The sequence below is a fragment of the Sharpea azabuensis DSM 18934 genome (genome assembly GCF_000702165.1).
GTDB classification, from domain to species: Bacteria; Bacillota_I; Bacilli_A; order Erysipelotrichales; family Coprobacillaceae; genus Sharpea; species Sharpea azabuensis.
This window is the reverse complement of the sequence record NZ_JNKU01000016.1, coordinates 1-48,561: the sequence shown is the minus strand read 5'-3', so window position 1 is coordinate 48,561 and position 48,561 is coordinate 1. Positions and strand designations below refer to the sequence as shown.

Genomic DNA, 48,561 nt, shown 5'->3' with positions numbered 1-48,561 from the left:
AGGCTGCTGATACTAGACGAGCTTGGCTACGAGAAGATGGATGTGGATACAGCCAATCTCTTCTTCAATCTCATTGCGAAGAGATATGAGAAGTCCAGCACTCTCATCACGACTAACCTGACATTCTCCAAATGGCCAGAGGTTTTTGGAGATCCTGTTCTTACGAATGCACTCCTTGACAGACTGTTACACCACAGTCAGGTATTGAACATTAATGGTCCTTCCTACAGATTAAAAGATCAGCTTCAGCTAATGACTGATGATGATTAAAAAGACAAAATAAAAATGTAGGAAAACCTACATTCTTATTTTGTCCAAAACCTGCATTATTATATTGACTTTTGCATTTTCCTTAATACTTTTTCATCAGCTTATTAAAAATGACAATTCCTGCGATAACTTGAAACAGTAAATATCCGCTGAGATAGAGTACAATCATGCGAGTATTATCAATGACTTCCAATGCTCCGAGAATACCGAAAACCAAAATAGAGAAACAAATAACCAGCAGTCCTAAGCTGTAAGTATATCTTCCGGCTCTATCTCTGATTTTTGTTTTTAACTCGTCATGCTGTTCAATTCGTTCGTTTTCCAAACGCTCTTCGTATCGCTCTTTATTTTTTGGGGAACTCCAATAAAAATATTTGCATATCATCATAATTCCTGGGAAGATACCTGCGCCAGCAAAGCCCCATAAAATGCCCTCTAACTTTGTTTCAATCAACAGCGCAACAATCAAACAAGCCACACCGAAAAGCACATATAGTATCCCGGTTATCAAATTACTTTTTTTCATTTTCTGCACCTCTTTCATAGATAAAGATTTCTTCAATCCGCTTGCCAAAAAAGTCTGAAATTGCAAAAGCTAATTCCAATGATGGATTATACTTTCCGGTTTCGATTGAACTAATGGTTTGTCTTGAAACACGAAGCATTTTTGCAAAATCATCTTGATTTAATCCTCGCTCCTTTCGTAACTGCTCAACTTTATTCTTCAAAAAAACGCCTCCTTGCATGACAAGTTTCCTTTACAAACTTACTATAGTATGACATATTTATCTTGTCAAGTTTCCTTTACAACATTTGCTTCTTTATCATGGGAAAATTACAATTTATTCATACAGTAAGAGCGCCCAAACATTTTTCGTCCGGACGCTCTCAGTATCAGTCATAAATCAGCTCAAACTACACAACTTCCTCTGCCTGTGCCTTGTAAGCGTTCATCTGCCGCACCCATTCTATTTGGTTTTCGGCTTTCAGCTGTTCGGTCACACCGTTTTGCTCTGCCAGTGACCGCACGATCAGCTCCATGCGGTTTCGTGCCGCTTCGTCAATCTCGGCGCAATACTGTCTTACGTACACCCAGCTATAGGTGGTGGGATGAATTGCGATAAACACGGCGTTTTATTGATTTTTGTATCCTTTAATTTTATAATCTAAATATAATCAGTCGTAATAATTAGAAAGGTCATGAACACCATGCAATTAGACACAAATAATCATTCGGTATTTATATTACGTTATCACCTTGTCATGTGTGTAAAATATCGTAATAAGGTAATAGATGATACTATCTCTAACCGTCTGAAAGAGATGTTTGTAAAAATTGCCCCTGCGTATAACATTACGCTGGAGGAATGGAATCACGATATGGACCATGTTCACATTTTGTTTAGGGGGCAACCTAATACCGAAATCAGCAAGTTCATCAATGCTTACAAATCAGCGAGCAGCCGCATCATAAAGAAAGAATTTCCTGAGATTCGTAAATCCTTGTGGAAAGAGATGTTCTGGTCACAGAGCTTTTGTCTGCTGACCACTGGAGGTGTCACAGCAGATATTATTAAGCAGTATATACAGTCACAGGGAGAGAAGGATGGCAAACAAAGCAATCAAGTACAGGGTGTATCCTACAACTGAACAAAGCACCATGTTCTCTAAGACCTTTGGCTGCTGCCGTAAGATCTATAATCTTATGCTTTCCGATAAGATTGAAGGCTACAGGACCACAGGTAAGTTTCCTGCTGTTACGCCTGTCCAGTATAAGGATGAATATCCATATTTTAGGGAGGTAGATAGTCTTGCCCTTGAAAACGTGCAGATGAATCTGCAGGCTGCTTTCCGTCATGCTTTTCGCAAATCTCACAAAAAGAATAACGGATTTCCTAAGTTCAAGTTTGCAAAGCACTTTCGCAGGTCTTATACGACAAACAATCAGAAAGGCACAGTTGCTATCATAGACAATAAGTACATCAGACTTCCTAAGATTGGTAAAGTAAAAGCTGTCATCCATCGCGTTCCTGAAAGTGGTTGGCTTATCAAATCTGCTACTGTATCTCAGGAATCTGATGGCAGGTATTATATTTCTGTGCTTTTTGAATTTGATAAAGGGAAAATGCTTACATAGTGGATAAAACTAACGCCATTAGATTAGATTATGCTTCTGATGGTCTATATGTTGACAGTAATGGCAATGCGGGTACTAATCACAAATATTATCGTGAAAGCCATGACAAGCTTGCCAGGGCACAGTGTAGATTGTCCCGTATGCAAGGCTCTAAGAAGCATGAAGATAAATCCAATAACTATATTAAGCAGCTCCGTAAAGTAAACAGAATTCATAGATATATCGCTAATCAGCGTCTGGATAACCTGCATAAAATATCTGCTGAGATAGCCAATCAGTATGATGTTGTATGTGTGGAATCTCTAAATATGCGTTCTATGGCAAATCGCGGCTTCGGAAACGGCAAGGCTACACTTGATAATGGATACGGCATGTTTCTTAACATGCTCGAATACAAGCTGTCTGACAGAAATAAGTATCTTGTCAAAGTGGATAAGTGGTTTCCGTCATCACAAATCTGCAGTTGCTGCGGTACATTGCATCCCGAGATGAAGGATTTATCTAAGCGCAAAATGATATGTGATTGCGGACTCACGATAAGCCGTGACCAGAACGCTGCTATCAATATACTAAACGAAGGATTACGTCTGCTTAGTTAAGTAGCATAAACAAAATATATAGAGTAGGGATGGAATAGCCCGAACTCATACGCCTGTGGACATTGTGTAAGACGTTGAGCTGCGTAACAATGCAGCCAATGCAGTAGTGGTTGAAGCAGGAAGTTTCGACTTCTATGAGTCGGAGCAGTTCACTTGTGTTAAGATAAATAGGAAATGGAGTGAAGTGTATGAAGGTATTGGCTTGTTTTGATTCATTTAAAGAATCAATGAGTGCGAAAAGTGCTGGTGAAGCAGTTCAAAGAGCCTTAGATGATGATGTGGAGATTATACCATTGGCAGATGGGGGCGAAGGGACGCTTGAGGCATTAAGTGATGGGCTTAAGGGGACGTATTATCAAGTTGAAGTGACTTCGCCTAACTTTAAGCATGTTATGGCGAGATATATGGTGGCTGGTGAGTTTGCTGTTATTGAATGCGCCCAGGCATGTGGGTTAGATCTTCTTGAAGAAGAGGAAAAGAATGCGTTGCATACAACAAGTCTAGGTGTTGGTGAGATGATTGTTGATGCTTTTCATCATGGTGCACGACGCTTTATGATTACTCTTGGCGGGTCAGCAACAAATGATGGCGGAATTGGCATGCTTACTGCCTTAGGCATACGCTTTCTTGATGCCCATCATCAGCCTGTATCACCAAGTGCACAAGGCCTTGGCAAGATTACAGCGATTGATAGAAGCCATTATCTTTTTCGAAATGAAGATGTGAGCTTTATCGCTGCCTGTGATGTCGAAAATCCATTATTAGGTCCTCATGGCGCAACCTATGTCTTTGGTCCACAAAAAGGCTTACAAGAAGAAAGGTTAGAATGTGTTGATCAAGCCATGGCGCATTATGCTTTATTAAGTGAAGAAGCGCTTGGGAAGTGTTATCGTGAGATACCTGGAACAGGGGCAGCAGGCGGTTTAGGCTATGCGATTGTTAGTTATCTAGGTGGACGTTTAGAAAAGGGCTTTGAGATTGTCAGTCAGATGGTTCATCTTGATGAGGCGATTAAGAAGGCGGATGTTGTTGTGACAGGCGAGGGCAGCATAGATCAACAGACACTCTCGGGAAAAACACCTTATGGTGTTTTGATGCATGCAAAAAGATATCACAAACCGGTTGTGGTCTTTGCCGGTAAGGTGAAAGATGTTGCCTTGCTTAAGGAGGCAGGTTTTATGGATGTTATTTGTATTAATGAGGAAATAAAGGATCTTGCCACAATGCTGAAAGAAGGTCCAATGCATCTAGAAAGGGCTGTAAGAAGGTATTTTGATGAAAATTGTTAAAGAAATGATATTGATGGATTATTTATTACAGAACTATAATCGTACGAAAGCTAAGAATCTGCTTAAATATAAGGAAGTTCAAGTTAATGGCAAAATTATTACGCAATATGACTATGTTCTTAAGATAGGTGATGATGTTTCCATCAGCAAGATAGCACCTTCTTTACTGCCTTTTGATATCATCTATGAAGATGATGAAATCATCGCCATTAATAAACCAAGTGGATTATTATCAGAACGTACAGCTAAAGAATCCAAGCGTACAGCCTATATGATGGTCAAGAACTATGTTGGCAAGAAGCATGAACAGCTCTATCTTGTTCACCGTTTAGATCAGGATACTTCTGGTGTCCTGATGTTTGTGAAGAACAAGAAGCTCTATGAATATCTTACTCATCATTGGAATGATTGTGTGACAATGCGCAGTTATTATGCTGTTGTTGAAGGAAAGATGATTGGGCGAGGCACAATTGATAATTATTTAGCAGAAAGCAGAGGGCAGGAAGTCTATATAACGAAAAAGGGTGGCCAGCGTGCGATTACCCATTATGAAGCAATAGCTTCTAACAAGCATTGTTCTCTCGTCCATGTTCTTCTTGATACAGGGCGCAAGAATCAGATTCGTGTGCATATGGCTTCATTGCATCATCCTATTATGGGGGATAAGAAATATGGGGCAAGAAGCAATGAACTCAAAAGACTAGCCTTGCATGCAGATACATTTAGCTTTATTCATCCCTTTACTCATCAGAAAATGACATTTACGACTGCTATTCCTGATTCGTTCGAGAAAGTTGTAAAAAAGCATTGACATAGATTAAGAAATTTTATAGAATGAGCAAGTAAATAAAGTAGTGGAAAGAAGAAGTGCTCGCTTCTCGCCTGACTGATGGATGTTGGTAGGCAAATGTCACTGAAGATATTAATGTATTAATTCTTTGGGATGTTTATGCGGGTGCTTATGCACCTGCTTTTTTATTGTTAAGCAATGGAGGTGGCTTTTATTAGAAAATACGATAGAACTAAACCAAAACCAAATGATGATTTAGTTAATGGAAAAATTCGCTTTAGAGAAGTTCTTGTGATTGACCAGAACGGAGATCAGCTTGGAACTATGAGTAGCAGAGATGCCCAGAACAAGGCAAATGATGCAAATTTAGACTTAGTGTGCGTTGCGCCAAAAGCAAAACCACCTGTATGTCGAATCATGGACTATGGTAAATATCGTTTTGAGAAACAGAAGAAAGAAAGAGAACAGAGAAGAAATTCTAAGGTTGTCTCTCTAAAGGAAACTCAGCTTTCTCCAACTATTGATGTCCATGACAAAAATGTAAAACTGAAGAGAACTCTCAAATGGCTGCAAGATGGCGATAAAGTCAAGGTTGCAGTAAGATTTAGAGGAAGACAGATGGCACATATTGAAATTGGACAGAAGATTCTTGATGATTTCGTTGAAGAATGTAGTGAATATTGTGTTATCGAAAAGCCAGCTAAAATGGAAGGCAGAACGCTTATTGCGATTCTAGCCCCTAAGAAGAATAAATAGGAGGAATTTAGTTATGCCAAAAATGAAAACACACAGTGGCCTAAAGAAACGTTTAAAGAAAACAGGTTCAGGTAAATTCAAAAGATCTCATGCTTATGTTTCACACTTATCACACAACAAAACTCACAAGCAGAAGAAGCATTTAGCAAAAGCAACTTTAGTGCATCCATCAGATATGAAGAGAATTAAATCTAGATTAGGTAAGTAAGGAGGACATGTAAATGGCAAGAGTAAAAGGCGGTTACACAACTAGACGTAGAAGAAAGAAAACATTAAAGCTTGCTAAGGGTTATTTTGGAAGTAAGCATGCTTTATATAAAACTGCTCATGAGCAGGTAATGCATTCATTAAAATATGCATATAGAGATAGAAGAAACTTAAAGAGAGAAATGAGAAAGTTATGGATTGCTCGTATTAACGCTGCAGCAAGAATGAATGACTTATCATACTCTGTATTAATGCATGGTTTAAAATTAGCTAACGTTGACATCAATAGAAAGATGTTATCTGAAATCGCAATTGCTGATCCAGAAGGATTCACTGCAATCTGCAATACTGCTAAAGAAGCATTAAATAAGTAATTCAAGATCCAGTTTCCTAGGAAGCTGGATTTTTTTATTAGTAAGTTTTGATGAGTATTTAGTGAGGGAAAGAAGGTAAGAAGGCTTTCTTTTGGCAAACTATATCAAGTGTGATAAAATGGATGCATAGAGGTGGAATGTTATGCGTAAAAATCTCATGAAAATAGTTAATAATATGAAATATTTGTTGCTCATATTTTCAATATTTGGATTGATTTATGTTTTCAAAACAGTCTATAGTGGTCTTCTTGTTCAGAAATATATGACAACTGAACTTATTGCCATTACGTCTCTATTAGAAATCATGTCATTTATCATTCTCTTTTTTGGTTTAAGTGATTACTTAAAAGAAAATAAGAATGCAAAATTTCGTACAGCTATCTTAGCTAGTGGAACTGCTAGCTTGCTTGAGCTACTCTATGCCATTATTAATGCAATTTATCATATTCAGACATCAACATTCATGAGTCATGGTATGATGATTACATTGACATTATTGAGATTAGTTTTGTATATTGTTATTTTTTATGGCTATCATAATCATAAATATGAACAGTATTATTTCATCATGTTCTTAATACAGGCAGCTCTCACCCTTCTTTCTCTTACAAATGCAATTAATAGTTATGATGTCCTTACCGCATTTAATTACTTCTTAGCTCTTTCAATTCCATTAGGAAGTTTCATTTTTTCACTTCTAACCTGTCTGACAAGCTATATCATGCAACCCCAAGATGCCTAGCGCATCTTTTTCTTTCATATAATCATATCTTAGTAGTATAATGTAAGAGCTTACGGAGGTTTGTTATGGGGCTGGTACGATTTGCTTACAAAATGCTTTTAAGAAAACGGAAAGAGTCATTGGCATATGGCTTAATGCTATTTTTTCTCGTTATTACAACTGTTATCTTAAGCGATGTTGTCAATAATCCCTCTATCAGACACGGGGAAGCTTATATGGGTGATTTTCTCATAACCTTTATTATTTTTATTGTTATTTGCTTTTCATCAGTCATGCTCTACTTTGCGAATGATGCTTTTCTTCAACTAAAATCAGAAGAGTTACTCATTATGGGGATGAGTGGGCAAAGCTTTCTAGCCATTACATCTTATCTCTGGTTACAAATCATGATGTTGTTGATAGCCTTTTTACCCTTGGGATTATGCACTGGCTATTTTATGGCAGTAGGTATCAATAAAGTGATGTTTATCTTGATGCATATTCATGCTTCGCCTTTCTTTCAACCTTTGCATTGCTTTCTTTATACTGGCTTGTTCTTTCTTGTTCTTATTCCGGTTATTCTTTTGATAGATGCTGGTTTTGTTTATCGTCATAATATTGCAGATCTATTGCATGAAGATCATATAAGGAATGATTCCAATGTTGTGATGCTCCATTTACCTAGTTCTGCCTATATTATTATTGCCTTGCTTGCCATCGTCATGTTTTTGACAGTGCCTGTAGACATAGATCGCTACGCAATGCCGTGCATGGTTGGGGCAATTGGCAGTGCTGGGATGCTTGTTAAAACAATCCCCCATTTCCTAAAGAAACAGACGTCTTTGCGTTTGATCGATGATAAGATTGCTCTTATAAGTATGAGCTTTCTTAGTGAAGTATTAAAGAAGGCAAAACATATTATCACTATTTATTGCATTGCCACAATCATGATGATTCATATGATTATGACATTGAAGGATGACCCTGTGGAAAGTCTTGTTGCAGCTCATGCTTATATTATCACTTCTTTACTGCTATCTGTTTCTATGATGTATCTCTATCGCAGTATGATTTTAAAGAGAAAGATGGCTATTATCAATTTATATAAGGTTGGCTATATGCTTGATCAGTTCAAGAAAATCATTAAGCAGGAAGTTATGAGCTTTTTTGGGCTGCTGATTGCTTTGCCTGGTCTTTATATCATTATTATGCTGTTACTGCTGTTAATGAATCATACTATTTCTTTGTCATTTGTAATGATTGTGATGGTTATAAATATCCTGCCTCCTGTTATTATGGCGTTGATGACATGGAGATATTATCGTCAGTCTATTATTGTTGAACTTGAAGAAGGTGTCAAAGATGAGTAAGGAAATAATTAAAGCAGAACATGTTTCAAAAATCTACGGGCTTGGTTCAAAGCATCCCTATCAGGCTTTAAATGATATCACATTGACAATAAATGAGGGAGAGTTTGTTTGTATTATGGGGCCAAGTGGGGCAGGCAAGAGCACGTTGCTGAATGTGTTGACGACCATTGACTTCCCCACAAAGGGTAAGGTCTTTATTGATGGAGAAGAAGTCAGAACGCTCTCTAGTCATCAAGTTGGCTTATTACGCTATGAACGATTAGGCTTTATCTTTCAGAATTTCAACTTGCTTGATGCTTTGACGGTAAAAGAAAATATTGCTGTACCATTATCACTAGCTTCAGTTAATAGGCAAGAGATTGATGAGCGTATTATCAGTATTGCAAGCAAGCTTAATATTGAAAAACTTTTAGAGAAATATCCCTATGAGTGTAGCGGGGGACAAAGACAACGTATTGCGATAGCACGAGCTCTTATCAATCATCCGAAGATTATTGTTGCTGATGAACCAACCGGTAATCTTGATAGTGCCAATAGTCATGAAGTATTAGACTTCTTTAGTAAACTGAATATAGAGGAAGGTGTCACAGTCTTAATGGTGACCCATGATCCTCTTATTGCATCTTATTCAAGTAAGCTGCTTTATATCAAGGATGGGATGATTGAACATACAATTCATAAAGAAGCGCTTGAACAGAAAGATTATTTCAATCGGATTGTTGATATCAATTCTAATGAAGCACAAAGCTATTTCATGAAAGAGGCACAATGAGGTGTGTCTCTTTCTTTTTGTCTTATTTTTCTTTATAATGGAGGTATGAGTTATATAGAATTAAAAGGGAAACAATATCCATATTATTTAAGCAGGCGTAAAATGCGTTCCATGAGTGCCACGGTGCGTGGTGGCGTCATAGAAGTTCATGCGCCTTACCATGTTGAGACTTCCGTGGTAGAAGCGTTTTTGAAGAAACATGAGGAGAAGTTTGTAAAAGCAATTGAAGCATTCAAGCCACTCTATGATTTCCAAGATGGGGGCTTTGTCTATGTATTTGGGAAACGCTATGCGTTAAAACATGTTGTTGATCAGCGTGCTATTGTTGAAGAACATGGCAATTGTCTTGATATTCATTCTTATGATTTTGAAAAGACCTTAAGTCAGTATTTAGCTAGGAAGCTTTATGGCTATCTTCAAACACGCATCAGCTATTATCTTCAACATGACTTTGCTTTGAGTATGCCCCGTATTATCGTTAAGCCTTATCGCTCACGATGGGGGAGCTGCTATTATGAACGTCAGGAAGTGGCCTTTAACTGCATGCTGGTGCACTTTGATACAAGAGTGATTGATAGTGTTATTATTCATGAATTGTGCCATTTCCTTGTTTCTAATCATTCCAAAACTTTCTATCAAGAAGTCTATAAACGGATGCCTGATTATGACTACTGGCATGAACAATTAAGGGGAGCTTTATAAATATGATTACTTCAGTTAATAATCCACGCATTAAGGAAATTAATGCCTTGCATAAGAAAAAACAACGTGATGAAAAAGGCCTTTTTCTTGTGGAAGGCAAACATATGGTTGAAGAAGCTATTAAACATAACCTAGCCATAACAATCATTACAACTGATCAAAACTATCAGGCTGATTGTGAACTGCTTTATGTGAGTGATGCAGTCATGCATAAACTCGCTACGACGAAGACACCGCAGCCTTATATGGCTGTCTGCAAGAAACTGGCTTACACTTATCAAAAACAACAGCGTTCACTTCTTTTAGACTGTATTCAAGATCCAGGCAATCTTGGCACCATCCTAAGAACAGCCCTTGCCTTAGGCTATGATCAGGTAATTCTTTCACCTGATACAGTGGATCTTTATAACGAAAAGGTCTTAAGAGCGACCCAGGGAGCCATCTTCCGTCTTCCTATTATTGTCGAAGACTTGAAGACAATCATCCCTCAACTCAAGCAGGATGGTGTTGAAGTCGTTGGTACAGCACTCAGAAATGTGAAAGATATTCATGATATCAAGAAGAAAGATTATATGGCTTTTGTGATGGGAAATGAAGGTAATGGCATGCATGATGAGATTGCAGATCTCTGTGATGAACGACTTTATATTCCTATCAACAATATGGAATCACTCAATGTTGGCATTGCCGCAGCAATTGTCATGTATACATATCGGGAGGAATAATGATGGTAAGAGAACATATTTATTTTAGTGGCGAAGTACAGGGTGTTGGCTTTCGTTTTCGTGCCAGCATGATTGCCAATGAACTAGGACTAACTGGCTGGTGTCGTAATCTCTATGATGGGCGTGTTGAATGTGAACTCCAGGGTGAACAGTCCGTCATCAACCGTTTTATTGTCCGTATGCGTAATGAACGCTGGATTGATATCACAAATGTTGAAATGCACGAAATGCCAGTAGATTCAAGAGAAAAGGGCTTTAATATCACTTATTAGAGCGTGAAAGGTTATTGTATGAAAGAAGTTATCAGAAAAATCTTGCTGGTCATCTTTTTAGGAATTTTTCTCTATGCCGCCTATAATCTCGTAACGATTGGCTTTAAATATTATAAGGTGGACAAAGATACAAAAGCTGTTAAAGAGACTTATGTCAAACAAATTGACGATTCCAATGACCCTTTAAAGCGTAAAATAGACTTTACAGCCTTAAAACAAAAGAATGCGGATGTCGTAGGCTGGCTTTATATCCCAGGGACAAAGATTGATGAAGTTGTTCTTAAGGGTGCCAACAATGATACCTATTTACATCACAATATTGATAAACAGTATTCCTTTGCCGGAGAACTGTTTGTGGAAAATGTCAATAATGCCAATTTCAAAGATGTCCAGACAGTCATCTATGGGCATAATATGAAAAATGGCTCACGTTTTCATGACTTAAGATATTTTGTCGAAAGTGATACGTTTAAGAAATATAATAAAGTCTATTTGTATTTACCAGATGGTAGTGTCAATGTCTATACAACTTATGTTGGACGTGTCCTCAATGCCAATAGTCCACTTTATTACAACAATGCAAGTTATCAGGAAGTTATTTCGGCAATGCAGAACAAAGCAGCGCAGGTTAGCGAAGTCAGTAAAGAAGAAGCACCACTACTCATGCTTTCAACATGCTTAACCCATGATGATCCAAGACGTTATGTACTAGGTGCGAGATTGGATAGAAATGTGGTGATTTCATGAGACAGCCATTAAGCAAGAGTTTCTATCATGCCTTTATGGGCATTGTAGCGACAATCAAGAAGGAGCGTAATATCAAGATACATTTAGGATTTATGATTGCGGTTATTCTATGTGGTATTTATTTTCAGCTGACAAAGACAGAATGGCTGATCTGTATGGTCTTGTTTGGCTTAGTGATCTCACTTGAGCTTGTCAATACAGCTATAGAAGCCGTTGTTGACTTAGCTTCACCTGACTATCATGAACTTGCGAAACTGGCTAAAGACGGAGCGGCAGGAGCAGTCTTAGTGAGTGCTATTGCTTCAGCAATCATTGGCCTAGCCATATTCATACCACATTTACTTTCAAAACTATAAGGGAGGCAAAACAATGCAGACAATTAGAAAGAAGATTCATTATCAATTACCCTATACATTAGAAAAGGCCCATATGGAACATATGGATCTTGTGGGTAATCGTTTAAGAATCTTATTTGAAGATGGATATTATAAAGGAGAAGAAAAGCTTGAAGGCAAAGTCTTCTTTGAAGATGTTGATTTAGAAGCTAGTGAACTTACAATCTATAAGATTGATGGGGACAAGATTAAAGGTAAACGTCATGACTTAGTGAAGTTTATCAATAAACATGAATCATTTGATTTAGAGATTATTGAAGAAACATATAATGATTATCTCTCTCTTTATAAAGGTATCTATCATAAAGGTGAGAAAGAAAGAGAATTTGTGCTCTCCATTGTTCATACAGGTCATATGATTTATGATACAGAAGGGGAGAGTGTAGCTGTTAATCAGCCTGTTGCACCAAGAGAAGAACCACATGTTGAAGAAGTCGCTATTCAAGAAGAGACAACCTTCGTCACACCAACAAGTGCTGATCGCTATCTTATCAAGAATACTACTCGCGAAGAACGTCTTAGAATTGTCAGAGAATCACTAGGTGTTGATGTTGACTGTGAAGGCTTTGATGGTGGTTTGGCAGATATGTATGATGATTATGTTGAAGGGCTGAAAGAACTCTCTCAGATCAATGCGGAGTTTAGAGGACACTATTTTAAGAAGGATGAAGCTATCAAGCGTTAAATAATGGCTTGATAAAGCCTAAACTTTTGATTATAATAGTCACATAAATCGATGAAGAGAAGTAGTAAGTAATTAAAGGCGTACAGAGAGGAAGAGGCTGGTGGAAATCTTCTATGAGATAGATTACTGAATTCATCTTGGAGAGCGACCAATCCTCGCCGTGAAACTGCGTTAAAGTCAATCAAGAGCATGTCTATTGACATGAATTAGGATGGTACCGCGATATCAGTCGTTCCTAGCTGGAGCGACTTTTTTATTTTGTCTAGGAGGAAGAATATGGACGAGTTGAAACGTATCGGTGAAGAAGCCCTGAAAAAGATTCAGGAAGCTGCTGATCTGAAAGAACTGAATGATGCACGTGTTGCTTATCTTGGTAAGAAATCACCAATTCAGGCAGCAATGAAACAAATGCGTGACATGAGCAAGGAAGAAAGAGCTAACTTTGGTAAGATTTCAAATGAAGTTAAGCAATCCATTGCGAAGAAGGTTGAAGCTAAGAAAGCTGAACTTGAAGCTTTAGCTCTTGAAGCAAAGATTGAAAGTGAAGATATTGATATTTCCTTACCTTCAAGAAGATTACCTGCTGGCTCATTGCATCCTATCACCATTGTCAAGAATGACTTGGAGAACTTATTCTTAGGAATGGGTTATGAAGTAGCTGAAGGACCTGAAGTAGAAACTGATCATTATAACTTCGAGTTAATGAATCTCCCTAAGGGTCATCCTGCTAGAGATATGCAGGATACATTCTATATTGATGAAAATACACTTATGCGTACTCATACATCACCAGTACAGGCCCATGTTATGTTGGATAAGATTGCTAATGGTGGAGCACAGCCAATTAAAGTCATCTGTCCTGGTAAGACTTATCGTCGTGATGATGATGATGCAACACATTCTCATCAGTTTGCCCAGTGTGAAGGATTGGTTGTTGATAAGAATATTACAATGGCTGACTTAAAAGGAACATTGGAATTATTTGTAAAAAAGATGTTTGGGGAAAAGCGTGAAATTCGTTTAAGACCTTCTTATTTCCCATTTACTGAACCATCAGTTGAAGTTGATATTAGCTGTGGTAACTGTGGCGGCAAGGGCTGTTCGATGTGTAAGGGTACCGGCTGGATTGAAATCCTAGGTGCTGGTATGGTCAACCCACATGTTCTTGAAATGTGTGGCTATGATCCTAAAGAGTGGCAGGGCTTTGCCTTTGGTATTGGTCTTGAAAGAGTAGCAATGCTGAAATATGACATTGATAATATTAGAGATTTCTATAATGATGATTTGAGATTCTTAAATCAGTTTAGTGGGGAGGAATAACATGTTAGCAAGTTATAAATTATTGAATCAATATGTTAAGGTTGATGATCAGAATCCTGAAGAATTAGCTGAAAAGATTACTCGAATTGGTCATGAAGTAGAAGGACATTATCCATTAGCGCTTGGTACGAAGTTAGTTGTTGGTTATGTCAAGGAATGTATTGATCATCCTGATAGTGATCATTTACATATTTGTCAGGTGGAAGTGGCACCTGGTGAAGTGACACAGATTGTCTGTGGTGCACCTAATGTTGCTGCTGGTGAAAAGGTTATTGTGGCATTACCTGGCTGTGAACTTCATGCCGGTAAGATTTCTGCAGGCAAGATCCGTGGTGCTGAATCGAATGGAATGATTTGTTCGATTGCAGAATTAATTGAAGACCAGAGACTCTTAAGAGAAGAAGATAAGGCTGGTATTCATGTATTAGACCAGGATGCACCAGTAGGTGTTGAAGCATTAAGCTATTTAGGTCTTGATGACTTTATTATGGATATTGGCTTAACACCTAACCGTAGTGATTGTATGGCAATGACAAGCCTAGCTCATGAAGTAGCTGCATTATTAAATAGAGAAGTGACTTATCCAGAAGTCAAGAAGTATGATGAAAAAGAAAGTGAAATTGAGGTTCATGTTGAAACAAATTTATGTCCTTTCTTTGGTGCAAAGCTTGTTAAGGGCGTAAGCACACATGAATCACCTGCTTGGCTTAGAAACTACCTGCTTGCTTCAGGTATTAAACCAATCAACAACATCGTTGATATTTCTAACTTTGTCATGGTAGAAACAGGTCAGCCTATTCATATGTATGATTATGACAAGCTTACTAAGAAAGCTTTCACAATTAAAACTGGCTTTGACACAGAAGAAACAATGCTTGATGGCGAATCTTACAAGATTGAACCAAGTGATATCATTGTTTCTACTGATGATGGTATTGGCTGTATTGCTGGTGTGATGGGTGCAGAAAGTACCAAGATTGATGATACAACAACAAATATCGTCATTGAAGCCGCAACATTCGATGGAGCAACCCTACGTGCCACAGCAAGACGTCTTAATCTTTTAACCGATGCCTCTCAGCATTATATCAAGGGTGCTATTGATACAGCCAACAGTCTTCATGTACTCGATCGTTGTGCTGACTTGCTTGTTCAGCTTGCTGATGCAAAAGAAGTCTATAAGAGCGTTCATACTCCACTTTCTATTGAACCAAAGGTTGTTGAAACTTCAGTTGCCCGTACAAATGGTCTTCTGGGTACATCATTTACTGCTCAGGAGATTGCTGATGTCTTTGATCGCCTACATTTCTCATATGAAAGTGATGGAGAAAACTTCAAAGTCACAATTCCTACATATCGTAATGATATTTCCATGGATGCTGATTTAACAGAAGAAGTTGCGAGACTTTATGGCTATGACAACCTTCCTAACACATTACCATTCATGAGTATGACCGAAGGTATCTTGTCAGATAAGCAGGCCAAGGAAAAGATGATCAGAAAGACATTGGCTGATCTAGGCTTACATGAAGTTTTGACATATACACTTACAAGTACAGAAACAGTCAACGACTTCAATCTCTTCCATGACAATGAAGAAACAGTTGCCCTCATGTCACCGCTCAATGAAGAACGTGCTGTAGTCAGAAAGTCATTATTGCCTGCTTTATTATCAACAATTAAATATAACCTTGATCATTCTAATAAGGATGTCAATATCTTTGAATTAGCCAATACATATTCACGTCAGGATAAAGAAATCTCTAACTTAGCGATTGCTTGCACAGGACATTATGTCGATATTCCTTGGTTGAATGAAAGCAAGCCAGTTGATTTCTATCTTGTCAAAGGCTTTGTGGAAACGTTATTTGATAAGCTTGGTATTTCAAATAAGCGTTATACATTCACAAAGGTTGAAAGAGAAAACAAAGACTTCCATCCAGGAAGAAGTGGCTATATTCGCTTTGGTAAGAAAATCGTTGGTGTGATTGGTGAAGTACATCCAGCTAAGGCCAAAGCTTATGGCGTTGGTGAAGTCTATGTAGCAGAATTGAACTTAACAGAAATCTTGAACTTACGTACAAGTGCGCTTAAGTTTACAGCTATTCCTACATATCCTGAAGTAAGCCGTGACTTGGCGCTTGTTGTCGATGCTACAACACCTGCTCAGGACATCTTAACGACGATTCTCAAGTCAGCGAAAATTCTTGTTGATGCAAAGATCTTCGATGTCTATGAAGGGGAACATGTAGAAGAAGGCAAGAAATCTATTGCCATTTCATTACGCTTCCAGGATCCTGCAAAGACACTTGATGAAGAATCCATTACAAAAGCTATGCATGCGATTCTTGAAAGAGTCAAGAAAGAATTCAATGCGGTGATCAGACAATAACATAACAAAGGACTAGCGCATCTCAGCTAGTCCTTTTTTCATGACTTCTCATAATATATCTAGTAATTTGAGAAAGCTTATGTATAATTTAAAGGCAATGGGGGACATATCAATGAAAAAGGGATTTCTTTATACAATTATTGGTGCAGTAAGCTGGGGGTTTTCTGGCTCGATGGGACAGCATCTCTTTGAAACCTATCATGTCAATGCGCCTTGGCTAGTGAGTGTGCGTATGATATTTGCCGGGATTATCTTATGTATAGTTTCAATGATGACCATGCCTCATGCTACAAGAAACTTACTTAAAAGTAAGAAGGATATGGCTGTTGAGATCGTCTTTGCCTTAGCAGGTCTTGCCTTTGTACAACTAGCCTATTTGACAACTATTCGTCTATCCAATGCTGCTACAGCGACCGTTCTTCAAAATCTCAATCCGGTAATGATCATGATCTTTGTATGTCTTACCCATCGTAAGCTTCCAACACTTGTCGAATTCATCTGTATCATTCTTGCCATTGCAGGCACCTTTATTGTGGCTACACATGGTTCATTGACTTCACTCTCCATTTCACCAAAAGCGCTCTTCTTTGGTTTGTTGACGGCTTTTGCTTGTTGTGTCTATACGATTTTACCAGTTCAGCTTATGAAGAAGTTTGGCTCAATGCCTGTTATTGGCATAGGCATGCTTGTGGGCGGCATCATCATGACGCTCTTTGTCCAGTCATGGAAGCTCTATGTGCCTCTTGATTTTGCTGGCTGGCTAGGTGTCATCTTGATGGTCGTTGTGGGAACAGCCTTTGCCTTTACATTCTTCTTAACTGGCGTAAAGGAAATTGGTCCTGTCTATGGCAGCATCATTGGCTCGCTTGAACCTTTAACAGCAGCAATTCTTGGCCTGGTCTGGCTGCATACACCATTAAGCTGGATTGATGGTGTAGGCTTTATGATGATTATGATTACTGTATTTCTCTTATCAGCACCAAAAAGGACTCACTCATGAGTCCTTTTTATATAGGGAATGCTTTTCTTTTCTTTTGCAATCAATTCAGGATCAACAAGACCAATCAGACTGGTTGCTTTAGCTTCGATATGATACATCGGGTCTTTTTTATTAAGAATCTTTGTCGTAATAGGAAGCGGGCAGCTTTTCTTGATTTGTCTAAGATAGCGTGCTCCTTCTTTCGAGAAGGCGAGAGGACGAATTTGTGAAAAGTGCATCGCCTTTATAACTTCATCTTTTGTATTGTTGAGAAGAATGTGGGATAGCATTCTTGCAATGCGTGCTCTTGTATAACGCTTGCTTGAAAGAAGGTCAATGAGTTCATTGATCGTCTTTGCTTTTTGAATTGATTCTTTCAGCAAGTTCTCAATCCCTTCATCAACTAAATGTATGTTAGCAAGCTGATCATTCATGAGGATATTGTATTTGAGATAGGGGAAGAAAGCATCCATATCAAGTAAAACCCTATCCTTATAATATACATAGCCAGGAAGCTGGGAAGAGACATCTTTCTTTTCTCTAAGGGCTTTTCTAAGTGCTGTAGCACTTGCAAATGTTTCGATTGTTTCACTGTGATAATCACTGGTGCGCTTAATGGCATGAAGGTGAATAGGGTAGTTATTGAAAACAACTTCCTTTGTATAGGCAAGGGCAAGTAGGTCATTGGGCGTTCTGACTTCTTTATGCATGAGTGTGCTTAAAGCCTGATTGCATGCATCGGGATAACGCAAACCTTTTTGCATCGCTTCTTTGACAAGTGTGTTGTATTCTTCGTTATGATTTTGGATAGTATGGGCGATATCATTGAATTGTTGGATATCTCCTGTCTCGCTGCCAAAGACGATATCTGTGACACCTAAGAGATGAAGAAGTGCAATACTGCTTTTGGCAAAATAATCGGCTGATTCAAGAGTGTAAACTGTTGGCAATTCAACAACTAAGTCCACACCATATTCCACAGCAATCTGACTTCTGATCCATTTATCAACAATTGCCACTTCTCCTCTTTGTACAAAGCTGCCACTCATAACAACAATCGTAACCTCGGGTTTGATGCGTTCTTGAGCCTGCTTTAAGTGATAAAGGTGGCCTTTATGAAATGGATTATATTCAGCAACAATTCCTAGAATTCTCATGCTTTTTACCTCGCTTGTATCAGTTTAGCATGAAAGATAAAAAAAGAGTAGAAGAGAAGGAGGAAAAACTTGACAAGTCGCCCTATAATCATGTATTTTTTGATTGACTTATAGAGGCGCTTTGCTTATAATGAGACATGCAGTTATAGAGGGTGACGATTTTGAAATGGAATAAACAGTGGTTACAAAAACAGAAGAACGGCGAATTCGATTTTGAAGAGTCATTAACATTCCCTGAAGAAATGTTCTATAACTTATCTAGAATCAATGGCTTAAAGGACGTTGAAGCAAGAGGGCATGGGCGCTATGACATTAAGTCGGATCGTCTTTATGTAGACTTGCATGTAAAGGGTACAATGATTGTTCCTTGCGCAATCTCATTGGAAGATGTTGATTATCCTTTTGAGATTAATGAAATGGAAACATTTGCCTTTTATAAGCCGGAAGAAGACGAAGAGGTTATTGAAGCAAGAAAGAATGTTGCTGATCTAACATCTGTCATTTGGACAGAAATCATGATGGAAGTCCCAATGCGTGTAGTCAAGGAAGGCGCAACAATGAAACGTAATGGTCAGGGATGGCAAGTCCTTGACGAAGAAGATCTAGAAGAAGAGGATCCAATCGATCCAAGGCTTGCAAAGCTTAAAGATTACTTTAAGGACAAATAAGGAGGTAGAACTATGGCAGTACCAGCTAGAAGAGTATCAAGCACAAGAAGAGATAAGAGAAGAACTCATGACAAGTTAAAGGCACCAACTGTTGTTGTATGTCCAGAATGTGGACAGTTAAAACTTTCTCATAGAGTATGTAAGCATTGTGGTTCTTACGATGGTGTTAAAGTAAAATAATCGTAAACATAATGAATATCTGAGTGGCTTTGCGCCACTCTTTTTTTGTCTATTTGCATGATATATGTGAATAGACTTTTTTATTTTTTGAAATTGACCATCAAATCTATACAAGGGTGGGCGTAATTGGTATAATAGTGGCATGAAGTGTCAAAAAATGTCAGGAAGTGGGGAGTGAGTATGTTCTTTGGGGAATACCGACACAATTTAGATGCAAAAGGTCGATTAAGTATTCCAGCCAAATTACGTGCTCAGTGTCCAGGTAATGTCTATGTCACGATTGGTAATGATGGCTGTTTGAATGTCTATAATGAGGAAGGGTGGCAAAATTACTACGCCAAGCTTTCTAAGCTCAAACAGAACAAGAAAAGTGCCCGTGCATTCTTGCGTTTAGTCACTTCGCGTGTCTCTGAATGTGAATTTGATAAGATGGGACGTATAAATATTCCTGCCTTATTAAGAGAACATGCGCATTTAGAGAAAGCCTGTGTCATTGTTGGCTCAGGCGATCATATGGAAATATGGAATGAGGAAGCTTGGGATCAGTATATTGATGCCAATAATGATGATTTTGATAGTTTGTCAGAAATGCTAGATGAAATGGAAGAAGAGTAATGTTTGAACATAAGAGTGTATTGTTGAATGAAGCAATTGAATCGCTGAATATTAAAGAAGATGGTCTTTATGTGGATTGTACTTTGGGTGGTGGGGGTCACTCAGAAGAAATCCTTAAAAGACTAACAACTGGCCATCTCTATTGCTTTGATCAGGATGATCATGCTATTGAGGCGGCAACGACAAGATTACAAGACATATCCGATCATTTCACCATCATCAATAGCAATTTCGTCAATATCAAAACCAAACTGCATGAACTAGGTGTTGAGAAGGTTGATGGTGTTCTCTATGATTTAGGTGTTTCATCGCCACAGTTTGATGAAGAGTCAAGAGGGTTTTCTTATCGCTTTGATGGACCGTTGGATATGCGCATGAATCAGCATCAGAGCTTATCAGCTTATGATGTTGTAAATAACTATAGCTATAGTGATCTTGTGCGTATTCTTTATAAATATGGTGACGAGAAATTTGCAAAGAGCATCGCTCGACATATTGAGCAGGAACGTGCAAAAAAACCAATTCAAACAACGTTTGAACTTGTTGAAATTGTCAAGCAGGCAATCCCTGCAAGGGCAAGAAGAACGGGCGGGCATCCAGCCAAACGCACATTTCAGGCTATCCGTATTGAAGTGAATGATGAGCTCAATGTCTTTGAGAAAAGTTTGAATGATGCATTAAGCATGCTTAATATTGGTGGACGTGTAAGCGTTATAACTTTCCAATCGCTAGAAGACAAGATTGCGAAATACACCTTTAATGAGATTACCAGCATGCCAGAAATACCAAAAAATATTGCAGTTATTCCAGATAACATGCAGCCAAGATTTAAGAAAGTGACAAGAAAACCGATTACAGCAACAGAGGCAGAATTACAAGAAAACTATCGTTCGCATTCAGCTAAATTGCGCGTCGTTGAGAGGGTAAAGGAAGATGAGAAAGAGTAAGAAAAGAAATCCAAAAATTTTTAGATTTGCGATGAGATTATTAGTATGTTCATTTATTCTTTTTTTGGTGAGTACAATTTTCTTAAATTCACAAGAGATTAATATCAATGCTCAGAGTAAGAAAGTACAGGAAGAAATGACCACACTAAAAACAGATATCGACGGTCTAAAAATTCAGAAGCAGAAACTCTCTTCCTTTTCACGCGTAAAGGAAATTGCTGAAAAGAAGGGCTATACATATCAGCAGTCTTCTGTTTCAGCAAATGTTGTAGGAGTTGATGAGCATAAATGAAAAAATCCAAATTTAAGTACGCAAAGATGATTTATTATCTCTTTGCTTTTATTGTTTTATTGCTTGCTTTTAATATTGTCTATTTAACTGTGACGGGCAAAACACTTGTCTCACAGGCACATATCAGGGACTTTGCAAAAGCAAGAGGGGGATCACAGACAACAAAAATTATTCAGGCTCGACGTGGGACGATTTACACATCTGATAAAAAGGTAATTGCGACAGATGTCAAGAAATATAATCTTGTTGCTATATTGTCAACAAAACATCTAACGGCCAAAAAAGAACCTGCATATGTACAGGATAAAGAAAAAACAGCACGAGTTCTCGCAAAATATCTTGGTACAAGCTATGACTATATTTACAATAAGCTGAAGAAAACATCTTATCAGGTAGAATTTGGTAATGTTGGTAAGAATGTATCGGCGTTGACAAAAAAACAAATTGATGCCCAGAATTTAACAGGGTTAGAATGGACTGAAGTGACATCACGTAACTATGAATTTGGAGATTTCGCATCTTATGAAGTTGGCTATGCTGGCTTGAAGGATGCTAATGATCCCTATACAATCGTGGGACAAATGGGCATTGAAAAAACATATAATAGCTGGCTTTCTGGCAAAAACGGAAAAACAGTCTATCTTGCTGATGCAAACAAGAACCAGTTACCTGGTGATCCACTTTTAACAACGAAGGCTACTGATGGTAATGATGTCTATATGACAATCAATTCTTCATTGCAGACACAATTAGATAGTGCCATGAAAGAGTTTTCTGAAAATGTCAAATCATCAGCATCAGCATGTGCCATCATGGATGCCAAGACGGGACGTATTCTTGCCATCAGCAATTATCCATCCTTTGATCCTAATAAAAGAAACTTTACAAGTTATGAAGATAAATTCATGAATATGGCTATTGAGCCAGGATCAGTTTTCAAGAGCTTTGTCTATGCCAATGCCTTAAGTGATGGCAAACTGAATTTAAAAGAAACATATGTATCGGGACATTTTAATTTTATGTCGGCAAATAAGCTCGTTGCGACAATTCATGATCATAATAAAGTAGGCTGGGGTACCATCACATATGAACAAGGTCTCTATCATTCTTCTAATACAGCTATTTGTCATATCTTGTTAGAAAAGAGTGATATGCAATCATTGATTCAGGACTACAGTGATCTAGGCTTTTTTAAAGCAAGCAAGATTGATGGCTTAGTGAGTGGTTCTGGTGTTAGAGGCTTTGATGGTAAAAGCAAGAGCTTGAGCTATGTGACAACTGGCTTTGGTCAGGGCTCTTCTGTAACTGCCTTGCAACTTTTAAGAGCTTATTCTGTCTTTGCGAATAAGGGACGCACTGTTGAACCCTATATTGTAGATAAGGTTGTTAATCCTGATACAAATAAAACGCTTTATAAAGGGAAAACAACGACATCTAAGCAAATTTTCACGGACAGTGCGATTGATCAGATGCGTAGCTTATTAAGCGGGATTGTCAATAGCGGAGAAGGCACTGGTACTCCATATAAAAGTGATGAAGTAGAAATCATTGGGAAAACAGGTACTGGTCAGATTGCTGTCAAGGGCGGCTACTCTGCTGACTTCCATACACATTTATTTGCTGGCTTGGCACCATATGATGATCCAAGAGTCGAAATTATTATCTGGTGGCAAAATGATGCAAGTGGTACAGATGAAGCTGGTCAAATTGTCAAAGATATGATGAAATCATCACTAAATGTTGTTGCTGGTAATAAGAAAACGATTCAATCAACAACATATAAGCTAAAGAGCTATATCAATCAGTCAACGAACTTTGTTTCGCAGGAATTGGGTAAGCATTCAGTAACACCGATTATCATTGGTGATGGCACAAGTGTTATCGGCCAATATCCAGCTTCTGGTAATGAAGTGGCAAGTAGCACTCATGTCATGCTAAGAACGGATGGCGCAAATATCACAATGCCTTCAATGCTGAACTGGAGTCGTAAGGATGCTGAAGCTTTTGGAGAATTATCGAATACAAAGATTGAAATAGAGGGTGTAGGTACTATTTATCAGCAAGATGTCAATAAAGGGACAAAGCTGACACCAGGTATGACAATCAAGCTTCATGCAAAGTGATAGACATTGTTTCTTCTTAAAAATTGTGCTATATTAAACGCGTTAAAAGGAGAAGGGGAAAATGACAACGATTAAAATGATTTTAAGCTTTGCAGTAGCGATGGTTTTGATGCTTATTGTGATGCCAAAATTCATTCCTTATTTGCATAAACTTAAATTTGGGCAGGTTGAAAGGGAGGAAGGACTTGCCTCACATAAGAAAAAAGGTGGAACACCAACAATGGGTGGTATTGCCTTTATTCTTGTCACAGCAGTCGTAACATATCTTATTAATATTACTTTCATTCAGTCAGCTGCTGTGAATCTATTGATATTTGCACTTATATCATTTGGTTTTATTGGTTTTATTGATGATTTCTTAATTGTCGTTAGACATTCAAATATTGGCTTAAAGCCAGCTTATAAATATGGCTTACAGTCAATCTTTGCGATTGCTTTCTATTTTCTTGCAAAAGCATTCCTACCAGGATTTAATACCGAAGTGACTTTACATTTTATCAACACAACAGTGAACTTTGGCTGGTTCTATCCTATTCTTGTCTATTTTATGTTTACAGCAGAAAGTAATGCAGTCAATTTAACGGATGGCTTGGATGGCCTTGCAACAGGTGTTTCAATGATTGCCATTGCACCATTTGTCTTATTTGCTTTAATGAACAAGCAAACTGATGTAGCAATTACAGCTGTAACATTACTTGGTGCACTTGTTGGCTTCTTATATTTCAATTATCATCCAGCAAGGATCTTTATGGGTGATTGTGGCTCGCTTGCCCTTGGTGGCTTTTTAGCAGCTATGGCGATTGTGACAAAGCAAGAATTACTATTACTTATCATTGGTATTGTGCCACTTCTTGAAACATTATCTGTTATTATTCAGGTTGTAAGTTTTAAGACAAGAGGAAAACGTGTCTTTAAAATGGCGCCTGTTCACCATCATTTTGAAATGTGTGGCTGGTCAGAAGTAAAGGTTGTTATTGTTTTCTATCTTGTTGGTTTTATTGCTGGTATTGCTGGTATTCTTTTAGGGGTGATGTAAATGGATCTCAAGAATAAAAAAGTGCTTGTCTTAGGGCTTGCTAAAAGTGGTAAGGCAGCAGTGCGCTTGCTAGAACATTTTGGTGCACAGATTACGATTAGTGAATCAAAGAAGCTTGAAGATATTGAAGGTGTCGAGGAGTATCAGAAACGTGGCATTCAAGTCATCTCTGGTCATGTCGATGAGGTTGTTGAAGGCGACTATGACTTAGCGATTAAGAATCCTGGCATCAACTACCATAAGCCATTTATCCTGCGTTTAAAGGAACGTGGCATTCCTGTCTATACAGAAATAGAGCTTGCCTATCAAGTTGCTAAAAAACAACACTATATTGCAATTACAGGAACAAATGGCAAAACAACAACAGTTAAGCTCATCTATGATATTTTAAATCAATATCATAAGAATGTTCATATCTGTGGTAATTATGGTATTCCTTATTGTGATGTAGTGATGGATTACAAGCTATATGAGGAAAGCATGCACGAAGTTATCATTGAAATGAGTAATTTCCAGTTACTAGATATTGATCAATTTCATCCAGAGATTGCTTCTGTTTTAAATTTAACACCTGATCATCTTGATTATATGGATTCACTTGATGAATATTATGCAAGTAAGATGCGCATCTATGAGAATCAGGATGCAAATGATCTCTATATTCTCAATCTTGATGATGAAAACTTAAAAACTTATACAGGACGCTTTCCAATCCCAAGTACAATTGAGACATTCTCATTAATGCAAAATGCGGATTGTATGCTGAAAGATAGAACAATCTATTATCATGGTGAAAAGGTCATTGACCGTGATGAAATCAAGATTGTTGGTTTGCATAATGTTGCTAATATTATGGTTGCTATTATTGTCTTAGCTCATCGAGGGTTAAGCCTTAAAGAGATTCATGATGGTATTGCTGAATTCCCTGGTGTTGAACATCGTATTGAGTATGTTACAACAGTTAATGGTGTACAGTATTATAATGACTCAAAAGGTACAAATACGGATGCAACAGTCATTGCTGTTAAGGCTTTTGAAAAGCCGGTCATCCTTTTAATGGGTGGTCATGAAAAGGGTTTACCGCTCGATGATGTTGCTCAATATAATGATTCAATTAAGGCATTAATAACTTTCGGTGAAGCTGGTGAACGTTTCGCAAAAGACATGCATCATCCTCATACATACTGTGAAAAACATATGAAAGATGCTATCATGAAAGCCTATGAGATTGCTGAAAATGGCGATATTGTATTGCTTTCACCATCAACAAGTTCATTCGATGAATTCCATAATATGGAAGAACGTGGTGAAATGTTTAAGGAAATCGTAAAGCAGCTAAACTAGCTGCTTTTTTTAAGGAGGAGTATACTGTGAGAATAATTGTAAGTGCAGGAGGAACAGGTGGACATCTTTATCCTGCTTTGGCGTTAGTGGACTATATAAAGGAACAGGATCCAAGTTCTGAGTTTCTTTTTGTTGGAACAACGGACCGTCTTGAAAGTGAGGTTGTACCTCAGCTTGGCTATGCCTATAGAGGACTGCATGTAAAAGGAATGGTTGGAAATCCTTTGCAAAAGGCAAAAAATGCCTTCTTATTCTTAAAATCATTATCTACGAGTAAGAAAATATTGAAAGAATTTAAGCCGGATATTGTCATTGGTTTTGGTGGTTATCCTAGTGCATCCATTGTTCTAGCGGCAAGCCAAAAGCATATTAAGACAATGATTCATGAACAGAATTCCATCATTGGTTTGACAAACAAAATCCTCATTAATAAGGTTGATGAAATAATTTGCTGTTATGAAAAAGCATTGGAGAGCTTTCCAAAAGAAAAGACAAAATTGCTCGGTAATCCACGTGCTTCAACAGTACATAATAAAGTGTTAAAAGATGTTCATGATATCTATCATATTGATCTTGATCGCAAGGTGGTTGTTATTGTCATGGGATCATTGGGATCAGCATCCATTAATAAAGCCATGGCTGATGCCCTTAAAAAGATGGAAAATGCGCCATATGATGTCATTTATGCTACAGGCAAGACACATTTTGATGAGATGATGGAAATGTGCGGGCCATTAAATGCATCCATTCATATTGTTCCTTATATTGATGATATGCCAAGTGTCCTTGCTTCAAGTGATTTAGCAGTCAGCCGTGCGGGAGCAACGACTCTTGCAGAAATTACGTCTTTAGGTACACCTGCAATACTCATTCCTTCTCCTTATGTTGTTGCGAATCATCAGGAATATAATGCACGTGAGCTTTGTGATCAAGGTGCTTGCGAAATGATTCTTGAAAAAGATTTGGATGGTGATCGTCTTGTGAAGGCAATTGATCAGATTATGAATGATAAGGCAAAGCAGTATGCATTGAAAGAGGCAGCAAGCAAACTTGGCAAGCCAAATGCATGTCGTGATATTTATCAAGAAATTTTAAGATTGGTGGAAAAGTGATATGGATGAAATGCTGGTAAAAGAATTTCTAAGAGATAATGATGTTGGCAAGGTTGTAGAAAATGAACCAATGTATAAGCATACGACTTATAAAGTGGGTGGTCCTGCGCGCTTCTTTATTGAAGTAAAGGATATGGAAGCTTTAAAAAGACTTTTGGAGTTTGTGAGAAAGAATCATATTAGACATATGGTTATTGGTAGAGGTAGTGATTTATTATTTAGTGATCGTGAATATGAAGGTATCATTATCTCGTTAAATGGCTTTAATCAGTATCAGGTCAATGGGAATATTATTAAGGCACAGGCTGGTGTCAGCATGATTGCACTTAGCTATCAGGCTGCTAAACTTGGCTTATCAGGCTTTGAATTTATGGGTGGTATTCCTGGGGCTATGGGCGGTGGCCTTTATATGAATGCTGGCGCGTATAAATACTGTATTGCTGATGTGTTTAAGGAAGCAACAATTCTAAATGAAAATAATGAATTAATGATTCTCAATAAGGAAGAAATGGCATTTGGCTATCGTCAATCCATCTTGCAGAAACATAAAGAATGGATTCTTATTGATGCAACATTTGAAATGACAATCAAAGATCCAGCAGCTATCAAGAGCGTGCTTGATAAACGTAAGGAACGACGCATGACATCGCAACCTTGGAATTTTGCCTGTGCTGGTTCTGTATTCCGTAATCCTGAAGGAAAGTCGGCCTGGCAGTATATTGATGAAGCAGGCTTAAGAGGATTTGAAATAGGTGGTGCGCAGGTGTCACCTAAGCATTCGAATTTTATTGTCAATAATGGCTATGCTTCAGCAAAAGATATTCTTGATCTTATTCATTTAGTACAAGCTAAAGTTGAAGATCAGTTTGGTGTGAAATTACATAAAGAAGTCATATTAGTCAATTGGGAGTAGCTTATGAGTAAGCACAAGAGAAGAAAAACGAGAATTTCAGCAGTTCATTATAATGAATATGATGATGATCCTCGTAAGCAGTATCTTGCTGAAGTAAAAGCGAAAAAGGCCAGAAGACGTCGTCATTTATTGATAAGCTGTATTATTATTGGACTTATTGTTGTTTACTTTGTTAGCCCCGTATCAAAAATTCAGTCTATACAAGTTAAAGGTCTTGTAAATTTAAAAGCAGATGAAGTAAAAGCATCCATTCAAAAAGAAACATCTGGATATTACTTATTTACAAGTACAAAGAATATTGAAAACAAACTTAAAAAACATGCTCTGATCAAGAAATGTCATGTCAGCAAGACAATTGCAGGAGGCTTGCGTATTGAAATACAGGAAGCTAAGCCTGTTGCCTATGCAATTTTCCAAAATAAGACCTATGTCATAGATGAGCTGGCGCATGTAGAAGAAGTTAGCAATGTCAACTTTATAAAAAAGCTTGAATCAACACCACGTCTTATGTCATTTGATAGTTTGGAACATATTCAGACCTTTGCAGATCAATATATTCAATTACCCTATATTTTAAGAAATTCGATATCCGATGTTATTTTTTCTCCAAAAGCAGCTGATCCAACAAGTATCCGCTTTGTTATGGACAATGGTAAACAGCTCATTGTTCGATTAAATGATATAAGTAAGGTTCTTAGTCAGAAGAAATTTGATTATGAAGCTTATATGACAGAATACAGTGATGCATGTATCTTTTCTTTTGAGGGGGATAGTATTTATATCACAAATTGTCAGTAAGGACTTATTCAGTATTGTAAGAGATATTGCCTAAAAGATGCAAACTGTGTAAAATAGAATACATGAGGTGAGGCATAATATGGGCGACAAAATGAAGGTAAGTCTTCTTGGATCATTTGAGATCGAATATAATGGAAAAAAACTGCTTTATCACGATTATCGGTCAAAACAAATCACAAAACTACTGACGTATTTGATATTGAATAGAAAGAAACAAATCTTCAATACGACAACTGCTGATATTATGTTCAATGATCATGATTCTAATGATCCCATTAATGCTTTAAAGGCATTGGTATATAGGGTCAGATGTGTTTTGAAGAAAAGCTTTGGTGATGAGCAATTTATCTTGAATGCCAAAGGCTCTTATTACTGGAATCCTAATATTGATGTATTGGTTGATGCAGAAGAATTCATTGATACACTTAAATGTGCAAAATTTGCTGATAAGCAGGATGTTCATACATTTTATGAAAAGGCAAGTGCTCTTTATAAGGGGAGAATGTTACCGATGCTTGCTGGGGATGACTGGATAGATTCTGAGAACCAATATCTTGAAACACAAGCTTTATCTGTTATGCTTTCCTTAATTAAATATTATTATGAAAATAAGATTGATAATAAGTTCGAAGAAATCTATAAGAAATTTTTGAAAATTGATCCATATAATGAGAGTGTATATTATTATGGTATTTCACGTTATATGGATGAAGGGCATGAAGATATTGCAAGAAAGTACTATGCTCAAATCGAGAAGCTTTTTGCGAAGAATCTTGGAATAAAGCCTAGCGAGAAACTTACAAAACTGTTAGATGCCAAAAAAAGGACGCAGGGTTTTGCGTATATTAAAGAAATACTAGCTGAAGATAATGAAGAAACTGCTTTTGAATGTTCCAATGATGAATTTACAAGACTTTGTCAGCTTGAAGCAAGAAGGATAAAGCGTAGTAATGAAGACGTCTATGTCATTGATGTGCAACTGACACCACATAACAAAGGCCTGAATGAAGATTTGGTGGATCGTATCCTTGAATCAACGATGTCTTTGCTGCGTAATGCATTGTTAGCAGGCTTACGCTCTGAGGATTGTATAAGTGTGGCAGGAAAAGATCATTATTTGATTTTAATTGAAGCTAGTGAAATGTATATTCCTAAGATTATGGAACGCATTACTAAGAAGCTCTATGAACTTGACAAATACCATAGAGCTGATATTTCCTATGTTTATGAGGACATCAAGAAAATGTCAAAGTAGGATTGCATCCTACTTTTTTCTTTTTATGAAAAACGATAAATATACTTGTAATCGCTTACAATTTATATTATTATTTAGTCAGAAAGAAGGAAGAGGAAAAAGAATTCCTTCTAGGTATTAAGAAGATACTTTGGATAATGTTACAAAGGGTTTGATGAAGTCTAGGAAGCAAAATAAAAGGGGCTCAAGTGAGTCGAAATACTTGTGTACATAGGACATGAGAGTAAATGATAAAGAATCTGAGAGAGATGCCTAGACATAAAAAAGGCTTTAAGTAAACGGGAATCACAAAGTCGTGAAGATTTGGTGGTGGAAAACTTATCAATGAGCCATGTTGGTTTTGGTAAAGAAGTAACAAAAAATTCAAAGTATCTTTCTTTTTTTATTGACACTTAGAGTATCTAATGGTATTATAAGTGAGCACTTGGTGATGGGAGCTTAGCTCAGTTGGGAGAGCGTCTGCCTTACAAGCAGAGGGGCAGCGGTTCGAGCCCGTTAGCTCCCACCATTTGTTTATTTGCCGACTTAGCTCAATTGGTAGAGCAACTGACTTGTAATCAGTAGGTTGTGGGTTCAATTCCTATAGTCGGCACCATATACTGGGGAGGTAGCGAAGTGGCTAAACGCGGCTGACTGTAACTCAGTTCCTTTTGGTTCGATGGTTCGAATCCGTCCCTCCCCACCATCCTTGGGCTATAGCCAAGCGGTAAGGCAACAGACTTTGACTCTGTCATTTCGCTGGTTCGAATCCAGCTAGCCCAGCCACTTTTATATCATGACTCGCTAGCTCAGTCGGTAGAGCATCTGACTTTTAATCAGAGGGTCAGGAGTTCGAATCTCCTGCGAGTCACCATCTTATGCGGGTGTAGTTCAATGGTAGAACTCCAGCCTTCCAAGCTGACTACGTGGGTTCGATTCCCATCACCCGCTCCACTTATAATGTTCAAGTTCTCCTGATTGGAGAATTTTTTTTGTTTATATAGATTTTTATGATAGAAGATGCATAGAAGAAAGATAATTATTTTTATTTTTTAGACTGATATTGAGATAGGAATCGTACATATTTACCTAATTTGAAGTGGTAATGATAGGGAGGAAAATATGGAATTAAATGATTACATGCAATTACCATATCGCTTAGGAATCATAAAGATTTGCAAGAGGGAGGCTATGCTGCTTATTATCCTGAGCTTAGGGGATGTATTACCAGCAGGATGATACAAATTCTATTTAATGTAACTGGTATTTGCTGTTTTATGATATTGATGGCGTAGGACGATCAAAAGCAAATTGTTTAAAAGAAAAATAGGTAAAAGAAAAGGAGCAGAAATGCTCCTTTATTTTAATAACCAGGTTTTCCAAGTAACTTGAACATGTTCTTCTTGTAGACTTCAACACCAGGCTGGTTGAATGGGTTAACACCCAAGAAGTATACACTCATTGCACAGGCAATTTCAAAGAAGTAAACCATGTAACCAAAGTTATAGGCATCAATCTTGTCAATTGTAAGCTGAATGTTAGGAACGTTACCAACATTTGAATGTGCATCAATTGTACCTTCACAAGCTTTCTTATTGACATAGTCAACAGTCTTGCCGGCTAAGTAGTTTAAGTTGTCTAAGTTATCAGGATCACTAGGAACAGTTAAGTCTAACTGAGGCTGTGCAACCTTTAAAACTGTTTCGAAAAGCACTTTGCTTCCTTCCTGAATGAACTGGCCTAAAGAGTGTAAGTCTGTAGAGAATGTACCAGATGTTGGTAAAACACCTTTGCCTTCTTTACCTTCAGATTCTCCAAATAACTGTTTCCACCATTCTGCAGTCTGCTGTAACTGTAATTCATATGTAACGAACATTTCAGCTGCATAGCCTTTCTTGTGTAGAAGCTGACGTGCGATTGCATATTTGTAAGCATCGTTTGTTTCGATATTGGCATCGTTATATTTATCCTGAGAATCTTTTGCGCCTCTCATCATTTCAGCAATATCGATACCAGCAACAGCGATAGGGAATAGACCTACAGCAGTCAATACTGAATAACGACCACCGACATCATCAGGTACTACGAATTCTTCATAGCCTTCCTGATCAGCTAAAGTTTTAAGGGCACCCTTATGTGCATCAGTTGTTGCAACAATACGTCTTGAAGCAACTTCCTTGCCTTTTGTTTCTTCAAGTAATTCCTTGAAGATTCTAAAAGCTACTGATGTTTCAGTTGTTGTACCAGATTTAGAAATGACATTGATACCAAATTCCTTGTCTTTTACATAGTTCTTAACCTGAGCTAAGTAAGTAGATGAGAATGTATTACCAATATAGATAATCTGTACTTTATTAGTAGGATATAAACCATTGATTGCTTCGATTGCCGCACGAGCACCTAAATAACTTCCGCCAATGCCACAAACGAGTAATACGTCAATCTCTTCTGATAATTCCTTAGCCTTTTTCTGGATTCTTGCAAATTCATCCTTATCATAGTCAGTAGGTAATTCAACCCAACCTAAGAAATCGTTACCAGCACCAGTTTTTTCGTGAATCATTTTATGGATTTCGGCAACTTTATCCTTATAGGATTCAACTGATTCTGGTAATTTAGCCTGACTTAAATCAATCTGGATCATATATCTTCCTCCTTAGTTATACCTCTTTTGATCCATCGAGGTAATTGTTCTCTCAGTGGAGCAAACCCTTTTGGTGTTTCAACAATCGGTGAGCGCTTAAATGAAGCAGCACGACGGTAACGACGTTTATATCGATGCATTGCTTTTAGAGAAAGCTTAGCTTGATGCGATTGATGATCAATATCTAAGACTTTGACCCTCACTTCGTCGCCTATATCTACAAAACTATGCACATCAGCAACAAAGCAATCACTGATTTCTGAAATGTGTATCAGACCATTGGTATGATCGGGTAGCACTGCAAAAGCACCATATGGCTGTATTCCAGTGATAGTGACAGTTACGATGTCACCTGGTTCGATAGGATAGCTCATTTACTACCTCCAATCACGTGCATTATAGCATATTTACTTTCTATAGAAAATACATTTCGTTTTTTGAATATGATTCTAAGAAAAACAATATCACGCTTCATGAGCATCTTTCTTTTCAAAATCTCACATGTATGTTAGAATTTCTAGCGTGAGGTGTATATATTATGGATAATAATGTGAATACAGAACCAAAAAACATTGAAGAGGCTTGTAAAGAAGTTATTGAAAAGATCAGACCTTATTTAATGCGTGATGGTGGTGATATACAGTTTGTAATGTTCCAGGATGGTATTGTTTATGTACAATTATTTGGAGCATGTAATGGCTGTGGTTTAGTTGATGTTACGATTAAAGATGGTGTAGAACAAATCATGCTTGAAGAAGTACCTGGTGTTACTGAGGTACGTGTAGTGTAATTATCTTGCTTTGTCTAGATGATTATGTTATGATGCTAAATGGACAATAAAAAAAGCTCTTATTAAGAACCACATAGATGCGGATCGTTTTAAAGTGGTGGCAACCCTCTTAGTAGAAGGTGCCTGAACCTGGCAGAGTAATCTGAACAATAAGAGGAATGCATAAAGCTTTCCTCCTAAGGAAGCTTTTTTTATTAATATATGGAGGAAATGTTATGAGTGAAAAAGTTTTATTTACTTCAGAATCAGTTTCTGAAGGACATCCTGATAAGCTCTGTGACCAGATCTCAGATGCTATTCTTGATGCATGCTTAGCTGAAGATGCGAATGCACGTGTTGCTTGCGAAACTTTCGCAACAACAAACTTAGTTGTTATTGGGGGTGAAATCACAACAACTGCTAATGTAGATTATGAAGCAATCGCAAGAAAGACAATGAAAGAAATTGGCTATACTAAGGATGAATTAGGTATTGATGCTGATCATTGTAAGATTCAGGTTGTGATGGATACACAATCACCTGATATTGCCATGGGTACAAATAATGAAGTAGGTGGTGCTGGTGACCAAGGTATTATGTTTGGTTATGCCTGCAATGAAACAAAGAATTATATGCCACTTACTATCGATATGGCACATGAATTGGTACGCTATGCAAGTGAACTTAGACATAAGGGTGAATTCAAATGGGCTCGTCCTGATATGAAATCTCAGGTTACTGTAGATTATACAGATGCAGCTAACCCAAGAATTGATACAGTTCTTATGTCTATACAACATGATGCTGATTTCAATGAAAAAGAATTTAAGACTTTTGTTAAAGAAAATATCATGAAAAAGGTCGCTTTAGACTATGGCATGAATACTGACTTTAAGGTACTGATTAACCCAACAGGACGTTTTGTCATCGGTGGTCCTCATGGTGATACTGGCTTAACTGGTCGTAAGATTATCGTTGATACTTATGGTGGAGTCGCTAGACATGGCGGAGGAGCTTTCTCAGGAAAAGATCCAACAAAGGTTGATAGAAGTGCAGCTTATATGTTACGTTATATCGCAAAGAATATCGTTGCTGCTCACTTAGCAGATCGCTGTGAACTTCAGGCTTCTTATGCAATTGGTGTCAAGGAACCAACAAGTGTCTTTGTAGAAACATATGGTACTGGAAAGGTTTCTAAAGATGTGATTTTATCAGCTGTAAGAAAAGAATTTGATTTAACTCCAGCTGGTATTATTAAGACATTGGACTTAAGAAGACCTATTTATAAGGCAACTGCTGCCTATGGACATATGGGACGTAGTGATGTTGATTTACCTTGGGAACATCTTGATAAGGTTGATACTTTAAAGAAATATTTAGATTAATAAAAGGCTCTTAGGAGCCTTTTTAAAAGGAGTAAAAAATGCAGTTAAGAAAACTTACAAAAGATGAAGACTTATCTTTCTTTGAAATGTTGAATGATGAGGCTTTTGACGCTTCAGAAACATTTTCTATCCAGGAATTTCTCAAAGCACAGGATGAGGGATTATTAGACATTTTAGCGATTGAGACAAGTGAGCCGGTTGGTTATGCCGTAATTTCTGTTAACAATGAAGTGGCTTATATGGGTTATTTCGCGATAGATGCCTCAAAACGTGGACATGGTTTAGGGGGTCAAGCACTTGAGCTGATCAAAGAGACTTATGCCCCTAGACAGCTTGTTATTGAAACAGAAAAAGTTGATCGTAAGACACCTTATGAATCGCTCAAGATGCGTCGTAGAAGATTCTATCTTGCCCATCATTTACATTTATCTCACTATGAAGATATCTTTAGAGGAAATCCTTACCAGATCATGTGTACACATGCTAATCTTCGTCTCAAGGCATTTCAAGATATACTTGAACAATTACTCAAGATGGGATACGACCCAGTGTTATATAAGGAAGGCGAGAAATAATTTCTTGCCTTTTTTAACACGCCATGAACAAGAAATTTCCCACTTCTATAAGCGGTGGGATTTCATGCAATAAACACGGCGTTTTCTTGACTATTGTAACTAATATTATTACAGTCTATTTATAAATCAGTCGTATATATTATAAGATTTATAAATAATATGAAACCAGATACAAATAATCATTCAGTATTCATGCTGCATTATCATCTTATCATGTATATTAAATATCGCAATGAAGTAATAGATGATACTATCTCTAATCGACTAAAAGAGATATTTGTAAAGATTGCTCCTGCATATAACATTACGCTAGAAGAATGGAATCATGACGTAGACCACGTACATATTCTGGTTCGAGGGCAACCTAATACCGAAATCAGCAAGTTTATCAATGCATACAAATCAGCAAGCAGCCGTATCATAAAAAAGGAATTTCCTGAGATACGTAAATCTCTCTGGAAAGAGATGTTCTGGTCACAAAGCTTCTGTCTGTAGACCACAGGCAAAGCTACCGTAGACATTATCAAGCAATACTTTCAATCGCAGGGTAAGAAAGATGGCAAACAAAGCAATTAATTACAGAGCATATCCTACAGCCGAACAATCTATTATGTTTGCAAAGACCTTGGCTGCTGCCGTAAGGTCTATAATCTCATGCTTTCCGAAAGGATTGAAGGTTACAAGGCAACTGGCAAATTTCCATCAGTAATGCCCGCAAGATACAAAAACGATTATCCGTTCTTAAAGGAAGTAGACAGCCTTGCCTTGGCAAACGTACAGCTTAACTTACAGTCTGCGTTCAGAAATTGTTTCAGCAAATCCATGAAAAAGAAAAATGGATTTCCTAAATTCAAGTCGTCAAAGCATAGCTGTAAAGCACATACTACAAACAATCAGAAAGACACTGTTGCCATCATAGATGATAAATATATTAAGTTGCCTAAAATTGGTAAGGTGAAAGCTTTTATTCATCGTAATCCTGACGACAGTTGGGTTATCAAATCTGCTACTGTATCACAGGAATCAGATGGCAAGTATTATATCTCTGGGCTTTTTGAGTTTGATAACGCAGAAAATACTTATGTCGTAGATAAAACCAACGCTATTAGATTACGTTTCTGATGGCTTATATGTAGACAGCAATGGCAATGTGGGTACTGATCGAAAATATTACCGTGAAAGTCATGATAAACTTGTCAAAGCACAACGCAAGCTGCCTCGTATGCAAGACTCTAAAAAATATGAAGTAAAGTCTAATAACTATATGAAGCAGCTCCGTAAAGTGAACATAATTCATAGACATATTGCTAATCAGCGTCTGGATAACCTGCATAAAATATCTACTGAGATAGCCAATCAGTATGATGTTGTATGTGTGGAATCTTTAAATATGCGTTCTATGGCAAATCGCAGCTTCGGTAACGGCAAGGCTACACTTGATAATGGATACGGCATGTTGCTTAACATGCTCGAATATAAGCTGTCTGACAGAAATAAGTGTCTTGTAAAGGTAGATAAGTGGTTTCCGTCATCACAAATCTGCAGTTGATGCAATACATTGCATCCCGATATGAGGGATTTATCTAAGCGCAAAATGATATGTGATTACGGACTCACGATAAGCCTGACCATAACGCAGCCATCAATATCCTGAACGAAGGATTACGCATACTGACTGAAACAGTCTAAAATTAAATATGCAGTAGGGATGGAATAGCCCGAACTTATACGCCTGTGGACATCGTGTAAGACGTTGAGCTGCTTTGGCAGCATACGCAGTGGTGAATGAATCAGGAAGCTCCGACTTCTATAAGTTGTAGTAGTTCACCATATTGGATAATTAGTGATATAATAGTGATACTTGAATGGAGGAAATGAAAATGAGTTTTAAGAATTCTAAAGTAGCTATTATTGGTGTTGGTAATGTTGGTGCAACAACAGCCTATACACTTATTAATCAGGGATTATGTGAAGAGATTGTACTGATTGATGTCAATAAGGAAAAAGCTTTTGGTGAAGCGTTAGATATGCAGCATTCTATTTATTTCATGAATCGTAATATCAATGTTCATGCGGGTGACTATGAAGAATGTAAAGATGCCGATGTCGTCATTATTACGGCAAGTGTACCAATGGATCCAAATGCGAATGACCGTTTAAGTATGCTTGATGGCAGTAAGAAGGTTATGAAGTCAATCATTACGAGCGTGATGGCAAGTGGCTTTAATGGTATTATTGTGGTTATTTCTAATCCAGTTGATGTTATGACATATTATGCCTATAAGCTTTCTGGGTTACCTAAGAATCAGGTTATTGGCACAGGAACAACACTGGATACGGCAAGATTGGCAGTAGAAATTTCTAATCTTTATGATCTTGATAGTAAATCTGTATCAGCCTTCGTTATGGGAGAACATGGTGATTCTGAGATTGTCAGCTGGCATTCAGCAACGATTGGTGGCAAGAACCTTGAGGATGTCATGAAAGATAATAAAGAGCGTACACGTGATGAAACATTTGAAAAGCTAAGAAAGAAAACAACTGCTGCCGGATGGGAAATCTTCCATCGTAAGGGTGCTACAACCTATGGCATTGCTGCAAGTGTAGCAGCAGTAGTTAAATCCATTCTCTTCAATGAAAATAGAATTTTACCTGTATCCGTACTCCTTGAAGGAGAGTATGGCATCAACAATGTTTATCTCTCTGTTCCAACAATTATTAATCAGATAGGGGCAAAAGAAATTGTTGAGATCAAATTGGATTCTAAAGAAGAAGATGCTTTAAAAGCAAGTGCTGATGTTGTCAGCAGCTATTATGATGCTTTAAAAGATTAATATGAAAAAACATCCATTATTGAGAAAAATAGTTGTTTTCTTGGTTATTTGTTTAGTGGTTTTTATCATTGGACAAAAGCATCGTTCACCTCAGAATGATACAGAAGGCTACAGTTTACCTGATCGCACAATTACGCATGAATACCTCAGTGTTAATCCCTATTCAAGGCCACAAATTCCGCTAAGACAGGTGAAAGGCATTGTTGTCCATTATACAGCTAATCCTGGCTCAACTCCCAAAAATAACAAAGACTATTTTGAAAGCCTAAAGGATAATCATAAGACTCATGCTTCTGCTCACTTCGTCATTGGGACTGATGGGTCCATTATGCAGATTATCCCCCTTAATGAGATTGCTTATGCTAGCAATCAGCGCAATAAAGATACGATCTCTATTGAATGCTGTCATTTAGATCAATCGGGAAAATTTACCGATGCAACATATCAATCACTCGTTAAGTTAGTGAGTGGTCTATGTCAGACATATCATTTAAGCAGGGATGACGTCATTCGTCATTATGATGTCACCGGTAAGCTTTGTCCGCTCTATTATGTTCGTCATAGAGATGCCTGGCTTGCTTTTAAGAGAGATATTGTTGTTTAAGTCTTTCTTTATGAAAAATATTTTTTCTATTTTATCAGCATGAATTCATCATTATTTTAACGAGTTATTTTTCAAGATGCGTTTCTTATTTCCAATTAAATAGGCTTATAGTATAATGGAGTTAGTAAAGGAGGTATACTTATGAAGGTCACAATTAGAGGAAAGAACATCGACATTACTGATGGTATTAAGGAAAAGGTCGAAAAGAAGCTTTCAAAACTTGATAAGTACTTTTTAGAGGGTGAAGATCTTAATGCAAGTGTATTAGTAAGAACTTACCCATATGGACAAAAAATCGAGGTGACAATTCCAACAAAATTAGTTTTACTTCGTGCTGAAGAAACTAATGAAGATTTGTATGATGCAATCGATTTAATTATCGATAAGCTTGAAAGACAAATCAGAAAACAGAAAACAAGATTAAGTAGAAAAACAAAGGATAATAATAAGCTTTCATTTAATTTTGCGGAATTAGAGAATCTTGAAGAAGAAGAAATGGATGAAGTTGTTAAAACAAAGACAATTAATCCTAAACCAATGGATCTTGAAGAAGCAATTCTTGAAATGGAGCTTTCTGGACATAATTTCTTTGTTTATTTAGATACAGAAACAAATAAAGTATCCGTTGTATATAAACGTCTCCATGGCGGTTATGGCTTACTTGAAACTGAATAATGATATTTTATAGAGAGGGTGCATGAAGCATCCTCTCTTTTTTTGAAATGTATGCGTTTTCTTTAACAATTGTAGTGATGTTTGTTAGAATAGAGTTATCAAGATAAGTATTTGAAAGGAGATTTGTATATGAAAAGAATTTTATTATGCTGTAAGGCTGGTGTGACTTCTAATATGTTTGCTGCAGCATTAAAAGATGAGGCTCAGAAGCGTAATATTGAAGTTACAATCTGGGCAACAGCAGAATTTGATGCTGAATATTCAGCACAGTCTGCCGATGTCATTCTTGTTACACCACAATTAAGAAGCTCATTATCAAGATTTGAAGATTTAGCAGATCCAGGTACACCTGTATTATTAATTAGTGATGATGACTTTAAGACATTTAATGCTAAGAAAGTATTGGACGAAGCTTTACAGTAGGTATGCAGTTGCATACCTGCTTTTCATTATTTATAATGTGATCATAATGCTGGCAGAAAGGCCAGCATTTTTTTGTATGTCTGTACTTGTATTTTCAAAAAATATCATAAAAAAGCCCTAAATAGGGCAATTTGAAAAAAATATGAAAATTAAGTGAGAAATTTCTATTTTTTTTACGAATAAATAGATAAGAGGGTTATAACTTGTCTCCTTGAATAATATCATGAGCTTTCATGAGCTTGTCAATGTCATTGAGAATGGTTGTCTTATTACGTGACCATTGCGGCTCATAGAGGTCATCACCGGGAGCATCACCAGTTAAACGCTCGATGACAATATTGGCAGGAATATATTCAAGCTGTTTTACAACTAAATGAATATAAGCATCCCTGCTCATTATTGGAAATGGCTCTTTGAGATATTGATAGTAGAGTGGGGCATGCTTCATCAAGTAGAGGGAGTGAATCTTTAATGCCTGAATATTGAGCTGTCCAACAGCTTTGGCCGTTTCAAGCATCATTTCTTCGCTTTCATAAGGTAATCCATTGATGATATGGACGCATACTTCAAGATGATGCTGGCGTAAAATGGCTAGACCTTTCTTGAATGTCGCAAAGTCTTCACCACGATTAACACGTTTGGCACTTTCGTCATGGATAGTCTGTAAGCCGAGTTCAATATAGACATCTGTACGCGTATTGAGGTCTTCTAAGTAGCTAGCAATTTCTTCGGTGATACAGTCTGCTCTTGTTGCAATGGCTATGCCAACAACATTTTCTTTGTCGACAAATGGCTCAAAACGACTTTTTAGCACAGCTACAGGTGCATATGTATTCGTAAAGGCCTGGAAATAGGCGATAAAGCTTGCCTCAGGCCATTTGTGTAGCATCATCTGTGCTTGCTTATCAAACTGCATTGTTAAAGAATCGTTTACATTACCGGCAAAATCACCTGAACCACTCTCACTGCAAAAAAGACAGCCCCCTACACCAACTTTGCCATCGCGGTTAGGGCAAGTAAAGTCGGCATTCAAAGCTACTTTTGCAATCTTCTTATGATATCTCGTTTTTAAGAAATAATTATATGTATGATAACGCTTGTTATCGAATGAATAGGGAAATGGATTATTCAAATTAATCACCTCACTTGGGGCATTATAACATAGAAAGGGGAATAATTATGCTTGAAATGCGTCATGTCTCACAACGTTTTGAGAAAGATATCCTGATTGATCAGTCCTATATATTTCCATCCATTGGCTTTATTGGCATTGTTGGAGCTAGTGGCTGTGGGAAAACAACCTTGCTTTATATCCTATCAGGCTTATTAAAGCCTGATCAGGGAGAAATATATTTCAATAATGTGCCTCTTGATCAAGACTTTCTTGCGAAACATGTCACATTCATCCGACAAAACAATGATATGATTGCCTCCTTGAATGTCGAAGATAATATTGAAATAGGTTGCAAGATTGCCAATTTAAGTGGGCTTGAGAAATTGCCTGGCATTGTCTATCAGCTAGATATCAAGCGTTGCTTAAAAAAGTATCCTAGCGCTTTATCAGTTGGGCAAAGAAAACGCGTCAGTATTGCCCGTTCTTTATTGAAGGCATCAGATGTCATTCTTTGTGATGAACCAACCGGTGCTTTACATCAAGAAGCAGGGCATGAGGTTATGCAGATGCTAAAAAAGGCCAGTAGTCAGGCACTTGTCTTAATTGTTTCTCATGATGAGGATCTTCTTAAAACATATTGTGATGAAATTGTGATTTTAGAAAATGGACGGCTTAAGGGCACAACACATGAAGCTCATTATGAAATCATCCCTGAAAGAAAAAAGAAACATTATTCCTTATTACCCTATGCCATCAAGGAAGTGAGGTTTAGAGCGAAAAGATTGATATCTTTGATATGTTTTCAAATTATCCTGCTGTCCTGTCTTTTATTTATGGTGGAGGGGCTTCATGGTTTAAATTTCGCCATTAATCAAAGTGTTGAACATGCACCCTTAAAAAATGTTTATCTTGTTTCAAGAAAGGATCAGGAAGATTTTAGATTAACTGGCTCTCATATACGTCCACACTTCCAGGGTGAATATGGAACAATTTCACAATTTCCTGAGACGATGATAGATGTATTGCCTGAAAATCATCGCCATATTGTTCTTAAAAGTGGACGAATGCCAGAAAAAGAAAATGAATGTCTAATCAGTTCATCGCTTGAAAGCAAGCTGAAGAAGAAAAATGTCACTTATATGCTTGATAAAGCCATTTCTTTGCAAGTGGTTGGCGTTGTACAGGAGTATTTCTTTCGTCATCCCACTTTTTATTTGCCAGATCAATTCACGAATCAGCATCAAGAGTATTTATCAAGCAGCCTCTATGAAGTAGAAGGTAAGGTAAATCTTCCTAAGGATTCACAATATGTTGTTACAAACGATGTCTTGCAAGAAAAGGAAAACTATGAGGAACTTGTCAGAATGGGAAAACTTGTTGGAAGTCTTTTTATCGTTATTAGCCTATTTACATCACTCTCGTTGATGAAAATTGTCTTCCAGTCAATTGCCCTAGCTCGAAAGCTAGAAAATGCTATTTTAATGACTTTAGGAATGGAATTTAGACAGCTGATTATCCGCTTCTTTGAGGAAGGTATGATTATTGGCATGTTGATCATTTTGATGAGTTATTTATGTTGTTATGGGATAAGAGAATATATTCATACGATGACAGATTTTATTAAGACATATCATTTTCAGTTTACACCATTCGTTATTTTCTATAATGGTGATTTCTATCTGGCTGTTGCTTTCATCTATATTTTATTAGTGGGAATTATGGATGCGAGGGGCATAAGATATGTGAAGAAAAATGAAATTGTTGATATATTGCGGGAGGAAGACTGATGATTACTCTATCAAATATAAATAAACGCTATCTTAGCCAGAGTGCTCTTACAGATGTCAATATGACTTTTCCTGCTCATGGATTTGTCAGCATAGTAGGTCCTTCAGGATGTGGCAAGAGTACTTTACTGAATATTATAGGTGGGATTGATCATGACTATCAGGGAAAGATCATGCTTGATGGTAAAGAAGTAAAATCTCTTCCAGGCGTCCTGCGGGTAACGATGATCTTTCAAAGCTATCACCTCATTCATTACCTAAGCAATCTTCATAATATCCATCTCTATGATGACTTTCATAAAACCAAATTCCCGGATTACAACAACAAGATGATGGAAGGCTTTCAAAAGGTGCCAGTCACAAAGCTCTCGCTAGGGCAGAGACAGCGTGTTGCCATATTACGTGCCTTATATCCTGAACCTGATATTATTCTTTGTGATGAGCCTACAGCATCCCTAGATGCACAAAATAAAGCATTGGTCATGAATGCCCTCAAAGAGATTTCTTACAATGCCTTAGTGATCTTTGTTTCCCATGATCGACATCTTGTTGACGAATATAGTGATTATATTTATCACATGGAAGATGGTGAAATCACCAACACAATGACATGTCATCAGCAGCCACATCAACATCATCCGATTAAACGCCATTTTCATCCCTTTGCGATTTTTCGTTTATCAGTGCTAGCACTTAAATGTTATAAAAAGCGCTTTTTCCAGATGTGCTTTTATTTAAGTCTTGCTCTCGTATCCATCATGCTTGTTTTCACGCTTTCATTTTCCTTACGCTATGCAATTCTCGATTATATTGATAGTATGTTGCCTAAAAGCACAATCAGCTTCAAAAGTGCTAAGGCAACAAAGATTACTAAACAAGATAACATCCCCCATGTTTTCTATTATGTTGATGATATTGAATTGCTGGGATTATCAGAAAATGGGGAACACTATTTAAAAAATGAAACACTTTTTATTAATGATGAAACAGGTTATACCAATAAAGTAAATTATGGTCATCTTATTAGTTCCGATGATGAAATCATCCTGCCTTATAATACGGCAAGAAAGCTAGCTGGTAATGATAGTGTCCATCAATTAATTGGTAAGCATTTTTATATTTATTATAAGTATCGCAATCTTGTGAAAGGTGTGGAAGTGAAAATCGCTGGTATCATCATGGAGCGTTTAAGCTATGATGCCTTTTATCAAAATGATCAGGCGAATATTAAGCATCTCAAGAGCTTGTTTTCAGATAACATAAAGTGCACGCTTGGCATCCTTTATTACAAAGGAAATCATAAGAAAGTGATGAAAGAATTGGAAAAGCAATATCCATCCATACAATTTAAGATTGTCGGTGAAAAAACAAAACAGAACATGAATAAGACTATTGATAAGATTGAGTTTATCCTTTTCCTTTTTGCACTGATTGCGATATTGTCATCATGCTTTATGATTGGGGAAATTATGTATTTGTTTGTAGAAAGTCATGTTAAGGATTATGCCATTGAATGTGCCTATGGGGCTAGACGCTTTCAGCTTTTTAAACAGTTATTCTATAGCATCATCATTGTTGTAGTGGTTGGTGGAGTTGTAAGCGTTAATCTCCTCTATGGCTTCGTTACGATCTTGAATAAAATTGTGTTGCCAAAGCTCTTTGCGTCCTCCTTTTATATATCCATCCCTTTCATGTTAGTATCTGTTACGCTTGCTGGTGCATTTATACTCGTTATCATTTCTGCTTTGGCATCTTTTCTTCGTATCAGTCATTTGAATGTAGCTGATGTTTTAAAACGTTAGGGATGGATTTTTTAAAGTGTTTGCGTTAGATGGCTTTATGTGCTAAGATACGTGTATAAATCGATGATCAGGAATAGTAATGGGTATGCCATTTATAGAGAACTCATGGCTGGTGGAAATGAGTAATGGATAACTGTGAACTCACCTGTAAGATGCTTAGGTGATAAGCTTAAGTCGTTTACTCGCGTTAAGAGGCTAAGAGCATGAATTTTGTCTTCATGAACTAAGGTGGTACCGCGCTAGTCGTCCTTAGATTCTGAGGACTTTTTTATTTATAGGAGGAATTGAATTTATGTCTTTTGATCACAAACAGATTGAACCAAAATGGCAAAAGTACTGGGAAGAAAACAAAACATTCAAAACAGATACGAATGACTTCTCGAAACCTAAATACTATACCCTTGATATGTTCCCATATCCAAGTGGACAGGGACTTCATGTAGGTCATCCTGAAGGTTATACAGCTACGGATATTGTCAGCCGTTATAAACGTATGCAAGGCTTTAATGTCCTTCATCCAATGGGATTTGATGCCTTTGGTTTGCCAGCTGAGCAGTTTGCTATTAAAACAGGTCATCATCCTGCAGAATTTACTTATAAAAATATTGATAACTTTAGACGTCAGATTAAGAGCTTAGGTTTCTCATATGACTGGGATCGTGAAATTCGTACATGTGATCCGGATTACTATAAATGGACACAATGGATTTTCAAGAAAATGTATGATGCTGGACTTGCCTATATCTCAGAAATGCCTGTAAACTGGTGTCCTGGCTTAGGCACTGTACTTGCGAATGAAGAAGTTATTGATGGCAAGAGTGAACGTGGCGGCTTCCCTGTTTATCGTAAGATGATGAGACAGTGGGTCTTAAAGATTACAGATTATGCTGAAAAGCTTCTTGATGGTCTAGATGATATTGACTGGCCAGAATCGACAAAAGAAATGCAGCGTAACTGGATTGGTAAATCTGTTGGTGCTGATGTTGTTTTCAAAATCGATGGCACAAATAAAGAATTTACAGTGTTCACAACAAGATGCGATACATTATTTGGTGCAACTTATTGCGTAATGGCACCAGAACATCCATTTGTTGATGAAATCACAACACCAGAACAAAAAGAGGCTGTTGCTGCCTATAAGAAAGAAATTGCGACAAAGAGTGATTTACAGCGTACGGACTTAAATAAAGATAAAACAGGTGTCTTTACAGGGGCTTATGCAATTAATCCAATTAATGGTAAGAAGATTCCTATCTGGATTTCAGACTATGTTTTAATTACTTATGGTACTGGTGCAATCATGGCCGTTCCAGCCCATGATACAAGAGACTATGAATTCGCAAAGAAATTTGACTTACCTATCATCCCTGTTCTAGAAGGTGGTGATATTGAAAAAGAAGCTTTCACTGGTGATGGCAAGCATATCAATTCTGACTTCTTAAATGGTATGGGTAAGCAGGAAGCTATTGATACGATGATCAAATGGCTTGAAGAACATCATTGTGGTGAAAAGAAAATTACTTATAAGCTTAGAGACTGGTTATTCTCTCGTCAAAGATACTGGGGTGAACCAATTCCTATTATCCATATGAGTGATGGTACATTACGTGCCGTTAATGAACAGGATTTACCACTTGAATTACCTGCAACAGATAACTATATGCCTTCAGAAGAAGGAGAATCACCATTAGCACGTGTTACTGATTGGTTAAATGTGGAGATTGATGGTGTCAAGGGTGTTCGTGAAACCAATACAATGCCTCAATGGGCAGGCAGCTGCTGGTATTATATTCGCTATATTGATCCACATAATAATGATGAGATTGGTGAAAAGCGTCTTCTTGATCATTGGTTGCCAGTTGATTTATATATTGGTGGTGCTGAACATGCCGTATTGCACTTATTATATGCAAGATTCTGGCATAAGTTCTTATATGATATTGGTGTTGTTAGCTCACCAGAACCATTCCAGAAATTATTCCATCAGGGTATGATTCTTGGACCTAATGGGGTCAAGATGTCAAAGTCTCGTGGCAATGTTATCAATCCTGATGAAATTGTGGAAGCATATGGAGCTGATACATTAAGACTCTATGAAATGTTTATGGGTCCTCTTGATGCAAGCAAGCCTTGGAGCGAAACTGGCGTTGAAGGTAGCCGTCGCTGGCTGGATCGTGTATACCGTTTGATTGTGGAGAGCGATAAGGTTGTCAATGAAAATGATGGTGAATTAGACTATATCTACAATGCTACAGTGAAGAAGGTTACCGAAGATTATGAAGCACTTGCCTTCAATACAGCAATTTCACAGATGATGATTTTTGTTAACGAAGCTTATAAAGCAAAGACATTATATAAAGGCTATGCTGAAGGCTTAGTCCAGATGCTAAGCTGTATTGCCCCTCACGTAGGTGAAGAAATGTGGCAGAAACTTGGACATGATGAAGGTATTTCTTATGCTAAATGGCCTACATATGATCCAAGCAAGCTTGTTGTTGCGGAAGTAGAAATGGCTGTACAGGTTAATGGCAAGCTGAGAGCTAAGATTACTGTTGCGAAAGACGAAGATCAGGAAAAGGTAAAAGAAATAGCTTTAGCAGAAGAAAACGTCAAGAAGTTTACTGAAGGTAAAGAAATTAAGAAAATCATTGTTGTACCTAACAAGATTGTTAATATTGTTGTACCTAAATAATAAGCAAGGAGCACTCTTAGAGTGCTCGCTTTTTTTATCAAGAAATCAATCAAAGATTGCTCCAAAAATATGAGATGGATAAAATAGATATGAAGGGGATGATAATATGAAAATAGCAATGGCTAATGATCATGCGGGAACACGCATGAAAAATGAAATCAAGGCATATTTAGAATCAGAGGGGTATGAAGTTGTTGATTTTGGAACTTATGATGATACATCCTGCGATCTTTCTGATTATGTTTATCCAGCAGCGCTAGCAGTAGCTAAAGGTGAATGTGATCGCGGTATTTTTGTTGATGGCGTGGGCTATGGCAGTGCGCTAATTGCAAATAAGATTTATGGCATCTATGCCGCTGTTTGCCAGGATCCATTTTGTGCGAAGCTAGCTAGAGAACATACTGATTCAAATGTTCTTTGCATTGGGGCAAAGATTATTGGTGATATGATGGCTAGTGAAATTGTCAAGACTTGGCTGACAACAGAACCACTCATGGAAGAGAAGTATCGTCGTCGTGTCAACAAAGTGAAAGAAATCAACGATAAACATTGTGTACCTGTAAAATAGCTTGTTTATCACCTTTTTGTATAACCTTTAATACAATATTATAGTAAAATATGATATAATGTAAGCGAATACAAAGGAGGGGAAATTATGGAAAAGTATTCTTTCACAGTTAATAATCCTAACGGTCTTTATGCAACACCAATCAACAATATTGTCAATAATGTTTCTAGCTTTACAAGTAATCTCTCTTTGACATACGGTAATCGCACAGTAAATTTAAAATCAATGATGGGTGTGATGTCATTGGGAATTCCTAATAAGGCAGCTGTAGAAATTGTAGCAGAAGGGCCTGATGAAGAAAGGGCTATTAAAGAAATTAAACGCATCTTAGCTGATGAAGAAATCATTTAGCAGGTGCTTGAAGGCAAATCCTAGTGGTTTGTCTTTTTTATTGCAGAAGAAAAATAGGTCCGAAGGACCTACAGACTGTTGACAATCAAATGATTGTGGACAGTCTTTTTTTGTATGGAGAATAGAAATATCAAGATGATACTTCATATATGGTATAATATATGCATGAAGGAGCTGATGTGGCATGGCTAAGAATAAGACTGAACAGAAGCAACAGTACATGATCTGTGCATTGCTTGATGACCTGGTCCCAGAGGACCACCTGGTAAGAAAACTTGATAGATATGTAGACTGGAGTTTTATCTATGATATCTGTGATCCGCTATATTCAAATAGAGGAACCAATAGAGTCGATCCTGTAGTCCTGTTCAAGATGATGTTCATCAATATAATTTTTGGATACCATTCCATGAGAAA

54 protein-coding genes, 6 tRNA genes, 3 pseudogenes and 3 other annotated features are annotated in these 48,561 nt (G+C 37.4%); of the genes and pseudogenes, 56 read left to right on the top strand and 7 right to left on the bottom strand.

Annotation, left to right across the window (positions count from 1 at the left end; translation table 11 throughout):
• Window positions 1-270 (top strand): ATP-binding protein (locus T529_RS0104945; protein WP_033162510.1); only part of this gene is annotated, 270 nt, incomplete at its 5' end.
• 82 nt (window positions 271-352) lie between these two features.
• Here T529_RS0104945 and T529_RS0104940 read toward each other — a convergent pair.
• The 3 genes and pseudogenes from T529_RS0104940 to T529_RS12755 all read right to left on the bottom strand — a co-directional run.
• The gene (locus T529_RS0104940) at window positions 353-796 is read right to left on the bottom strand and encodes a hypothetical protein (protein ID WP_033162504.1); all 444 of its coding nucleotides are present in this window, start codon (window positions 794-796) and stop codon (window positions 353-355) included.
• Window positions 783-998: a helix-turn-helix transcriptional regulator gene (locus T529_RS0104935; RefSeq protein ID WP_033162503.1), complete on the bottom strand. Its 216-nt coding sequence runs from the start codon at window positions 996-998 to the stop codon at window positions 783-785. Before T529_RS0104935 ends, T529_RS0104940 begins: the two co-directional genes overlap by 14 nt.
• A 187-nt stretch (window positions 999-1,185) precedes the next feature.
• Window positions 1,186-1,350 (bottom strand): annotated as a pseudogene (locus T529_RS12755) (TnpV protein); the annotation flags it as partial.
• A 129-nt stretch (window positions 1,351-1,479) separates the two neighbouring features.
• Here T529_RS12755 and tnpA (T529_RS0104925) point away from each other — a divergent pair.
• The 20 genes from tnpA (T529_RS0104925) to T529_RS0104835 all read left to right on the top strand — a co-directional run bounded on the left by tnpA (T529_RS0104925) (window position 1,480) and on the right by T529_RS0104835 (window position 17,523).
• Window positions 1,480-1,920 (top strand): IS200/IS605 family transposase, encoded by a 441-nt coding sequence (tnpA, locus tag T529_RS0104925; protein WP_033162502.1) that lies wholly within the window; start codon window positions 1,480-1,482, stop codon window positions 1,918-1,920.
• Window positions 1,877-2,407 carry an RNA-guided endonuclease InsQ/TnpB family protein gene (locus tag T529_RS13480; protein WP_238560783.1) on the top strand — a complete coding sequence of 177 codons (531 nt, stop codon included), beginning with the start codon at window positions 1,877-1,879 and terminating at the stop codon, window positions 2,405-2,407. Before tnpA (T529_RS0104925) ends, T529_RS13480 begins: the two co-directional genes overlap by 44 nt.
• Window positions 2,407-3,006, top strand: a complete 600-nt coding sequence (locus tag T529_RS13475; RefSeq protein ID WP_238560782.1) for an RNA-guided endonuclease InsQ/TnpB family protein — start codon at window positions 2,407-2,409, stop codon at window positions 3,004-3,006. Before T529_RS13480 ends, T529_RS13475 begins: the two co-directional genes overlap by 1 nt.
• A 188-nt stretch (window positions 3,007-3,194) precedes the next feature.
• A complete protein-coding gene (locus T529_RS0104915) occupies window positions 3,195-4,295 on the top strand; it encodes a glycerate kinase (RefSeq protein ID WP_033162501.1) in 1,101 nt (366 codons plus the stop codon).
• Complete coding sequence (locus T529_RS0104910; protein ID WP_033162500.1) at window positions 4,282-5,106, top strand: RluA family pseudouridine synthase; 825 nt, start codon at window positions 4,282-4,284, stop codon at window positions 5,104-5,106. The genes T529_RS0104915 and T529_RS0104910 overlap by 14 nt, the downstream gene beginning before the upstream one ends.
• A gap of 42 nt (window positions 5,107-5,148) precedes the next feature.
• Window positions 5,149-5,280 (top strand) — a sequence feature (ribosomal protein L20 leader region).
• A 3-nt stretch (window positions 5,281-5,283) separates the two neighbouring features.
• The gene (gene infC, locus T529_RS0104905; RefSeq protein ID WP_033162499.1) at window positions 5,284-5,841 is read left to right on the top strand and encodes a translation initiation factor IF-3; all 558 of its coding nucleotides are present in this window, start codon (window positions 5,284-5,286) and stop codon (window positions 5,839-5,841) included.
• 13 nt (window positions 5,842-5,854) lie between these two features.
• Window positions 5,855-6,049 carry a 50S ribosomal protein L35 gene (gene rpmI / locus T529_RS0104900; protein WP_033162498.1) on the top strand — a complete coding sequence of 65 codons (195 nt, stop codon included), beginning with the start codon at window positions 5,855-5,857 and terminating at the stop codon, window positions 6,047-6,049.
• 13 nt (window positions 6,050-6,062) lie between these two features.
• Complete coding sequence (gene rplT, locus T529_RS0104895) at window positions 6,063-6,422, top strand: 50S ribosomal protein L20 (protein WP_033162497.1); 360 nt, start codon at window positions 6,063-6,065, stop codon at window positions 6,420-6,422.
• Window positions 6,423-6,564: 142 nt separating this feature from the next.
• A complete protein-coding gene (locus tag T529_RS0104890; RefSeq protein WP_033162496.1) occupies window positions 6,565-7,164 on the top strand; it encodes a hypothetical protein in 600 nt (199 codons plus the stop codon).
• A 65-nt stretch (window positions 7,165-7,229) separates the two neighbouring features.
• Entirely contained in the window at window positions 7,230-8,513 is a 1,284-nt protein-coding gene (locus T529_RS0104885; RefSeq protein WP_033162495.1) for a hypothetical protein, read from the top strand.
• Complete coding sequence (locus tag T529_RS0104880) at window positions 8,506-9,285, top strand: ABC transporter ATP-binding protein (RefSeq protein WP_033162494.1); 780 nt, start codon at window positions 8,506-8,508, stop codon at window positions 9,283-9,285. The genes T529_RS0104885 and T529_RS0104880 overlap by 8 nt, the downstream gene beginning before the upstream one ends.
• Before the next feature lie 45 nt (window positions 9,286-9,330).
• Window positions 9,331-9,987, top strand: a complete 657-nt coding sequence (locus T529_RS0104875; protein WP_081823065.1) for a M48 family metallopeptidase — start codon at window positions 9,331-9,333, stop codon at window positions 9,985-9,987.
• A gap of 2 nt (window positions 9,988-9,989) precedes the next feature.
• On the top strand, window positions 9,990-10,712 hold the full coding sequence (locus tag T529_RS0104870; protein ID WP_033162492.1) for a TrmH family RNA methyltransferase: 723 nt from the start codon (window positions 9,990-9,992) through the stop codon (window positions 10,710-10,712).
• Window positions 10,712-10,984, top strand: a complete 273-nt coding sequence (locus tag T529_RS0104865) for an acylphosphatase (protein ID WP_033162491.1) — start codon at window positions 10,712-10,714, stop codon at window positions 10,982-10,984. Before T529_RS0104870 ends, T529_RS0104865 begins: the two co-directional genes overlap by 1 nt.
• Before the next feature lie 18 nt (window positions 10,985-11,002).
• Window positions 11,003-11,731 carry a class B sortase gene (locus tag T529_RS0104860; RefSeq protein WP_033162490.1) on the top strand — a complete coding sequence of 243 codons (729 nt, stop codon included), beginning with the start codon at window positions 11,003-11,005 and terminating at the stop codon, window positions 11,729-11,731.
• Window positions 11,728-12,087, top strand: a complete 360-nt coding sequence (locus T529_RS0104855; protein ID WP_033162489.1) for a diacylglycerol kinase family protein — start codon at window positions 11,728-11,730, stop codon at window positions 12,085-12,087. The genes T529_RS0104860 and T529_RS0104855 overlap by 4 nt, the downstream gene beginning before the upstream one ends.
• A gap of 13 nt (window positions 12,088-12,100) precedes the next feature.
• Window positions 12,101-12,811: a hypothetical protein gene (locus T529_RS13470; protein WP_238560781.1), complete on the top strand. Its 711-nt coding sequence runs from the start codon at window positions 12,101-12,103 to the stop codon at window positions 12,809-12,811.
• Between the two features lie 42 nt (window positions 12,812-12,853).
• Window positions 12,854-13,051: a binding site (T-box leader), on the top strand.
• Window positions 13,052-13,087: 36 nt separating this feature from the next.
• On the top strand, window positions 13,088-14,131 hold the full coding sequence (gene pheS, locus T529_RS0104845; RefSeq protein WP_033162488.1) for a phenylalanine--tRNA ligase subunit alpha: 1,044 nt from the start codon (window positions 13,088-13,090) through the stop codon (window positions 14,129-14,131).
• Window position 14,132: 1 nt separating this feature from the next.
• Window positions 14,133-16,523 carry a phenylalanine--tRNA ligase subunit beta gene (gene pheT / locus T529_RS0104840; RefSeq protein WP_033162487.1) on the top strand — a complete coding sequence of 797 codons (2,391 nt, stop codon included), beginning with the start codon at window positions 14,133-14,135 and terminating at the stop codon, window positions 16,521-16,523.
• A 112-nt stretch (window positions 16,524-16,635) separates the two neighbouring features.
• Window positions 16,636-17,523: a DMT family transporter gene (locus T529_RS0104835; protein WP_051646858.1), complete on the top strand. Its 888-nt coding sequence runs from the start codon at window positions 16,636-16,638 to the stop codon at window positions 17,521-17,523.
• Here T529_RS0104835 and T529_RS0104830 read toward each other — a convergent pair.
• Entirely contained in the window at window positions 17,514-18,659 is a 1,146-nt protein-coding gene (locus tag T529_RS0104830; protein ID WP_033162485.1) for a nucleotidyltransferase, read from the bottom strand. The genes T529_RS0104835 and T529_RS0104830 overlap by 10 nt on opposite strands.
• 152 nt (window positions 18,660-18,811) lie before the next feature.
• Here T529_RS0104830 and T529_RS0104825 point away from each other — a divergent pair, with 152 nt between their 5' ends.
• From T529_RS0104825 to T529_RS0104740, 18 genes are all read left to right on the top strand, one after another.
• On the top strand, window positions 18,812-19,327 hold the full coding sequence (locus T529_RS0104825) for a YceD family protein (protein WP_238560780.1): 516 nt from the start codon (window positions 18,812-18,814) through the stop codon (window positions 19,325-19,327).
• 12 nt (window positions 19,328-19,339) lie between these two features.
• The gene (rpmF, locus tag T529_RS0104820) at window positions 19,340-19,507 is read left to right on the top strand and encodes a 50S ribosomal protein L32 (RefSeq protein WP_033162483.1); all 168 of its coding nucleotides are present in this window, start codon (window positions 19,340-19,342) and stop codon (window positions 19,505-19,507) included.
• 180 nt (window positions 19,508-19,687) lie between these two features.
• Window positions 19,688-20,122 carry a division/cell wall cluster transcriptional repressor MraZ gene (gene mraZ, locus T529_RS0104815; protein WP_033162482.1) on the top strand — a complete coding sequence of 145 codons (435 nt, stop codon included), beginning with the start codon at window positions 19,688-19,690 and terminating at the stop codon, window positions 20,120-20,122.
• Window positions 20,122-21,069, top strand: a complete 948-nt coding sequence (rsmH, locus tag T529_RS0104810) for a 16S rRNA (cytosine(1402)-N(4))-methyltransferase RsmH (protein WP_033162481.1) — start codon at window positions 20,122-20,124, stop codon at window positions 21,067-21,069. The genes mraZ and rsmH overlap by 1 nt, the downstream gene beginning before the upstream one ends.
• Window positions 21,056-21,361, top strand: coding sequence for an FtsB/FtsL family cell division protein (locus T529_RS0104805; protein ID WP_074731340.1), 306 nt, complete (start codon window positions 21,056-21,058; stop codon window positions 21,359-21,361). The genes rsmH and T529_RS0104805 overlap by 14 nt, the downstream gene beginning before the upstream one ends.
• Window positions 21,358-23,484 carry a penicillin-binding protein gene (locus T529_RS0104800; RefSeq protein WP_033162480.1) on the top strand — a complete coding sequence of 709 codons (2,127 nt, stop codon included), beginning with the start codon at window positions 21,358-21,360 and terminating at the stop codon, window positions 23,482-23,484. The genes T529_RS0104805 and T529_RS0104800 overlap by 4 nt, the downstream gene beginning before the upstream one ends.
• A gap of 61 nt (window positions 23,485-23,545) precedes the next feature.
• A complete protein-coding gene (gene mraY / locus T529_RS0104795) occupies window positions 23,546-24,520 on the top strand; it encodes a phospho-N-acetylmuramoyl-pentapeptide-transferase (RefSeq protein WP_033162479.1) in 975 nt (324 codons plus the stop codon).
• Window positions 24,521-25,864: a UDP-N-acetylmuramoyl-L-alanine--D-glutamate ligase gene (gene murD / locus T529_RS0104790; protein WP_033162478.1), complete on the top strand. Its 1,344-nt coding sequence runs from the start codon at window positions 24,521-24,523 to the stop codon at window positions 25,862-25,864. It abuts the gene before it with no gap.
• 26 nt (window positions 25,865-25,890) lie between these two features.
• Window positions 25,891-26,976 (top strand): undecaprenyldiphospho-muramoylpentapeptide beta-N-acetylglucosaminyltransferase, encoded by a 1,086-nt coding sequence (gene murG / locus T529_RS0104785; protein ID WP_033162477.1) that lies wholly within the window; start codon window positions 25,891-25,893, stop codon window positions 26,974-26,976.
• Window position 26,977: 1 nt separating this feature from the next.
• Window positions 26,978-27,889: a UDP-N-acetylmuramate dehydrogenase gene (murB, locus tag T529_RS0104780; RefSeq protein WP_033162476.1), complete on the top strand. Its 912-nt coding sequence runs from the start codon at window positions 26,978-26,980 to the stop codon at window positions 27,887-27,889.
• Window positions 27,890-27,892: 3 nt separating this feature from the next.
• A complete protein-coding gene (locus T529_RS0104775) occupies window positions 27,893-28,687 on the top strand; it encodes a cell division protein FtsQ/DivIB (protein ID WP_051646857.1) in 795 nt (264 codons plus the stop codon).
• A 79-nt stretch (window positions 28,688-28,766) separates the two neighbouring features.
• On the top strand, window positions 28,767-29,942 hold the full coding sequence (locus tag T529_RS0104770) for an AfsR/SARP family transcriptional regulator (protein WP_033162475.1): 1,176 nt from the start codon (window positions 28,767-28,769) through the stop codon (window positions 29,940-29,942).
• Window positions 29,943-30,374: 432 nt separating this feature from the next.
• Window positions 30,375-30,450 (top strand) — tRNA-Val (locus tag T529_RS0104765).
• An 11-nt stretch (window positions 30,451-30,461) separates the two neighbouring features.
• Window positions 30,462-30,537 (top strand) — tRNA-Thr (locus T529_RS0104760).
• Window positions 30,538-30,543: 6 nt separating this feature from the next.
• Window positions 30,544-30,627 (top strand) — tRNA-Tyr (locus T529_RS0104755).
• 4 nt (window positions 30,628-30,631) lie between these two features.
• Window positions 30,632-30,707: transfer RNA gene (locus tag T529_RS0104750), tRNA-Gln, on the top strand.
• A 12-nt stretch (window positions 30,708-30,719) separates the two neighbouring features.
• Window positions 30,720-30,795, top strand: a tRNA-Lys gene (locus T529_RS0104745).
• Between the two features lie 6 nt (window positions 30,796-30,801).
• Window positions 30,802-30,875 (top strand) — tRNA-Gly (locus tag T529_RS0104740).
• Between the two features lie 409 nt (window positions 30,876-31,284).
• Here T529_RS0104740 and T529_RS0104735 read toward each other — a convergent pair.
• Window positions 31,285-32,565, bottom strand: a complete 1,281-nt coding sequence (locus T529_RS0104735; RefSeq protein WP_033162474.1) for a glucose-6-phosphate isomerase — start codon at window positions 32,563-32,565, stop codon at window positions 31,285-31,287.
• On the bottom strand, window positions 32,562-32,939 hold the full coding sequence (locus T529_RS0104730; RefSeq protein WP_033162473.1) for a CvfD/Ygs/GSP13 family RNA-binding post-transcriptional regulator: 378 nt from the start codon (window positions 32,937-32,939) through the stop codon (window positions 32,562-32,564). Before T529_RS0104730 ends, T529_RS0104735 begins: the two co-directional genes overlap by 4 nt.
• A gap of 164 nt (window positions 32,940-33,103) precedes the next feature.
• Here T529_RS0104730 and T529_RS0104725 point away from each other — a divergent pair, with 164 nt between their 5' ends.
• The 11 genes and pseudogenes from T529_RS0104725 (at window position 33,104) to T529_RS0104685 (ending at window position 39,830) form a co-directional block, all read left to right on the top strand.
• A complete protein-coding gene (locus T529_RS0104725) occupies window positions 33,104-33,355 on the top strand; it encodes a NifU family protein (RefSeq protein ID WP_051646856.1) in 252 nt (83 codons plus the stop codon).
• Between the two features lie 215 nt (window positions 33,356-33,570).
• Complete coding sequence (gene metK / locus T529_RS0104720; RefSeq protein ID WP_033162472.1) at window positions 33,571-34,719, top strand: methionine adenosyltransferase; 1,149 nt, start codon at window positions 33,571-33,573, stop codon at window positions 34,717-34,719.
• 38 nt (window positions 34,720-34,757) lie between these two features.
• Window positions 34,758-35,294, top strand: coding sequence for a GNAT family N-acetyltransferase (locus T529_RS0104715; protein ID WP_033162471.1), 537 nt, complete (start codon window positions 34,758-34,760; stop codon window positions 35,292-35,294).
• Window positions 35,295-35,453: 159 nt separating this feature from the next.
• Window positions 35,454-35,870 (top strand): annotated as a pseudogene (gene tnpA / locus T529_RS12300) (IS200/IS605 family transposase).
• A pseudogene (locus tag T529_RS13730) lies at window positions 35,851-35,930 on the top strand (helix-turn-helix domain-containing protein); the annotation flags it as partial. The pseudogenes tnpA (T529_RS12300) and T529_RS13730, both read left to right, overlap by 20 nt.
• A gap of 129 nt (window positions 35,931-36,059) precedes the next feature.
• Window positions 36,060-36,416: a hypothetical protein gene (locus T529_RS13460; RefSeq protein WP_238560784.1), complete on the top strand. Its 357-nt coding sequence runs from the start codon at window positions 36,060-36,062 to the stop codon at window positions 36,414-36,416.
• A gap of 28 nt (window positions 36,417-36,444) precedes the next feature.
• Window positions 36,445-36,843 carry an RNA-guided endonuclease InsQ/TnpB family protein gene (locus T529_RS13455; protein ID WP_238560779.1) on the top strand — a complete coding sequence of 133 codons (399 nt, stop codon included), beginning with the start codon at window positions 36,445-36,447 and terminating at the stop codon, window positions 36,841-36,843.
• A gap of 331 nt (window positions 36,844-37,174) precedes the next feature.
• Window positions 37,175-38,128 carry an L-lactate dehydrogenase gene (locus T529_RS0104700; RefSeq protein WP_033162470.1) on the top strand — a complete coding sequence of 318 codons (954 nt, stop codon included), beginning with the start codon at window positions 37,175-37,177 and terminating at the stop codon, window positions 38,126-38,128.
• 1 nt (window position 38,129) lies between these two features.
• On the top strand, window positions 38,130-38,732 hold the full coding sequence (locus T529_RS0104695) for a peptidoglycan recognition protein family protein (protein ID WP_033162469.1): 603 nt from the start codon (window positions 38,130-38,132) through the stop codon (window positions 38,730-38,732).
• 141 nt (window positions 38,733-38,873) lie between these two features.
• The gene (gene hpf / locus T529_RS0104690) at window positions 38,874-39,407 is read left to right on the top strand and encodes a ribosome hibernation-promoting factor, HPF/YfiA family (protein WP_033162468.1); all 534 of its coding nucleotides are present in this window, start codon (window positions 38,874-38,876) and stop codon (window positions 39,405-39,407) included.
• Window positions 39,408-39,536: 129 nt separating this feature from the next.
• On the top strand, window positions 39,537-39,830 hold the full coding sequence (locus tag T529_RS0104685; RefSeq protein ID WP_033162467.1) for a PTS sugar transporter subunit IIB: 294 nt from the start codon (window positions 39,537-39,539) through the stop codon (window positions 39,828-39,830).
• A 196-nt stretch (window positions 39,831-40,026) separates the two neighbouring features.
• Here the strand turns inward: T529_RS0104685 and mnmL are convergent, their stop codons facing one another.
• Window positions 40,027-40,968, bottom strand: coding sequence for a tRNA modification radical SAM protein MnmL/YtqA (gene mnmL / locus T529_RS0104680; RefSeq protein WP_156032162.1), 942 nt, complete (start codon window positions 40,966-40,968; stop codon window positions 40,027-40,029).
• A gap of 41 nt (window positions 40,969-41,009) precedes the next feature.
• Here mnmL and T529_RS0104675 point away from each other — a divergent pair, with 41 nt between their 5' ends.
• The 6 genes from T529_RS0104675 to T529_RS0104650 form a co-directional block, all read left to right on the top strand.
• Window positions 41,010-42,731, top strand: a complete 1,722-nt coding sequence (locus T529_RS0104675; protein WP_033162465.1) for an ABC transporter ATP-binding protein/permease — start codon at window positions 41,010-41,012, stop codon at window positions 42,729-42,731.
• The gene (locus T529_RS0104670; RefSeq protein ID WP_033162464.1) at window positions 42,731-44,533 is read left to right on the top strand and encodes an ATP-binding cassette domain-containing protein; all 1,803 of its coding nucleotides are present in this window, start codon (window positions 42,731-42,733) and stop codon (window positions 44,531-44,533) included. Before T529_RS0104675 ends, T529_RS0104670 begins: the two co-directional genes overlap by 1 nt.
• A 54-nt stretch (window positions 44,534-44,587) precedes the next feature.
• Window positions 44,588-44,787: a binding site (T-box leader), on the top strand.
• Window positions 44,788-44,825: 38 nt separating this feature from the next.
• Window positions 44,826-47,225 (top strand): leucine--tRNA ligase, encoded by a 2,400-nt coding sequence (gene leuS, locus T529_RS0104665; RefSeq protein WP_033162463.1) that lies wholly within the window; start codon window positions 44,826-44,828, stop codon window positions 47,223-47,225.
• Between the two features lie 106 nt (window positions 47,226-47,331).
• Window positions 47,332-47,793, top strand: a complete 462-nt coding sequence (locus T529_RS0104660; RefSeq protein ID WP_033162462.1) for an RpiB/LacA/LacB family sugar-phosphate isomerase — start codon at window positions 47,332-47,334, stop codon at window positions 47,791-47,793.
• An 87-nt stretch (window positions 47,794-47,880) separates the two neighbouring features.
• Window positions 47,881-48,144, top strand: a complete 264-nt coding sequence (locus T529_RS0104655; protein WP_033162461.1) for an HPr family phosphocarrier protein — start codon at window positions 47,881-47,883, stop codon at window positions 48,142-48,144.
• A gap of 184 nt (window positions 48,145-48,328) precedes the next feature.
• Window positions 48,329-48,561 (top strand): transposase (locus tag T529_RS0104650; protein WP_033162460.1); only part of this gene is annotated, 233 nt, incomplete at its 3' end.

Excerpts from the sequence above, each read along its gene's own strand:
- T529_RS0104940 (WP_033162504.1), bottom strand. The coding sequence starts at position 796 with ATGAAAAAAAGTAATTTGATAACCGGGATACTATATGTGCTTTTCGGT.
- tnpA (WP_033162502.1), top strand. The coding sequence starts at position 1,480 with ATGCAATTAGACACAAATAATCATTCGGTATTTATATTACGTTATCAC.
- T529_RS13480 (WP_238560783.1), top strand. The coding sequence starts at position 1,877 with ATGGCAAACAAAGCAATCAAGTACAGGGTGTATCCTACAACTGAACAA.
- T529_RS0104915 (WP_033162501.1), top strand. The coding sequence starts at position 3,195 with ATGAAGGTATTGGCTTGTTTTGATTCATTTAAAGAATCAATGAGTGCG.
- T529_RS0104910 (WP_033162500.1), top strand. The coding sequence starts at position 4,282 with ATGAAAATTGTTAAAGAAATGATATTGATGGATTATTTATTACAGAAC.
- infC (WP_033162499.1), top strand. The coding sequence starts at position 5,284 with ATGGAGGTGGCTTTTATTAGAAAATACGATAGAACTAAACCAAAACCA.
- rpmI (WP_033162498.1), top strand. The coding sequence starts at position 5,855 with ATGCCAAAAATGAAAACACACAGTGGCCTAAAGAAACGTTTAAAGAAA.
- rplT (WP_033162497.1), top strand. The coding sequence starts at position 6,063 with ATGGCAAGAGTAAAAGGCGGTTACACAACTAGACGTAGAAGAAAGAAA.
- T529_RS0104890 (WP_033162496.1), top strand. The coding sequence starts at position 6,565 with ATGCGTAAAAATCTCATGAAAATAGTTAATAATATGAAATATTTGTTG.
- T529_RS0104885 (WP_033162495.1), top strand. The coding sequence starts at position 7,230 with ATGGGGCTGGTACGATTTGCTTACAAAATGCTTTTAAGAAAACGGAAA.
- T529_RS0104880 (WP_033162494.1), top strand. The coding sequence starts at position 8,506 with ATGAGTAAGGAAATAATTAAAGCAGAACATGTTTCAAAAATCTACGGG.
- T529_RS0104875 (WP_081823065.1), top strand. The coding sequence starts at position 9,331 with ATGAGTTATATAGAATTAAAAGGGAAACAATATCCATATTATTTAAGC.
- T529_RS0104870 (WP_033162492.1), top strand. The coding sequence starts at position 9,990 with ATGATTACTTCAGTTAATAATCCACGCATTAAGGAAATTAATGCCTTG.
- T529_RS0104865 (WP_033162491.1), top strand. The coding sequence starts at position 10,712 with ATGATGGTAAGAGAACATATTTATTTTAGTGGCGAAGTACAGGGTGTT.
- T529_RS0104860 (WP_033162490.1), top strand. The coding sequence starts at position 11,003 with ATGAAAGAAGTTATCAGAAAAATCTTGCTGGTCATCTTTTTAGGAATT.
- T529_RS0104855 (WP_033162489.1), top strand. The coding sequence starts at position 11,728 with ATGAGACAGCCATTAAGCAAGAGTTTCTATCATGCCTTTATGGGCATT.
- T529_RS13470 (WP_238560781.1), top strand. The coding sequence starts at position 12,101 with ATGCAGACAATTAGAAAGAAGATTCATTATCAATTACCCTATACATTA.
- pheS (WP_033162488.1), top strand. The coding sequence starts at position 13,088 with ATGGACGAGTTGAAACGTATCGGTGAAGAAGCCCTGAAAAAGATTCAG.
- pheT (WP_033162487.1), top strand. The coding sequence starts at position 14,133 with ATGTTAGCAAGTTATAAATTATTGAATCAATATGTTAAGGTTGATGAT.
- T529_RS0104835 (WP_051646858.1), top strand. The coding sequence starts at position 16,636 with ATGAAAAAGGGATTTCTTTATACAATTATTGGTGCAGTAAGCTGGGGG.
- T529_RS0104830 (WP_033162485.1), bottom strand. The coding sequence starts at position 18,659 with ATGAGAATTCTAGGAATTGTTGCTGAATATAATCCATTTCATAAAGGC.
- rpmF (WP_033162483.1), top strand. The coding sequence starts at position 19,340 with ATGGCAGTACCAGCTAGAAGAGTATCAAGCACAAGAAGAGATAAGAGA.
- mraZ (WP_033162482.1), top strand. The coding sequence starts at position 19,688 with ATGTTCTTTGGGGAATACCGACACAATTTAGATGCAAAAGGTCGATTA.
- rsmH (WP_033162481.1), top strand. The coding sequence starts at position 20,122 with ATGTTTGAACATAAGAGTGTATTGTTGAATGAAGCAATTGAATCGCTG.
- T529_RS0104805 (WP_074731340.1), top strand. The coding sequence starts at position 21,056 with ATGAGAAAGAGTAAGAAAAGAAATCCAAAAATTTTTAGATTTGCGATG.
- T529_RS0104800 (WP_033162480.1), top strand. The coding sequence starts at position 21,358 with ATGAAAAAATCCAAATTTAAGTACGCAAAGATGATTTATTATCTCTTT.
- mraY (WP_033162479.1), top strand. The coding sequence starts at position 23,546 with ATGACAACGATTAAAATGATTTTAAGCTTTGCAGTAGCGATGGTTTTG.
- murD (WP_033162478.1), top strand. The coding sequence starts at position 24,521 with ATGGATCTCAAGAATAAAAAAGTGCTTGTCTTAGGGCTTGCTAAAAGT.
- murB (WP_033162476.1), top strand. The coding sequence starts at position 26,978 with ATGGATGAAATGCTGGTAAAAGAATTTCTAAGAGATAATGATGTTGGC.
- T529_RS0104775 (WP_051646857.1), top strand. The coding sequence starts at position 27,893 with ATGAGTAAGCACAAGAGAAGAAAAACGAGAATTTCAGCAGTTCATTAT.
- T529_RS0104770 (WP_033162475.1), top strand. The coding sequence starts at position 28,767 with ATGGGCGACAAAATGAAGGTAAGTCTTCTTGGATCATTTGAGATCGAA.
- T529_RS0104735 (WP_033162474.1), bottom strand. The coding sequence starts at position 32,565 with ATGATCCAGATTGATTTAAGTCAGGCTAAATTACCAGAATCAGTTGAA.
- T529_RS0104730 (WP_033162473.1), bottom strand. The coding sequence starts at position 32,939 with ATGAGCTATCCTATCGAACCAGGTGACATCGTAACTGTCACTATCACT.
- T529_RS0104725 (WP_051646856.1), top strand. The coding sequence starts at position 33,104 with ATGGATAATAATGTGAATACAGAACCAAAAAACATTGAAGAGGCTTGT.
- metK (WP_033162472.1), top strand. The coding sequence starts at position 33,571 with ATGAGTGAAAAAGTTTTATTTACTTCAGAATCAGTTTCTGAAGGACAT.
- T529_RS0104715 (WP_033162471.1), top strand. The coding sequence starts at position 34,758 with ATGCAGTTAAGAAAACTTACAAAAGATGAAGACTTATCTTTCTTTGAA.
- T529_RS0104700 (WP_033162470.1), top strand. The coding sequence starts at position 37,175 with ATGAGTTTTAAGAATTCTAAAGTAGCTATTATTGGTGTTGGTAATGTT.
- T529_RS0104695 (WP_033162469.1), top strand. The coding sequence starts at position 38,130 with ATGAAAAAACATCCATTATTGAGAAAAATAGTTGTTTTCTTGGTTATT.
- hpf (WP_033162468.1), top strand. The coding sequence starts at position 38,874 with ATGAAGGTCACAATTAGAGGAAAGAACATCGACATTACTGATGGTATT.
- T529_RS0104685 (WP_033162467.1), top strand. The coding sequence starts at position 39,537 with ATGAAAAGAATTTTATTATGCTGTAAGGCTGGTGTGACTTCTAATATG.
- T529_RS0104675 (WP_033162465.1), top strand. The coding sequence starts at position 41,010 with ATGCTTGAAATGCGTCATGTCTCACAACGTTTTGAGAAAGATATCCTG.
- T529_RS0104670 (WP_033162464.1), top strand. The coding sequence starts at position 42,731 with ATGATTACTCTATCAAATATAAATAAACGCTATCTTAGCCAGAGTGCT.
- leuS (WP_033162463.1), top strand. The coding sequence starts at position 44,826 with ATGTCTTTTGATCACAAACAGATTGAACCAAAATGGCAAAAGTACTGG.
- T529_RS0104660 (WP_033162462.1), top strand. The coding sequence starts at position 47,332 with ATGAAAATAGCAATGGCTAATGATCATGCGGGAACACGCATGAAAAAT.
- T529_RS0104655 (WP_033162461.1), top strand. The coding sequence starts at position 47,881 with ATGGAAAAGTATTCTTTCACAGTTAATAATCCTAACGGTCTTTATGCA.